This window comes from Paraburkholderia sartisoli, assembly GCF_900107685.1.
Taxonomy (GTDB): Bacteria; Pseudomonadota; Gammaproteobacteria; order Burkholderiales; family Burkholderiaceae; genus Paraburkholderia; species Paraburkholderia sartisoli.
In genome coordinates this window covers 1-55,828 of record NZ_FNRQ01000001.1, presented here as the reverse complement: position 1 = coordinate 55,828, position 55,828 = coordinate 1, and the positions used below count along the sequence as shown (strand labels likewise).

56 protein-coding genes, 1 tRNA gene and 1 pseudogene (1 of these 58 cut by a window edge) are annotated in these 55,828 nt (G+C 64.1%); 40 read left to right on the top strand and 18 right to left on the bottom strand.

The genetic code is table 11. The annotated features are described in order from the left end of the window. Positions 1–1,620 carry the 3' portion of a hybrid sensor histidine kinase/response regulator gene (locus BLV45_RS00295; RefSeq protein ID WP_090527308.1) on the top strand. 213 nt of this gene lie to the left of the window's left edge, so only the last 1,620 of its 1,833 coding nucleotides appear in the window; its start codon lies off the left edge, out of view; the stop codon is at positions 1,618–1,620. Between the two features lie 44 nt (positions 1,621–1,664). Here BLV45_RS00295 and BLV45_RS00290 read toward each other — a convergent pair whose 3' ends face one another. Then, entirely contained in the window at positions 1,665–2,519 is an 855-nt protein-coding gene (locus tag BLV45_RS00290) for a helix-turn-helix domain-containing protein (RefSeq protein ID WP_090527305.1), read from the bottom strand. A 459-nt stretch (positions 2,520–2,978) separates the two neighbouring features. Here BLV45_RS00290 and BLV45_RS00285 point away from each other — a divergent pair, with 459 nt between their 5' ends. From BLV45_RS00285 to BLV45_RS00200, 17 genes are all read left to right on the top strand, one after another. Next, on the top strand, positions 2,979–3,269 hold the full coding sequence (locus BLV45_RS00285) for a Flp family type IVb pilin (protein ID WP_090527302.1): 291 nt from the start codon (positions 2,979–2,981) through the stop codon (positions 3,267–3,269). A gap of 22 nt (positions 3,270–3,291) precedes the next feature. Beyond that, entirely contained in the window at positions 3,292–4,788 is a 1,497-nt protein-coding gene (locus BLV45_RS00280) for a hypothetical protein (protein ID WP_143130367.1), read from the top strand. Beyond that, a complete protein-coding gene (locus BLV45_RS00275) occupies positions 4,785–5,600 on the top strand; it encodes a hypothetical protein (protein ID WP_090527296.1) in 816 nt (271 codons plus the stop codon). Before BLV45_RS00280 ends, BLV45_RS00275 begins: the two co-directional genes overlap by 4 nt. Then, the gene (locus BLV45_RS00270) at positions 5,597–6,373 is read left to right on the top strand and encodes a hypothetical protein (RefSeq protein ID WP_090527293.1); all 777 of its coding nucleotides are present in this window, start codon (positions 5,597–5,599) and stop codon (positions 6,371–6,373) included. The genes BLV45_RS00275 and BLV45_RS00270 overlap by 4 nt, the downstream gene beginning before the upstream one ends. Further along, complete coding sequence (locus tag BLV45_RS00265; protein ID WP_090527289.1) at positions 6,357–6,563, top strand: hypothetical protein; 207 nt, start codon at positions 6,357–6,359, stop codon at positions 6,561–6,563. The genes BLV45_RS00270 and BLV45_RS00265 overlap by 17 nt, the downstream gene beginning before the upstream one ends. 24 nt (positions 6,564–6,587) lie before the next feature. Beyond that, on the top strand, positions 6,588–7,598 hold the full coding sequence (gene cpaB / locus BLV45_RS00260; protein ID WP_176954040.1) for a Flp pilus assembly protein CpaB: 1,011 nt from the start codon (positions 6,588–6,590) through the stop codon (positions 7,596–7,598). Positions 7,599–7,742: 144 nt separating this feature from the next. After that, on the top strand, positions 7,743–9,386 hold the full coding sequence (locus BLV45_RS00250; protein WP_143130366.1) for a type II and III secretion system protein family protein: 1,644 nt from the start codon (positions 7,743–7,745) through the stop codon (positions 9,384–9,386). 71 nt (positions 9,387–9,457) lie between these two features. Beyond that, a complete protein-coding gene (locus tag BLV45_RS00245; RefSeq protein ID WP_407670923.1) occupies positions 9,458–11,452 on the top strand; it encodes an ATPase, T2SS/T4P/T4SS family in 1,995 nt (664 codons plus the stop codon). A 15-nt stretch (positions 11,453–11,467) separates the two neighbouring features. Next, complete coding sequence (locus BLV45_RS00240) at positions 11,468–12,316, top strand: type II secretion system F family protein (protein WP_090527275.1); 849 nt, start codon at positions 11,468–11,470, stop codon at positions 12,314–12,316. A gap of 5 nt (positions 12,317–12,321) precedes the next feature. Beyond that, positions 12,322–13,203: a type II secretion system F family protein gene (locus tag BLV45_RS00235; protein WP_090530877.1), complete on the top strand. Its 882-nt coding sequence runs from the start codon at positions 12,322–12,324 to the stop codon at positions 13,201–13,203. Next, positions 13,200–13,556, top strand: a complete 357-nt coding sequence (locus BLV45_RS00230) for a DUF192 domain-containing protein (RefSeq protein WP_090527272.1) — start codon at positions 13,200–13,202, stop codon at positions 13,554–13,556. Before BLV45_RS00235 ends, BLV45_RS00230 begins: the two co-directional genes overlap by 4 nt. A gap of 68 nt (positions 13,557–13,624) precedes the next feature. Beyond that, complete coding sequence (locus BLV45_RS00225) at positions 13,625–14,287, top strand: TadE/TadG family type IV pilus assembly protein (RefSeq protein WP_245753087.1); 663 nt, start codon at positions 13,625–13,627, stop codon at positions 14,285–14,287. A gap of 3 nt (positions 14,288–14,290) precedes the next feature. Then, positions 14,291–14,941 carry a hypothetical protein gene (locus BLV45_RS00220; protein WP_143130365.1) on the top strand — a complete coding sequence of 217 codons (651 nt, stop codon included), beginning with the start codon at positions 14,291–14,293 and terminating at the stop codon, positions 14,939–14,941. A 10-nt stretch (positions 14,942–14,951) separates the two neighbouring features. Then, entirely contained in the window at positions 14,952–16,376 is a 1,425-nt protein-coding gene (locus BLV45_RS00215) for an OmpA family protein (protein WP_090527263.1), read from the top strand. Next, positions 16,373–17,179 (top strand): lytic transglycosylase domain-containing protein, encoded by an 807-nt coding sequence (locus BLV45_RS28030; protein WP_281246303.1) that lies wholly within the window; start codon positions 16,373–16,375, stop codon positions 17,177–17,179. The genes BLV45_RS00215 and BLV45_RS28030 overlap by 4 nt, the downstream gene beginning before the upstream one ends. A 67-nt stretch (positions 17,180–17,246) precedes the next feature. Then, positions 17,247–18,062: a TapB family protein gene (locus BLV45_RS00205; RefSeq protein WP_090527260.1), complete on the top strand. Its 816-nt coding sequence runs from the start codon at positions 17,247–17,249 to the stop codon at positions 18,060–18,062. 44 nt (positions 18,063–18,106) lie between these two features. Then, positions 18,107–18,490, top strand: a complete 384-nt coding sequence (locus BLV45_RS00200) for a hypothetical protein (protein WP_090527258.1) — start codon at positions 18,107–18,109, stop codon at positions 18,488–18,490. A 309-nt stretch (positions 18,491–18,799) separates the two neighbouring features. Here the strand turns inward: BLV45_RS00200 and BLV45_RS00195 are convergent. The 5 genes from BLV45_RS00195 to BLV45_RS00175 form a co-directional block, all read right to left on the bottom strand. Then, positions 18,800–18,875: transfer RNA gene (locus BLV45_RS00195), tRNA-Ala, on the bottom strand. Positions 18,876–18,942: 67 nt separating this feature from the next. Further along, a complete protein-coding gene (locus BLV45_RS00190; protein WP_245753134.1) occupies positions 18,943–19,236 on the bottom strand; it encodes a c-type cytochrome in 294 nt (97 codons plus the stop codon). Positions 19,237–19,316: 80 nt separating this feature from the next. Next, the gene (locus BLV45_RS00185) at positions 19,317–20,117 is read right to left on the bottom strand and encodes a BON domain-containing protein (RefSeq protein ID WP_090527252.1); all 801 of its coding nucleotides are present in this window, start codon (positions 20,115–20,117) and stop codon (positions 19,317–19,319) included. 18 nt (positions 20,118–20,135) lie between these two features. Continuing rightward, on the bottom strand, positions 20,136–20,723 hold the full coding sequence (locus BLV45_RS00180) for a phosphoheptose isomerase (protein WP_090527249.1): 588 nt from the start codon (positions 20,721–20,723) through the stop codon (positions 20,136–20,138). Between the two features lie 191 nt (positions 20,724–20,914). Beyond that, entirely contained in the window at positions 20,915–21,394 is a 480-nt protein-coding gene (locus tag BLV45_RS00175; protein WP_090527246.1) for a YraN family protein, read from the bottom strand. Between BLV45_RS00175 and rsmI the strand changes: the two genes are divergently transcribed. Then, on the top strand, positions 21,393–22,265 hold the full coding sequence (gene rsmI / locus BLV45_RS00170; RefSeq protein WP_090527243.1) for a 16S rRNA (cytidine(1402)-2'-O)-methyltransferase: 873 nt from the start codon (positions 21,393–21,395) through the stop codon (positions 22,263–22,265). The genes BLV45_RS00175 and rsmI overlap by 2 nt on opposite strands. A gap of 73 nt (positions 22,266–22,338) precedes the next feature. Here the strand turns inward: rsmI and BLV45_RS00165 are convergent, their stop codons facing one another. Next, on the bottom strand, positions 22,339–22,947 hold the full coding sequence (locus BLV45_RS00165; RefSeq protein WP_407670922.1) for a septal ring lytic transglycosylase RlpA family protein: 609 nt from the start codon (positions 22,945–22,947) through the stop codon (positions 22,339–22,341). A gap of 624 nt (positions 22,948–23,571) precedes the next feature. Between BLV45_RS00165 and BLV45_RS00160 the strand changes: the two genes are divergently transcribed. The 3 genes from BLV45_RS00160 (at position 23,572) to BLV45_RS00150 (ending at position 25,396) form a co-directional block, all read left to right on the top strand. Continuing rightward, the gene (locus BLV45_RS00160) at positions 23,572–24,216 is read left to right on the top strand and encodes an MBL fold metallo-hydrolase (RefSeq protein WP_090527237.1); all 645 of its coding nucleotides are present in this window, start codon (positions 23,572–23,574) and stop codon (positions 24,214–24,216) included. After that, entirely contained in the window at positions 24,213–24,839 is a 627-nt protein-coding gene (locus tag BLV45_RS00155; protein WP_090527234.1) for a 3'-5' exonuclease family protein, read from the top strand. The genes BLV45_RS00160 and BLV45_RS00155 overlap by 4 nt, the downstream gene beginning before the upstream one ends. Before the next feature lie 98 nt (positions 24,840–24,937). After that, the gene (locus BLV45_RS00150) at positions 24,938–25,396 is read left to right on the top strand and encodes an Lrp/AsnC family transcriptional regulator (protein ID WP_074263115.1); all 459 of its coding nucleotides are present in this window, start codon (positions 24,938–24,940) and stop codon (positions 25,394–25,396) included. Between the two features lie 94 nt (positions 25,397–25,490). Here the strand turns inward: BLV45_RS00150 and BLV45_RS00145 are convergent, their stop codons facing one another. The 3 genes from BLV45_RS00145 to BLV45_RS00135 all read right to left on the bottom strand — a co-directional run bounded on the left by BLV45_RS00145 (position 25,491) and on the right by BLV45_RS00135 (position 28,394). Continuing rightward, the gene (locus tag BLV45_RS00145) at positions 25,491–26,750 is read right to left on the bottom strand and encodes a cation diffusion facilitator family transporter (protein ID WP_090527231.1); all 1,260 of its coding nucleotides are present in this window, start codon (positions 26,748–26,750) and stop codon (positions 25,491–25,493) included. A gap of 280 nt (positions 26,751–27,030) precedes the next feature. Next, entirely contained in the window at positions 27,031–27,330 is a 300-nt protein-coding gene (locus BLV45_RS00140) for an H-NS histone family protein (protein ID WP_090527228.1), read from the bottom strand. Between the two features lie 401 nt (positions 27,331–27,731). Beyond that, a complete protein-coding gene (locus tag BLV45_RS00135) occupies positions 27,732–28,394 on the bottom strand; it encodes a HugZ family pyridoxamine 5'-phosphate oxidase (RefSeq protein ID WP_090527225.1) in 663 nt (220 codons plus the stop codon). 170 nt (positions 28,395–28,564) lie between these two features. Between BLV45_RS00135 and BLV45_RS00130 the strand changes: the two genes are divergently transcribed. Next, positions 28,565–29,776: an MFS transporter gene (locus BLV45_RS00130; RefSeq protein WP_090527222.1), complete on the top strand. Its 1,212-nt coding sequence runs from the start codon at positions 28,565–28,567 to the stop codon at positions 29,774–29,776. Between the two features lie 100 nt (positions 29,777–29,876). Here BLV45_RS00130 and BLV45_RS00125 read toward each other — a convergent pair whose 3' ends face one another. Next, positions 29,877–31,022 (bottom strand): branched-chain amino acid ABC transporter substrate-binding protein, encoded by a 1,146-nt coding sequence (locus BLV45_RS00125; RefSeq protein WP_090527219.1) that lies wholly within the window; start codon positions 31,020–31,022, stop codon positions 29,877–29,879. Positions 31,023–31,595: 573 nt separating this feature from the next. Between BLV45_RS00125 and BLV45_RS00120 the strand changes: the two genes are divergently transcribed. Beyond that, positions 31,596–32,294 carry a dienelactone hydrolase family protein gene (locus tag BLV45_RS00120; RefSeq protein WP_090530870.1) on the top strand — a complete coding sequence of 233 codons (699 nt, stop codon included), beginning with the start codon at positions 31,596–31,598 and terminating at the stop codon, positions 32,292–32,294. 154 nt (positions 32,295–32,448) lie between these two features. After that, positions 32,449–33,987, top strand: a complete 1,539-nt coding sequence (locus BLV45_RS00115; protein ID WP_176954039.1) for an amidase — start codon at positions 32,449–32,451, stop codon at positions 33,985–33,987. A gap of 62 nt (positions 33,988–34,049) precedes the next feature. Here the strand turns inward: BLV45_RS00115 and BLV45_RS00110 are convergent, their stop codons facing one another. Both BLV45_RS00110 and BLV45_RS00105 read right to left on the bottom strand, forming a co-directional pair. After that, the gene (locus BLV45_RS00110; RefSeq protein WP_090527212.1) at positions 34,050–35,426 is read right to left on the bottom strand and encodes an MFS transporter; all 1,377 of its coding nucleotides are present in this window, start codon (positions 35,424–35,426) and stop codon (positions 34,050–34,052) included. Positions 35,427–35,667: 241 nt separating this feature from the next. Then, entirely contained in the window at positions 35,668–35,979 is a 312-nt protein-coding gene (locus BLV45_RS00105) for a high-potential iron-sulfur protein (protein ID WP_090527206.1), read from the bottom strand. Positions 35,980–36,392: 413 nt separating this feature from the next. Here BLV45_RS00105 and BLV45_RS00100 point away from each other — a divergent pair, with 413 nt between their 5' ends. Beyond that, the gene (locus BLV45_RS00100) at positions 36,393–37,079 is read left to right on the top strand and encodes a hypothetical protein (protein WP_090527203.1); all 687 of its coding nucleotides are present in this window, start codon (positions 36,393–36,395) and stop codon (positions 37,077–37,079) included. Positions 37,080–37,279: 200 nt separating this feature from the next. Here BLV45_RS00100 and BLV45_RS00095 read toward each other — a convergent pair whose 3' ends face one another. Further along, entirely contained in the window at positions 37,280–38,386 is a 1,107-nt protein-coding gene (locus BLV45_RS00095) for an NAD(P)/FAD-dependent oxidoreductase (protein ID WP_090527200.1), read from the bottom strand. 41 nt (positions 38,387–38,427) lie between these two features. Between BLV45_RS00095 and BLV45_RS00090 the strand changes: the two genes are divergently transcribed. After that, positions 38,428–38,817, top strand: a complete 390-nt coding sequence (locus tag BLV45_RS00090) for a hypothetical protein (RefSeq protein ID WP_090527197.1) — start codon at positions 38,428–38,430, stop codon at positions 38,815–38,817. 235 nt (positions 38,818–39,052) lie between these two features. Here BLV45_RS00090 and BLV45_RS00085 read toward each other — a convergent pair whose 3' ends face one another. Then, positions 39,053–40,030: an AAA family ATPase gene (locus BLV45_RS00085; RefSeq protein ID WP_090527194.1), complete on the bottom strand. Its 978-nt coding sequence runs from the start codon at positions 40,028–40,030 to the stop codon at positions 39,053–39,055. 365 nt (positions 40,031–40,395) lie between these two features. On the opposite strand from BLV45_RS00085, the gene BLV45_RS00080 reads away from it, so the two are divergent. Both BLV45_RS00080 and BLV45_RS00075 read left to right on the top strand, forming a co-directional pair. Further along, on the top strand, positions 40,396–40,902 hold the full coding sequence (locus tag BLV45_RS00080; RefSeq protein WP_090527191.1) for a hypothetical protein: 507 nt from the start codon (positions 40,396–40,398) through the stop codon (positions 40,900–40,902). Between the two features lie 37 nt (positions 40,903–40,939). Then, positions 40,940–41,737: an endonuclease/exonuclease/phosphatase family protein gene (locus BLV45_RS00075; RefSeq protein WP_090527187.1), complete on the top strand. Its 798-nt coding sequence runs from the start codon at positions 40,940–40,942 to the stop codon at positions 41,735–41,737. Positions 41,738–41,777: 40 nt separating this feature from the next. Here BLV45_RS00075 and BLV45_RS00070 read toward each other — a convergent pair whose 3' ends face one another. Beyond that, positions 41,778–42,749 carry an aldose 1-epimerase gene (locus BLV45_RS00070; RefSeq protein ID WP_090527184.1) on the bottom strand — a complete coding sequence of 324 codons (972 nt, stop codon included), beginning with the start codon at positions 42,747–42,749 and terminating at the stop codon, positions 41,778–41,780. A gap of 366 nt (positions 42,750–43,115) precedes the next feature. Between BLV45_RS00070 and BLV45_RS00065 the strand changes: the two genes are divergently transcribed. From BLV45_RS00065 to BLV45_RS00040, 6 genes are all read left to right on the top strand, one after another. Further along, positions 43,116–44,168: a LacI family DNA-binding transcriptional regulator gene (locus BLV45_RS00065; RefSeq protein ID WP_090527181.1), complete on the top strand. Its 1,053-nt coding sequence runs from the start codon at positions 43,116–43,118 to the stop codon at positions 44,166–44,168. Positions 44,169–44,283: 115 nt separating this feature from the next. Next, on the top strand, positions 44,284–45,288 hold the full coding sequence (locus BLV45_RS00060) for an ABC transporter substrate-binding protein (RefSeq protein ID WP_090527179.1): 1,005 nt from the start codon (positions 44,284–44,286) through the stop codon (positions 45,286–45,288). Between the two features lie 517 nt (positions 45,289–45,805). Continuing rightward, on the top strand, positions 45,806–47,371 hold the full coding sequence (locus BLV45_RS00055; RefSeq protein WP_090527177.1) for a sugar ABC transporter ATP-binding protein: 1,566 nt from the start codon (positions 45,806–45,808) through the stop codon (positions 47,369–47,371). After that, positions 47,361–48,386, top strand: a complete 1,026-nt coding sequence (locus BLV45_RS00050; protein ID WP_090527174.1) for an ABC transporter permease — start codon at positions 47,361–47,363, stop codon at positions 48,384–48,386. The genes BLV45_RS00055 and BLV45_RS00050 overlap by 11 nt, the downstream gene beginning before the upstream one ends. Positions 48,387–48,409: 23 nt before the next feature. Then, positions 48,410–49,414, top strand: a complete 1,005-nt coding sequence (locus tag BLV45_RS00045) for an ABC transporter permease (RefSeq protein ID WP_090527171.1) — start codon at positions 48,410–48,412, stop codon at positions 49,412–49,414. 119 nt (positions 49,415–49,533) lie between these two features. Next, positions 49,534–50,178: a LysE family translocator gene (locus BLV45_RS00040; RefSeq protein ID WP_090527168.1), complete on the top strand. Its 645-nt coding sequence runs from the start codon at positions 49,534–49,536 to the stop codon at positions 50,176–50,178. Positions 50,179–50,450: 272 nt separating this feature from the next. On the opposite strand, the gene BLV45_RS00035 is transcribed toward BLV45_RS00040, so the two are convergent. Continuing rightward, a complete protein-coding gene (locus BLV45_RS00035; RefSeq protein WP_090527164.1) occupies positions 50,451–50,639 on the bottom strand; it encodes a hypothetical protein in 189 nt (62 codons plus the stop codon). Positions 50,640–50,703: 64 nt separating this feature from the next. Here BLV45_RS00035 and BLV45_RS00030 point away from each other — a divergent pair, with 64 nt between their 5' ends. Beyond that, on the top strand, positions 50,704–51,474 hold the full coding sequence (locus BLV45_RS00030) for a ferredoxin--NADP reductase (protein WP_090527161.1): 771 nt from the start codon (positions 50,704–50,706) through the stop codon (positions 51,472–51,474). On the opposite strand, the gene BLV45_RS00025 is transcribed toward BLV45_RS00030, so the two are convergent. Then, entirely contained in the window at positions 51,471–51,695 is a 225-nt protein-coding gene (locus BLV45_RS00025; protein WP_090527158.1) for a hypothetical protein, read from the bottom strand. The genes BLV45_RS00030 and BLV45_RS00025 overlap by 4 nt on opposite strands. Before the next feature lie 374 nt (positions 51,696–52,069). Here BLV45_RS00025 and BLV45_RS00020 point away from each other — a divergent pair. From BLV45_RS00020 to BLV45_RS00005, 4 genes and pseudogenes are all read left to right on the top strand, one after another. Then, a pseudogene (locus BLV45_RS00020) lies at positions 52,070–53,135 on the top strand (sensor histidine kinase). Further along, a complete protein-coding gene (gene rqpR / locus BLV45_RS00015) occupies positions 53,132–53,791 on the top strand; it encodes a response regulator transcription factor RqpR (RefSeq protein ID WP_090527155.1) in 660 nt (219 codons plus the stop codon). The pseudogene BLV45_RS00020 and the gene rqpR overlap by 4 nt, the downstream one beginning before the upstream one ends. A 294-nt stretch (positions 53,792–54,085) precedes the next feature. After that, positions 54,086–55,471 carry an amino acid permease gene (locus BLV45_RS00010; protein WP_090527152.1) on the top strand — a complete coding sequence of 462 codons (1,386 nt, stop codon included), beginning with the start codon at positions 54,086–54,088 and terminating at the stop codon, positions 55,469–55,471. Between the two features lie 128 nt (positions 55,472–55,599). Beyond that, positions 55,600–55,828: helix-turn-helix domain-containing protein (locus BLV45_RS00005; RefSeq protein WP_143130364.1), on the top strand; the 229-nt coding region annotated here is incomplete at its 3' end.

The window sequence follows — 55,828 nt, the reverse complement described above, 5'->3', positions numbered from 1 at the left end:
CAGTATGCGCAAGGCTTTCGGGGCATGGATGAGGTCACCGTCAAGTTCGACGTCTTCGAGTCGAAAATCACGCTGTTGTCCGCGCCCACCGACGCCATGTTCCTGCCGAAGACAGAGCCGCGTTACAGCGCCAGCGTGGAAAAAATCCAGAGCATCGCAGAACGGCTGTCGCAGCAGATAGCCGCGCTGCCGGAGCGGAAAGAAAATGTCGCGGCCATCATGGCCAGTTTCGACGAGCTGCAACGCCCGCTTGCCGATCTCGAGATGATCATGGGAAACGCCGAGGGCAAACGGCGCGACGATGCGCATGAAGACTACGCACGACGCCGCGAGATGCTGATGCAGTCCAGCGCCGGCTCGACCTTTGCGTTGCTGGTTCTCGCGTGGCTGCTGATCAGCAACGCGCGACGCGTGCGCGAGCTTGCCGCCCAGCAGCGAACCGCGCTTCAACGAGAGACGGAAGCCGCGCTTGCGGCGGCCAATGCGGTCAACGCGAAAAACGCGTTCCTAGGCATGATCGGCCACGAACTGCGCACGCCCTTGCAAAGCATCATGGCGGCCACCGATGTCCTCGTCGAACGACAGTTCGCAGGCACGGACAGGCTGCTGGTCGAACAGCTTGCGCGGGCGGCCGACGTGCTCGATGCCCAGATGAAGGATCTAACCGACTTCTCCCGCATGGGGGCCGGCCGGCTGACGTTGCGCAAACGCGTGTTCAACCCTTACAACGTGCTGATGGCTGCCGTCGAATCGGTCTCGGAGCGCGCTCACCGCAAGGGGCTGCAGCTTGAAGTCATCGCGAGCGACCAGCACGTTTTCAACCTGTCGGATCCGGACCGGATCCAGCAGGTCGTCACGAATCTGCTCAGCAATGCAATCAAATACACCGAGCACGGAAAAGTGACGATTCGGGCCTCAACGCACAGCGGCCAGACGAGTGACGAATTGTCGGTGAGCGTGGAGGACACCGGCGTCGGTATCGAACGCACTCAGGTCGATCAGATCTTCATGCCGTTTACTCAACTGCAATCGTCGGGTTTGCCGCGCTACGACGGGATTGGCCTCGGCCTCGCGATCGTCAGGGGGCTCGTCGAACTACTTGGGGCTGCCATGCACGTGGAAAGCGAGCCAGGCAAGGGCACCACATTCCATGTGGTGTTCCCGCTGGAAAAAGTGAATGCGCCGCCGGCCGCCGTTCCGCCGGAAGACACGGCGCAAGCCCGTCCCGCGCAGCAGCACAGACAGGTCCTGGTGGTCGACGACCACGAACCGGTCAGAAGTTCGCTCAACGCGATCCTGACGTCGTACGGTATCGGCTGCACGGTTGCGTCCGATGCGCGAGAGGCGCTCGAGATACTCGCGACTCAGCAGTTCGACGCCATCCTGATGGACATCAATATGCCCGGGATGAACGGCATCGCGCTCGCACAGGAAATCCGCCAGACGGGCGGAAGGAACCGGGCAGCTCCGCTCATAGCGTGCAGCGCGCTGGCGCCGGAACTGCTCGCCCCCGGGAACCGCGGGCTCTTCGAGCACTATCTGACGAAGCCCGTCCGGGCCGACATCCTCAAAGTTGCGCTCGACGCGGTCTGGGCCAACGGCGACAACCGGGTTTTCTGACCAGCCCGTCGTTGCCCTGAATAGCGGGCGCTTCAGGAGACAGGCTATCGGACCATCAACCGCTTGCTGATCTCGGCGGCCAGCAGCGGGAGCCTGGCGGGCTTTTCGAGCACGTTGACGTCGAATGCCGTGATCACCCGTGCGATTTCCGATTCGTTGACGTTGCCGGCCTCCAGCTGCCCCGTCAGGATGAACACAGGTGCCTTCGGGTTGCCGGTCCGACGGATATCGCCGATGGCGGCCTCGGCTGTCTCGGTCCCGAGCAGCCAGTCGATCACGAACGCGTCGAATACCGTATGCCGGAGTGCCTCGCGAAAGGTCGCTGCATCGTAGTACGGCGTCGCGTTGAAACCCTTCTCGTTCAGATACAGGCAGATCGTGTCGGCAGTCTTCAGGCCACCGCCGTCACGGCCGCCGTCGTCGTCGACGACGGCCACCGCCGGATGGGTGGCCTCGGGCGGCCGCGGGCGGATCTCAATCAGCTCGACGACATGCTTTCTACCGGTTGGCGCACTCTCGGGCGAATAGACGCGCCATACCCCCGACACGTGTACCGCGACATATTCCGGTGAGCGGCCCGCAGGCACCTCGCCGCCAATCCAGACGACACACGGCAGCAGTTTCGAACCGACATCGAGCAACGCGGGCGTACCGGGTTGCCGGCCGGGAGGCGGGGAATCGACGAGTACCGCAACCGGTTCATCGAAGGCCCTGGCAATCTCCTTGAGTTCGACAAAAGTCCAGTTGCTCTGCCCGCGCATTTTGCGGTGTGCCTGCGCAAAGCTCAGTCCAAGCGTTTTCGCGAGTGCGCCGGTGTGCTTTTGCCGCGGGACTTGATGGCGGTCCATGAGCTGGGCGACACAGTTCGCCACCAACAGATTGTCCTGCGAGTCATGCATTCGTTCAGTGTTCCTGTTCTGACGTGGGTTGGGAAGCCTAACACCACGCGATATGGTGCGGCGTTACTGATGCCGCACCATAAACAACCCACCCAAAACATCGGTTGCATTTTGTTACGAAAAAATATTGTTAAATGCAACGATGAGGCTCGTTTACCAAATTGACAGTTGCGCGAAACGATTGGTACTCTCACTAAATGCAATTGAGGTTGCATTTAGTGCAAGAAAAATTTACTTGATAGAGATTTTATACCGGTAATTCGGTAATTATCTCCCTCCAGCATCTACCTCGATGCTTTTGCCATTCGTACGTTTCCGCACGAATGGCAGTTCATTTCGCAACCTCGCGTTGCACTGTCCCGGCCTGTTTTGCCACCCGCTTGCATTCATGCCTTTGCCGGGGGCTTAAGCGTGCCTTTATCGATGTCAATGCTGTCTTCTAAACAATGGGAGTACGCCATGTTTCAAGCCAAGTCCGCAGTCAAAACCCTTTCCAGGCGCCGTCGCCAACTCGGCCAGGGGATGACCGAATACATCATCATCGTCGCGCTGATCGCGGTGGCGGCTATCGGGGTGTATGCGGCGTTCGGCAAGACCATCCGCAACCAGACGGCGGGCCTCGCGCTCGAAATGGCCGGCGATTCGAATTCGGCCAACGCGATCCAGAACGCCGACACGGCGGCCAAGGATGCAAGCTCGAAGGGCAACACGGCCAAGACGCTCAACACCTATAACAACGGCAACCACTAGGACGCCTGAGCGGATCCCGACGATGAAAACCCATCCCGAACGGCGTCGTGGTCACCTTGTCCAGCGGGGACAGGCGATGCCATTCGCCCTGGTTTTTCTCGTCGTCGGGGCGGCCGCGTTGTATCTGGCATTCAACGCGGCCCAACTCGCCCACGCCAAAACCAAGGAACAGGACACCGCCGATTCCGCCGCGTTTAGCGTCGGCGTGCTGCAGGCGCGCGATCTGAACTTTGCCGCGTACACGAATCGGGCGATGATCGCCAACCAGGTCGCGGCCGCGCAGATGGTCAGCATCAAGTCGTACGTCGACGAGCTGGCGGGCACGTATCAGAGCAATCACACGTTCGACACCTTCATCGAATCGACGGCGCTCATCTCCGAGCCGTGGACGCTGCCTAAACAGGCCGGCAGCGCGGTGCTCAACGTGGCGAAGAGCGCGCTGGATACCGCCGTGCGCATTGCCACCGTCGCCATCGACGGGCTCGACAAAATACTCAGTACCGAGCAGGCGGCGTTTCACGATTCGATGCTGCTGCAGATTCCCGTCGTGGCCGAAGAGGTCGCGCAGGCCAACGAGCCGAATTCGCACGCGACCAAAACCTATTTCGCCACGCGCGGCGCGCTCGCACTCAACTCGACGCTCAACTTCGCGAAGCGCAATACGCCGGCCGGCAAGACAGGCGAGGACCGCTTCGCCGATGTCGTGACCGACAAGACCACGCTCGACCAGTTCGTTCAGCAGCGCGGCGCCAACATCCGCGATCCGTTCGTGGCGAGCATCGTCGAAGAGTGTCCGGGTGCGAGCTTCATCGCCGCGGACAACAATCACCGCGGCGGCACACAGCTTCGGCAGGACAAACGCGGCTGGGAAAGCCTCGACGCAACTGACGTGAACGGCTTCTGGTTCTGCTACTTCGAAGTCGGCATCGTCGGCAGTCCGATCATCGGCGCCGCCGGTTCCGGAGGCGCGGCCAACGGTCCGGGCGGCAGTTACTCCGGGACGCAAGGTTACGGCGGCTTCAACAACTTCGGTGGCGCGCTGACCAGCGCGCTCACGGAGATCGCCGCGGGCAAACAGTACAGAACGGGTGCGGGCAGATCGCTATCGTCGAGCGACGGTGGCCTGCAACCGTATCTCGAACTCTCGACGCTGAAAACGCCCGCCGACGGCGCCGACTTCAATCGCGCGCCGGCCATCACAGTCGAAGTGCAGCGCGCATCGTCGTCGATCAGCACCACCGACCAGTTGCACATCGCCAACGGCCGCCTGCAGGTCACGGACGGCACGGCGAACAACCAGATGCGTTCGGTCGCGAGCGCGAGCGCCTATTTCATCCGGCCCGCGGATTCATCGGCAGGCGCAGCGGGCGCGCTGAACAACCTCACGCACTGGAAGCGCGACGACAACAAGTGGGAATACCCGAGCCTCTTCAATCCGTACTGGCAGTCTTCGCTCGTCGCCACCAATATGGCGGCGCTCGAAGCGGCGGATCTCGCGCAATCGGCGGGCGCGCCATGAGCACGCGACGCAGGACGGCGGCGTTGCGCCCGCGCCGCCGGGCGCAACGGGGTCAGGCGCTCGTCGAAGTGCTGGTGATCGCGGGCAGCGCGCTGATCATCGCATTCCTCGGCTTGAACATGATCGGACACCTGAGCGACGCGCGCGACCGCACGCTGTCGGCCTCGCGTTACGCCGCGTGGGAGCGCACGGTCTACTTCGACGACAGGAGCTGGGCGCCCACCTACGGCAGCGCGATCACCAAGAGCGACGCGCAGATCCGCAGCGAAATCGCGCAGCGCGTGCTCGGCCACGACACGAAGGTCACCTCGCAGGACAGCTCGGCCGGCACGCTCGCCGCGCAACCGGAGCCGATGTGGCGCGACGTCGCCGGCAAGGACATGCTCAAGCAGTACAACGACCTGCAGGTGAGCCATTCGAGCTCCAGTACCGGCACGATCGCCGACAAGGCGCTCGGGCTGCTCGGCTCCGTCAGCGGCATCGGCGCGGGCTTTGATCTGCCGGTGAAAAACCAGCAGACGGCGAGCGTTTCGCTGCACATGGGCTACGACAACCCGACCCTCTCGAATCTGTGGCCGTCGTGGCAGGGCGTCACGTTCGCCGATCACAACGTGCTGCTGACCAACACGTGGACACCGGACGGCAGCGACAAGGCCAAAGCGATGATCGCCGACGCCGTGCCGACCGCGAAAGGCGCGGTGATCGAATACGGGCTCGACGTGCTGGCGCCGTTCGGCGTGGACATCGCGCACCTCGATCTCGGCCGCATCGAGCCGGACGTGGTGCCGCAGGACCGTCTGGGGAACAAATGATGCGCACACCGCGTGCTCTCGTTGCGTCGATGGACCCGACGCCGTCCGAAGGTGTGTCCGGCGCCTCGCTGGCGCGCTGGATGCGCGTGCTGGCAGCCTGCTGCTTCGCGTTCGGCGCGGCGACCCGCGCGTTCGCCGGCGACGCCTGCGGCGACATGCCGGTGACCGGCCAGAAGGTGGAGTGGGTCGGCCACGACATGGTCATCAACGGCACGCCGACGCAGGTCGCGCTCATCACCTTCGACAAATCGACCCGTCAGGTCGCCGATGCGTTCATGCAGTACTGGGTCGAGCACCGCGTCGCGACGCACCGGATGCACAACCCGAAGACGCTGATACTCAGCGCGCTGTCGGCGCAATGCAGCTACACGCTGCAACTGCCGCCGAACCAGTCGGCGCCGGTCCGCGGGCTGTTCAGCGTGATGCGTCTGACCGATGCCCAGCCGCTGCCGCGCGCGCTGCGTCCGGAGAACTATCCGCTGCCGATGGGCAAGGTGCAGCTCGACATGACGAGCAACGACGGCGGCACTGTCGCGCGCACCGTGCAGATGTCGCTGTCCGAGCCTTCGCTCGCTCAGGCAAGCGCGGCGTATGCCGATCAACTCAGGAAAGACGGCTGGCACACGGTATCGGCCGGCCCGGCGATCGACCGGCCGCATGGTGCGTCGTTCGGGCAGGCGCTCTCGATGCAGAAGAACGGCTATCGCCTCGACGCCGCATTTACCCAGGCCAGGGGGTCGACCTCGGTGGTGATCAATGTCGCATACGAATGAACCGCGCCGCGTGCGCCGCCTGCACGCGCCCCGATCCCGCCAGAGAGGCCAGGCCTATGCCGAATACATCGTGATCGTTCTGCTTGTCGTCGTCGTGCTGATCGCCGGCGACAACTCGGTGATCGCGCAACTGCTGGCTGCTTTCAAGTCGTTTTACCACGCGTATTCGTACTCGTTGTCCATGCCCTGAACCAACCAACCGTGGCTCCTGATGATGTTCAAGAGAATCAAAACACACACGCTGATCAATAACCCCTGGGTGCTGCTCGGCGTCGCGGCGATCGCCGCCGGGCTCCTTACGTGGTCGATGTTCCGCTATATGTCGGGACGCGAAGCGGCAATGCGCGCGTCGCTGATGGAATCGATGAACGCGCGCAATCAGGTCTCGGTGCTGGTGCCCGTGACGGACCTGAAGGCCGGCGCGCCGCTCACCTCCGACAATTTTGCCGCGCGCGAGGTGTCCGCCGATTTCGTCTACGACGACACGATACGTGCGCAGGACTTCGATTCGCTGTCGAAGCTCACGCTGGTGCGTCCGGTGAAGCGCGGCGCGCCGGTGCGGCGCGCGGATGTCTCGTCGTTCCAGGCGCGCGATTTCAGCGACATGCTCAAGCCCGGCACGCGCGCGCTGACGATCGACATCGACACCACCAATTCGGCGGACAACATGCTGAAGCCGGGCAACCGGATCGACCTGTTCATGATCGCCACGCCGGGCGACGGTTCGGATTCCGGCAGCCGCGGTCAGTCGGCGCAACTGCTGCTGTCGGATCTGGCGGTGATCGCCACCGGCCGCGACGTGCGTCCGCGCGATTACGGCGAGGAACTCTCGCAACAGGACGACGGCTCGCAACGGCAGGGCTACGACAGCGTGACGCTGCAGGTGAGCCCGGAGCAGGCCGCGAAGATCGCGCTGGCGCAGAAGGTCGGCACGTTGCGCGCGGTGCTGCGCAACCGTTCGGACAAGCTGGCCACGCCGCCGGTCACGGTGCAGCAGGCGTCGCTGTTCGGCGACGACGGCAGCGCGGGCATTCAATACATCGTCGGCGGCAAGGGCGAGAGCAGCGTCTCGACGCGCCCGGCGCTCGACGCGAAGCCGGCCAATGCGCACGCCGCTGCCGTCGCCGACGTCGAGCAGCGGATGGCGGCGATCAGCGACGCCCAGCAGCGCGCGGTTCAACAGATGCAGGACGCCGTCAACGGGCGTATCGGACGCACGAGGTGACGGCCGGGTCGGCGAGACCGCCGCGTCTGGCAGCACGGCCCCTCCTTTCCAATCACTACATCCTCATCCATGACAACCAATCGAGAACATAAAACGGGGCGCATCTTCCGGGGAGTCCATCTGGTTTTCGCGGCGAGTCTGGCGATGACCCCGTTTCACGGATACGCCGAATCGCCGGTCGCCGCCAGCGGCCCGGTCGCTGCCCCGGCGCCGCTCGCCCATGACGGTGCGCCGCCCCCGGTCGCCGCCGCGCCGGCTTCTGCACCGGCTTCTGCACCGGCTGCTGCTCCCGCTCCTGCTGCGGTCGTGCCCGCGCGGTCCGCATCGGCGAGAGATGCCGCGTCGCCCCCGCCGACGACGGTAGCGCCCGCGACCATGCAGCGCGTCAAATACCGCCCGCCCGTTGTGCGCGACAACGATGACGCACTCGTCGAATACGGACAGGGCGTGCCGTCAACGCTCTATCTGTACAAGGGCGAAGTCAAGGTCATCCCGGTGCAGGGCAAGGTCAAGCGCGTCGCGGTCGGCAACGGCGACGTGATCAACGCGTCGGTCGTGGACCATCAATTGCTGCTGCTCGCACAGCAGCCCGGCGACACGTCGCTGGTGGTGTGGAACGAATCGGGCATCGTGCTGCGCACCAAGCTCTCCGTGTCCGCGCAGGACCGCGCGACCACGCTGTCGCGTCTGGAGCACTCGCTGGGTTTCGTCGAGAACCTGCGCATCGACGCCGACGGCAACCGCTTCGTGGTGCGCGGCAAGGTACACCCGGAGCAGAAGGATCTCATCATGACCGCGCTGCAAAGCATGCCCGACGTGGTCAACCTGATCGAGGTCGACGACGGCGCGCCGCTGAAGAAGACCGTCCACTTCAAGATGGACATCCTCGAAATCTCGAAGACGGCCGAGCGCAACCTGGGCATCGCGTGGGATCAGCAGATCAACGGTCCGCAGGCATCGGTGGCGGGCAATGCGATCCGTACCGGCCGCTATCGCCCGTTCCCGGATACCGGCACCGCATCGTTCGACAACGCGCCGAGCGCAGCGGCGGGCGCCACGGGCGGCGCGTTCCTCGGCATCGCCACGTCGATCTTCTCGAAAATCAACCTGCTGGTGAACGATGGCGACGCGTACATCCTCGCGTCGCCGGAACTGAATTCGAGGAGCGGCGGCAAGGCCACGTTCCTCTCGGGGGGCGAGGTGCCGATTCCGGTGTCCGCCGGCTTCGGCGCGCAGGACGTGATCTACAAGGAATACGGCATCCGGCTCGAGATCGCGCCGACAGTCGATGCGCGCAACGTGATCTCGACCGACCTGCTCACCGAAATCAGCCAGATCGATCCGACCGTGCAGGTGCAGGGCTATCCGGCGTTCCTCACGCGGCGCACGACCTCGCAGCTGTCGGTGCGCCCGGGCGAGACGCTCGCGCTCGCCGGCCTGATCAGCGCGGATGCGGCCACGGCGGTCGACAAGTTGCCGCTGCTCGGCGACATCCCGGTGCTTGGGCATCTGTTCAAGTCCACCGACTTCCGCAACAACAAGAGCGATCTGGTCGTGCTCGTCACGCCGTACATCGTCGATGCGGACAGCGAGAAGAACGCCGAACTGACGACGCGCGGCTCCGACATTCAGGCCGATTACCACAACGAGTACGGCAATCCGAGCCCGCTGCCGGAAGCCAACGCACAACGCAGCGAAGCGCTGCGCAAGGAAGAGGACAAGGCCGCCCGACGCGACGCCGCACCGGCGTCGCCCGCGGTTCTCGACCACACGATGTACGGCAATTGATGAAGTTCAGGCAGTAGCGATGCGCCGATGTCCGGCGCATCGGCCAACCAGTCGGCAACAGGCGGTGAATGATGGAAAACGTCCAGGAATTGCAGGTGTCGGTCACGGGACGTGACGGCAAGGCACAGCTCCACATGCTGAAGACAGGCGCGACCCTCGGCAAGGATCCGGCCTGCGATATCGTGTTGAAGGGCCTGCTGATCGGCAAGGTGCAGGCGAGCATCGAGCCGCGTCATGGACACTGGTATATCGAAGACAAGGGCGGTCTGGCTTCGACCATGGTCAACGGCAGTCCGATCACGTCGTACGGGCCGTTGACGGAAACCGACCAGATCGAGATTGCGTCGTTTCGCATCGGTGTGACGCCCGTGGTGCACGGCGCGGCGGGCGCAGGCGGGCTGCATCTGGTGGACAGTCATGCGAAGCCGGTGGCTGCGCCCGCGGCCGCAGCCGATACACAGGCGGCGATGCGCGCCCAGCCGGCGGACGAATCCCGAACACAGATGCGCACGCGCCAGGCCGCCCACGCGCCGGGCGTCGTGACGATGCCGCTCGAGGCCGTGGCACAACAGCCGCGCATCGAAACGGCTTCGCCGCTGCGCACCGGCACCGACGGCCTGGCGGTGATCGGCGAACGGTCGAATGGCGTCGTCGCGATGCCGCGCGAACGCAGCACGGCGGGCGGCTCGCATCCCGGTCACGGAGCGGCACCGGCGATGCCGGTACGCGACACTGCCGCCGCGGCGCCCGGTGCCCGGGACGTACAGAACGTACAGGACGAGCCGCAATGGCTGAATACGCCCGAAGGCATCGAGCTGCGCAAGACGGGCCACGCGCGCCTGATCTCGGCCATCGATTTGCGCCGCATCAACGTGGCGCACATGAGCGAAGTGGAGTTGTCGACCACGATCAGCGGCCTGTTGCGCACGGTGCTCTCGTCGGATCCGATCTTCGCGCGCCCGGGCATTCCGACCGACGCGCTCTTCAAGAGTATCTTCGACGAAGTGATCGGGCTCGGGCCGCTCGAATCGTTGCTCGCCGACGAGTCGATCACTGAAATCATGGTGAACCGCTATAACGAGATCTTCATCGAGCGCGCCGGTCAGCTGACCCGCTCGTCGACGATCTTTACCGACGATCAGGCCGTGCTCGGCGCCATCGAGCGGATCGTCGCACCGCTCGGGCGGCGCATCGACGAAAGCTCGCCGATGGTCGACGCGCGCCTGAAAGACGGCTCGCGCGTCAACGCGGTGATTCCGCCGCTCGCGCTGAAAGGCCCGAACATCACGATCCGGAAGTTCTCGAAACACAAGCTGCACGGCGAAGACCTCGTGCGCTTCGGCTCGCTGTCGCCACAGATGCTGGCCTTCCTGCGCGTGTCGGTGGAACTGCGGGCGAACATCGTGATCTCGGGCGGCACGGGATCGGGCAAGACCACCCTGCTCAACGTGTTGTCCAACTTCATCCCCGATAACGAACGGATCGTCACGGTCGAGGACGCGGCCGAATTGCGGCTCTCGCAGAGCAACCTCGTCTCGCTGGAAGCGCGGCCCGCCAACATGGAAGGCAAGGGCGCGGTGCCGATTCGCGACCTGGTGAAGAACACGTTGCGGATGCGTCCCGACCGCATCGTGGTGGGCGAGTGCCGCGGCGGCGAAGCGCTCGACATGCTGCAGGCGATGAACACCGGCCACGACGGCTCGCTCACCACCGCGCACGCCAACTCGCCGCGCGATTGCCTGTCGCGCCTCGAAGTGATGACGCTGATGGCGGGTCTCGACCTGCCGGTCAATGCGATCCGCGAACAGGTGGTGTCGGCGGTCGACATGATCGTGCAGCAGACCCGCTTTTCCTGCGGCACGCGGCGCGTCACCCATATCACCGAAGTGAGCGGCATCGAGTCGGGCACGGTGCAGTTGCAGGACGTGTTCGTGTTCAGGCAAAGCGGTTATGGCGAGGACGGCAAGGTACAGGGAACGTTCCACTCGACGGGTTACGTGCCGGATTTCTACCAGGACCTGATCCGCCGCGGCATCGCCGTCGATACGTCGATCTTTCAGGACTAGCACGAGGCCCAGCCAATGAATACAGCTCTGATGATGGGCGCGGCCTTCGTGCTGCTGACGCTGGTGTCGTGGGGCGTCGTCTCGCAAGGCAAGACGTGGTTCGTGCGCCGCACGGCGCGCGTGGGCGACGAAGTCGGATCGAACCTGGCGGACCTGTTTATTTTCATCAGCACCCAGCAGGTTGCGGCGGCGAGCGCGCTGGCGGTGCTGGCAATCCCGCTGGCCGTGTACGTGGTGAGCCAGAACATCGTCCTGACGGTCATCGCGATGTTGCTGAGTCTGCTCTCGCCGCGTCTGCTCGTGCGTCGCATCCAGACCCGCCGCCTGCAACAGATCGAAAAGCAGTTGCCCGATGCGCTGCTGATGGTGGCGAGCGCGCTGCGCGCCGGTGCGAGCTTTCCGCTCGCGCTCGAAAGCGCGGCCCAGGAAACGCGGCCGCCGATCTCGCAGGAACTGGCGCTGCTGATCCGCGAGATCCGCCTCGGCGTGGATATGGCCGATGCGCTCATGCACATGGAAAAGCGCATCCCGATGCAGGATTTTCTGATGGCGACGGCGGCCATTTCGATTTCGCGCGAAGTGGGCGGCAATCTCGCCGAAACGCTCGAAACGGTGGCGCGCACGTTGCGCGACAAGCAGCAGATGGAAGGCAAGATCCGCTCGCTGACGGCGCAGGGCAAGGCGCAAGGCTGGGTGATGACGCTGCTGCCCATTTTCCTGATGGTCGTCCTGAGCCATATGGACCCGGTCGCGATGGACCCGCTCTTCAACAAGCCCATCGGCTGGGCCACGCTGACGGTCATCGCGGTGATGGAGTTTCTCGGCTACAAGGCGATCGCGAAGATCACCAACATCGACGTGTGAGCGCCATGTATATCGCTATCGCTTTCTGCATCGCTCTCGGCCTGATCATTTTCCTTGGCGTAATCGTGCGATCGCTGTCGGTGCTCGGCAAGCACGTGCCGGGTGAAGACCGCGAGTTTCTCGACCCGCTCTCGACGCCGCTGCGCATACTATGGCCGCTCGTGCGCTTTCTCGACTTTTACTTCGGCCGCCTCTATCCGCCGGCGATCGTCAGGCGCGTCGAGCTGCAATTGCAACTGACCGGCCGAAGCTACCTGCTCTCGGCGCGGCAGTTCATTTCGCTGTCTCTGGTGGCGGCGTCGGTCGCGTTCGTGATGGCACTGCTGGTCGTCCACTGGCTCAACAGCGACAACACGCTACTGCCCCTGCTGGCCGCCGCGACCGGCTTCTTTCTGCCGCGCCTGTGGCTGCGCGACATTCGTACACGCATGGTCAGGCAGGTGGAAAAGCAGTTGCCGGTGTATCTCGACTTTCTCACGCTCAGCATGGAAGCCGGCCTGAACCTTAACGGCGCTCTCGCGCAGGCTGTGGGCAAGGGACCGGTGGGTCCGCTCAAGCGCGAATTCGAACACGTGCTGCGCGACATGAAATCGGGCCTGCCCCGCGCCGACGCATTGCGGCGCATGGACGAACGCCTGCAGGTCCGCGAAGTGACCAACTTCGTGAGTTCGGTGGTGCAGTCGGAACGCATGGGCGGCAGCATTGCGACCACGCTGCGCTTCCAGTCGGAGCAGCGCCGCACCGAACGTTTCCAGCGCGCGGAAAAGCAGGCGATGGAAGCACCGGTCAAGCTGATCTTCCCGCTGGTGGTGTTCATCTTTCCGGTGACCTTCATCGTGCTCGGCTTTCCCATCGTGATGAAGTTCATGCAGGAGGGGTTGCTGTGAAGCCGGCGCGGATTTCGGCCGGTGGCACGCCGCTCACGCTCGACCTGAACGTCACGACGGGGATGATCGACCGGCTCAGGGGCTGGATGGGACGCAAGTCGATCACCGAGCACGATGCATTGCTGATTCAGCCGTGTAATTCGATTCACACGTGGTTCATGTCCGCGCCGATCGACGTGGTGTTCCTGGACCGCCACGACCGCGTCGTCGGCGTGCGCGACAACGTCGGGCCTCGCCGCGTGTGCATGCACTGGCGCGCGGCGTCGGCGCTCGAGTTGCAGGCGGGCCGCGGCGCGGCGCTGGGTCTCGCACCGGGCGTGCAGCTCGACATCGACGACGGAGACATACGATGACGCACACGGCGATTCACGGCGCGCGGCGCCCCATGAGGTCGCGGCACGCGCAGCGCGGACAGTCGGCGGTGGAATTCATCATCGGGCTGCCGGTTCTGCTGCTGCTCTGTCTCGGGCTGATCCAGTTCGGCCTGCTGTATCAGGCAAAAAGCACGGTGAACTACGCGACGCTGATGGCGGCACGCGCCGGCGCGGTGCAGAACGGCCAGAAGAGCGCGATGCTCAACGGCTTCGGTCGCGGCATCGCACCGCTCTTCGCGCATTCGACAGGCATCGCGACGCAGCAGACCGCGGTGCTGACCGCAACCGTCGAAGCACGCAACCCTGGCATCACCCGCCTGACGGTCATCAATCCGACCGGCGCGGCGCTGTCCGATTTCGGCCGCTCGAACTATTACGCGGGCAAGACGGTAAGAGAGATTCCGAACGACACGCTGATGTATCGCAATACGAGGGCCGGCTCGAGCTCGGGACTGTCGATCCAGGATGCGAACCTGCTGAAGATCAGCGTCACGTATTGCTACGATCTCTATGTCCCGTTCATCAACCGTGTGGTCTTCTATCTCGTGAACGGCGTCAGCAACATCTATTCGACCGGCACGACGGGCGGCCTCGGCGTGCCGACGAAAATGAACAACTGCTACGGCTATTCCAGTGTGTCGGGTGGCTTTCGCATTCCGATCGAATCCGAGGCGATCGTGCGGATGCAATCGCCGTTTCGGGGAGGGTGAACGATGGCCGGTCGGGGTACAACGCGGGCGTCGCGCGCGCGACGCGTATCGGCGCTGGCAAGGCTCGCGATGCTCGTCGTTGCGTGCAACGGCGCGGCGCGTGCGCAGGGCGTGCCGCAAGGCGCCGGGCCCCAGGTTCAGCCGGCGCGGTCGTCACAGTCGGCGGTTTCGGTGGTACACGAAGGTGGCGTCGAAATCATCACGTCGCGTACGATTGCGCAGACGCCGGCAGCCGCCGGCGCGTCAGGCGCAAGCGACCCATCGGCGCAGCGCGGTACGCTATCCGCCTTGCCCGAAGGCACGGCGCTGTCGCCATTCGGCCGCTCGCGCCAGCATGCGCCGATGAACGCGACCTTGCCGGCGCGCGATCCGGGCATGGTGGCCGACGACGTGCGCGGCGACCACCGGCTGCGCGCGAATCTGCTCAATTCCGACGGCACCGCGAACGAGCAGGCCGACAATAGCGCGCATCAACTGGTGAACGCGCGGCGCGCGGAATCCCAGGCGGATCTCAAGGACGCGCTCGTCGCGTTCGACGCCGCCAGGCGCAACGGTGCGAGCCGCACGAAATTGAACGAGTTACAGGCGCAGATCCGGACTGATCTCGACGAGATTCATATCCTCACGCGCAGCCAGCAATCAGGAGCCCAGTGAATTGACCTCCATGTCACGCATTCTTTCCGTCACGCGCCGTTCGATCGCCATGACGGCGCTGATGTCCGCCGGCGTCGTCCTGGTGCTCTCGGGCTGTCATCGCAAGCAGGACGAGACGGCATCGGATACTTCGTCCGCCAGGGTGTTGTCTGATGGCGCGGTGAGCATCGGTGCATCGGCGGCGAGCGCCGTCATCGCTGCGCCGGCAGCCGCAAGCGCGGCCGCTCCGGCTCCGGCCGCGGCGACGGCCGGCCCGCAGCAGGTCGACGTGGCGAGCCTCAGTGCAGGCGCGTTTGCAGTCGGCCAGACCAGCGACGACTGGTTTCGGCTGGTCGATGGCGTACCCGATTCGCCGGGCATCCAGGTCAACAGCAATCCTTATGAACTGGTGCTGGCATTACCGGGTGAGGCGCAGATTGCGTCGTTCGCCTTCGTCAGCAGCCCGCAACGCCAGGTGACGCCGCAGCACGTCAAGGTCGACACCGCAGCGAACGCGAGCGGCCCCTGGACCACGGCCTACGATGCCGATATTCCAGGCGCCGACACCATCCAGCCGGGCGTGGTCGTGCGCGCGCCGCTCCAGCAACCCGTCACGGCGAAGTTTCTGCGTCTGACGCTGTCGTCGACACCGGAGCAGGCGCCAAACGGTATCGGCCTGAGCCGCTTCTCCGCGTACGGCACGCCGGGTGCCGCACAGTCGGTGCGCCAGGTGGCGGGCCTCTATCACTTCCCGCTGAATTTTGGCTCGAGCGGCTACGTGCTGCTGCAACAGCAAGGCGCGAGCATCGAAGGCTGCTACTTCGAATCGGCGGGCAGCGATCCAGTCCGCGTGTCGCAGGTGCTCGGCACGATCGTCGGGGGGATCGAGCAGGGTGGCTATCTGCGGCTCACACGCAACGAGCAGCAATCGAAACTCAGCACGCCGGGCATCATCGCGTTCAGCCCCGATGACAAACAGGCCTTCTCCGCGCTCTTCACGGCCGATGCGCACACGTTCTCGAACGTCGCCGAAAGTCCCGGCGAGCGGGTCGGACCGTCGAAGCTCACCTGCAATCCGTCGGGTGGCCCGAGCGACGCCGTGGCTTCGCAGCTCGAACAGACGGGCCATGTGCAACTGTACGGCGTGAATTTCGATCTCGACAAAAGCACCCTGCGCGCCGATGCAAAACCCGTGCTCGACCGCATGGCGACGCTCCTCAAGGCGCACGCGGACTGGAAGATCGAAGTGGCCGGCCATACCGATTCGACAGGCGAGGACGCGCACAACATGAAGCTCTCGCAGGATCGTGCGGATGCGGTCGCGCAGTATTTGAAGAGCGCGGGTGTGACCAGCACGCTGACGTCGAAGGGTTACGGCTCGACGCAGCCGCTCGTGCCCAACACGACCGATGCACTGCGCGCGCAGAACCGGCGCGTCGAACTCGTCAAGCAGTGAGACACGCTTACCACCTCGTCGCGCCGCTCGGCATCGGCATCTGCATTGGCACCGGGCTCACCGTGATGTCGGCGCCGGCGCGGGCGGCCGGCGTGAGCTACGTCATCGGCGGTCATACGCTGCCGGCACATGACAGCCGCGTGCGAGTGCCCGGCGCGACACCGGGGCGCAGCGCGATGCGCGGGGCACAGGCAGTGCAGAACATCGTCGGCGCTGATGCCGATACCGGCACAGGTTCCGACGTGCGAGGCGCGCGCGGCGTCGTGCTCGCTGGCGCTACGCTTGCCCTGTCCAGCCGGACGTCGCTGCCGCGCGCAAGTGCAAGCGCATGCGCCGGCTGCAACTACGCGACGATGGCGCCGCTCATCCGCACCGTATCGCGTGCCGCGGACGTCGATCCTGCGCTGGTCGCCGCGGTCATCGACGTCGAGTCCGGCTTCAACCGTCGGGCGGTATCGCCCGCAGGCGCCCAGGGTCTCATGCAGTTGATGCCGGCGACGGCGTTGCGCTTCGGCGTCTCCAACGTCTACGATCCGGTGCAAAACGTCGCGGCGGGTGCGCTGTATCTGGGCCAGATGCTGCGGCAATTCTCCGGCAATCTGTCTTACGCGCTTGCCGCCTACAACGCCGGGGAAGCAAACGTGCGTACCTACGGGGGCATTCCGCCGTTCGCCGAAACGCAGGCGTACGTCCCGCGCGTGCTGTCGCGCTACGCGGCATTCAGAGCGCATGGCGCGCCCGGGCGCAACGTTGCCGGACCCCAGCCGGATGCGATACAAATGACGCTCACCGAGTATCGCTAGATTGAACTTGCCCTGTGCAGTGGCGGTCACTAAGACCGGGCCCAGGAGATAACAGCTGGAGAGAACGATGAACGACAGCAAGAACCATTCGGTTGAAATCAGCGTGCGCAATACTCGCCAGCCATTGCGGCGCGTGGCCATGATCGCGGTCGCCGCCGCGTGCGCCGCAGGCGTTTCGCAGGCGCATGCGGAGCTCGCGTGCGATGCGCCATGGATGCATCAGGGCGGCGGTTTCACTGCAACGTCCTCGCCGAGTCAACGCGCCACGGTATTCACGGTGACCCAGTTTTCGAAACGTGACGGTAACAACTGTAACGGCCAGATCCGCGCGGTGATGAGCATGTCGATGGGTGGGCAGCCGGTCCAGAGCGAATCGAACGTCAAGTTCGAGATTGCCGGCGGCAAGGTGCATGCGCAGACGGAAGCCGCCGCGGGTTCGATGAACAGCCACGCGGGCGCAGGCACGTTCGGCGCGACGATGTCGTCGCAGACGGTCGGCGTGCTGAGCTACGTCGGCGAAATCACGGGCGAGGGGCAGCGTATTCCAGGCACGCGCAGTGAAGGCGCGGTGTCGGGCAAGCTCGCGAACATGGGGCAGACGGTCGGCACGATGGCGGCACCGAAGTTCGTCATGACGACGAGCGACAAGCAGGTCGGCAAGCAGGAGCAACTGCAGACGCCGGCCGGCAAGTTCGCGTGCTGGCCTGTTACATATGACCGCAGCATGCACGCCGACAATGTGAAGATGATGAGTCACACCGCCGACCTGAACGCGCAGACGCACGTTGTCGATCACTTCTGCCCGGCGGCGGGCCTCGTCATGCGCCAGGACATGACCACCAACGGGAAGCCGGCGTCGCTGATGGTTAGCGCGCTGCACTAAGCCGCATTCCATCGTCTTGCTTCAACACATTCAAGGACCCATCGATGAAGATCCGCCGAAACGCATTGCTCAAACTATCCGCTCTCTCCTTCAGCGCCTGTCTCGCGCTGGGTGCGAGCGGCGCGAACGCCCAGAGTCAGGACGCGACCCAGAAGCTCATGAAGTCGGGTGTCCAGTTCGCCGCGAACAACGCGCGCGTCGCCGCGGAAGTTTGCGGCGTTGACGCGTCGACGGTGTCGAGCTACAAGAACTCGGCGAGCAAGAAGTTTGGCCAGGACACGAACTTCGCGGCGGACTGGGACACGGGCTGGAAAAACGCCGCGAAAACCGTCGCCAGTTTCCAGCAGATGAAAGCCAGCAATCCAAAGGAATACGACCAGCAGAAATCGGCGACCTGCAGCGACCTGCAGGAGCAAATGAAGCTGTAGATCTTTCACCGGTGTACTCGCCATACTCCGGTTTGGGTGCGTCAGTGAACTGTGTGTCATTGACGTCGCCATCAGAGGTCAGCCAGCGGCGTGTGCGACAAGCACGGGCGCGGGTGCGGGAGTTACTCGACGACAACCGCCCTGTTGCCGCGACGTGAGGGATCAAATGCAGACCTCACCTGGCGTGCAGTACAGCACGTCATGCACGTGGACCTGGTTGGCGTTGCGTTGACCCGTTCCTCCGGTTACATGGTTGCCAGAAATGAAAAGGGGTTACAGGCAAATTACCTGTAACCCCTTGATATTCGTTGGTGGAGCGGATGAGGATCGAACTCACGACCTTCGCATTGCGAACGCGACGCTCTCCCAGCTGAGCTACCGCCCCAACGACCCATCGATTCTAGCACAAGGCTTTTTCGTTTTGCTGCACCGCCAGTCCGCCTCGCGCCCGATCATTTCGACGAAGGCGCACCGGCCAGCACCCACTCGACCACCGAGCGGACATCCGCATCGCTCATCGACGGGTGAGACGGCATCGGAATCGCGCCCCAGACGCCGGAGCCCCCGTCTTTCACTTTCTTCACGAGTTTCGTGGTCGCGAGCGGGTCGCCCTTGTACCTGCTTGCAATCTGCTGGAACGACGGCCCGACGAGCTTGCGGTCGACGGCGTGGCACCCCATGCACGCGTTACCCCGCGCGACGACCAACCCGCGCGGCGTATCGGCTGCAAGCGCCGATGCCGGCACAAAAAGCGATCCGGCAAGGCTGACGCCAACGCACGCGGCAATCACGGCCAGTCTGCCGCGCGTCCGGCGATCAGTCGTCTTCACGGCGTGGTTGCCTTCGGATTACCCGGATGCACCGCACTCGAATTCGTGACGGGCGCCGGCGACTGCGTGTCGAGCGGACGCGAAGTGACCGACGAGTCCGGCACCGCGCCGACGGTCGGAGCGGTGGCCGACGTTTGCACCGCGCCCGTCCCGCTCGCGGCGGCCGATGCCGCGGCTGTGGCCGCCGCGGCTTCCTGCGGCTGGATGTACTGGAACACCTTCACCACCTGCGTGACACCCGACACGCGGCTCGCGACGTCCGCGCCATGGTTGCCTTCGTCAACGGTAACGAGGCCCATCAGATAGATATTGCCCCGCTCGCAGACGACCTTGTAGTTGTTCGCCGAGATGTCCTTTTCGGCAATCAGCGCCGTCTTCACACGGCCTTCCAGATACGTGTCGTTCGTGCGCGACGAGAACGAGCTTGCCGGCGCAATCGCCAGTTCGTTGATGATCGCGTTCACGTTGTTGATATTGCGCACGACGGCTTCGGCCTTCTGCTTCGACGCGTCGTCCGGCACTTCGCCGGTGATCAGTACACGACGGTTGTACACGGTCACGTTGATATGCGACGAGTCCGGCACGTTGTCATTGATCTGCGTGAGTGCCTTCACCTGAATCTCGCGATCTTCGGTCTGCGCGCCCAGCGTGCGACGATCCGTGGCCACCAGCGCGCCGCCACCCGCCGCACCCGCCACGGCCAGGAAGCAGCCCTGCAGGGTCGCGGAGAGCCCCGCCGCAAAACCGACCACGAGGACAGTTCTCACCAGTGTTTTCTTGACGCGGAATGCGCTCATCAACCCGTTCCCCTTAAATTAGTCGTCGCCCAGCAACATGGCATCGATGCCGTCGCACAGGCAATGGATGGTCAGCAAATGCACTTCCTGAATGCGCGCCGTTCTGTCGGACGGCACGCAGACGTGAATGTCAGTATCCGCAAGCGCTTCGTTCATGCGCCCCCCGCCTTTCCCGGTGAGCGCGACGACGATCATTTCGCGCTCGTGCGCATCGTCGATGGCGGCGAGCACGTTCGCCGAATTGCCCGACGTGGTGATCGCGAGCAGGACGTCACCGGGCTGACCCAGCGCGCGGACCTGCTTCGAGAAAATCTGATCGAACGAATAGTCGTTGCCGATCGCGGTGATCACCGACGAATCGGTGCTCAGCGCGATCGCCGGCAAACCCGGCCGCTCGCGTTCGAAGCGGCCGATGAGCTCCGCGGCGAAGTGCTGCGCGTCCGCCGCCGAGCCGCCGTTGCCACACGCAAGGATGCGATTGCCGTTGGCAAGCGCGGTGAACATCGTGTCGACCGCCGCGGCAATCGGCATCGACAATGTTTCGAGTGCTTCGAGCTTGACTGCCGCGCTGTCGCGGAAGTGCTGTTGAATGCGTTCGACTGACATCGAGTCTCTATCTTGTACTGCACATTTAGCCGGCATCGAGGCACGCATGAATGCGCGTCACAGGGTTCCGGCAACCGGTTCAGCGCGTGCGATGCGAACAGCCATCCTGGGGACACCAGCGCGCAAAACAATGCCGGCGCCGCACGCGTTCGCAAGTTTAGCGTACTCAGGCGCGCAATCAGAACGTTCGCTCACACTTCGTCGGCGCGAAACGCGTCGCGCAGCCACACGAGCCGCCCGGCCTCGAATGCAATCACGTCGAAGCGGCACGCAGCGGTACCTGACGTGCGCGTTGCCAGATAGTGCTGCGCAGCATGCACGATACGCCGCTTTTTTTGCCACCCGACGCTCGCCGCCGCGCCGCCATGGCGCCGCTGGCTGCGCGCGCGAACCTCGACGAACACCAGCGTGCCATCGCGATCGCGCATCACGAGGTCGATCTCGCCGCCCCGGCACAACACGTTGCGCGCGACGAAACGCAGGCGCTGACGTTGCAGAAAACCAAGCGCGTGGGCTTCGAATGCCGCTCCGACGACGTTGGACCGCCGGTATCCCGAAAAGTTGTCCACGGCGCGGGGCGCACCGGCGAGCTCGCGCGTGCGCCCCGGAACCGGGGGCCGCGCGTGGCACAATGTCGGCCTTGCTTCGTCTGTCTGTGTCTTCTGCTTCATGACTCCTCTCACCGAACTTGCGCAAGGGCAGCACTATCCCGCCGCCGCGCTGTATGTCGTCGCGACACCGATCGGCAACGTGGCCGACATCACGGTGCGCGCACTGCACGTGCTTGGACTCGTGGACCGCATCGCCGCCGAGGACACACGCAACACCGGCCAGCTCCTCGCGCGCTACGGCATCTCGAAGCCGCTCATTGCCGTGCATCAGCACAACGAAAGCGCCGCCGCGCACCGCGTGATCGAGCACCTGCAGGCGGGCGAACGCGTAGCCTGCGTGTCGGATGCGGGCACGCCAGGCATTTCGGACCCGGGCGCAAAACTCGTCGATGCGGTGCGCGAAGCCGGCTATCCCGTCATTCCACTGCCAGGCGCAAGCGCGCTTGCCACGGCACTGAGCGCCGCGGGCGACTGGGTCGCCACGTTTTCGTTTATCGGCTTTCTGCCGCCCAAGGCAAAACAGCGCGCAACCGCGCTCGCCGAACTTGCCGCTTACCCGCACGCGCTGGTGTTCTACGAGGCGCCGCATCGCATCGTCGAAACCGTCGAGGCGCTCGCCGAAGCATTCGGCGGCAGCCGCCGGCTGCTCATTGCACGTGAGCTGACGAAGTTACATGAGTCGCTGCATCGCTGCACCCTGGCCGAAGGGCCAACGTGGCTCGTGGCCGATCCGAACCGTCAACGTGGCGAGTTCGTGGTGGTGGTGGAAGGCGCGCCGCGCGAAGCGTCAGGCGAGACCGATCACGATGCCCTGCTCGGCATCCTGATGGAAGAAATGTCGGTGAGCAGCGCCGCGAAAGTGGCGGCCGCCATCACGGGCGCGTCGCGCAACGCGCTGTACACGCGCGCGCTTGCGCTCAGAAAAGACTAGGGGCCGCACAGCGGCGGCCCTTCGTTGAAGCATTCACCCGCTGACACGGGTTCAGCGAGCGCGCACTTCCGGCTTACTTGTCCGCGCCGGAGGAATTCATAGCCAGCGTTTCCTTGTTCAGCTCGACGCGCGCTTCCTGCGGCGACAACCCTTCGATCGTCACGCGCGCGGTGCCCACGTGCGCCATGTCGAGCGCCGTCGCGGCCGCATACGAAAGATCGATCACACGGCCGCGCACGAACGGACCGCGGTCGTTGATGCGAACCACGACCGAGCGCGACGTCGCCGGATTCGTCACACGAACGTAGGAACCGAGCGGCAGCGTCTTGTGGGCCGCGGTAAGCGCGTGCATGTTATAGCGCTCGCCATTGGCCGTCTTGCGGCCATGGAAGAAGCGGCCATACCACGAGGCCCGTCCAGTCTGATGGAAATCCGAAACGTCGGGGCTCTTGTCGTCGATCGGCGCGGCGTCGGCGAGCGACTTGCCGCTGTCGGCGGACGGATTGTCGAAGGTCGTAGTCTTGCCGAACGATTGTGGCGCGCCGTTGCTGGCCGTGCGCGCATCCTTCGTGGCCAGCGGCGCGCCGCTGGTCTGGGTGGCCGGACCTGGCGGCATCGCGCACCCGGTCATGACCAGAAAAGCCAAAAGACTCCCGATACGTCGGGGTAGTCGAGTATTCATAAGACGTGTATTCACATTGTCGAGCCGCATCTCGCGATCGCTGCGAGTTGCCTGCGACTCCGGCGGCAAGGGCAAAGCAAAACGCTGCGCCTTTTTGCGCAGAGCTTTGAAAGCCCGGATGCGACATACTCTGCCGCTACCGCACGGTTAGTTTTCACGTCTGGCGCAACCTGTCCCCGGCAGCCTGACCAGACCCCACAAGCCGCCATCGAACGTGGCAATCACGTTCTTGCGCGCCATGAAAGGCGGGCAGGAACGGCGGCGTAGGCCCCATCCAGCGGCACGGCAGCTAGGCCGTTGCAGACGCGTTGCGCCTGGCTGGACAAGACGTGCGCATCGACCTCAGTCGATGCTTGATTTGCCGTCAAAACAGCACGGCACAAACTTGACGCGACTAAAACACCCGATCAAAAAAGGTGACATATCGCCAATTGACAGCACGGCTTCCGTGCATGATGGGCGCATTATACCGAAAACATATCTTCCGCGCCCCGGACAGCCCCAATCCGTCATTCATTTTCACTATGGGTGCAAAAACAGGCATTGTCGATATGCCATCTGGCCGGGCGGCGGCGGCTTCCGGCGGCCGGTACAATCGGGGTTTTGCAGCGGCCTCGCGTCCCTATGAAAGTCACCCTGATTCCTGTCACCCCGTTCCAGCAGAACAGTTCACTGCTTGTCTGCGAAGCGACCGGGCGCGCCGTCGTCGTCGATCCGGGCGGCGATCTCGACATCATCCAGCGGGAAGTCGGGCGGCAGAACGTGACGGTCGAAAAGGTGCTGCTCACCCACGGCCATATCGATCACTGCGCCGGCGCGAAAACGCTGGCCGATCATTACGGCGTGAAGATCGAGGGTCCGCATGAAGACGAGCGTTTCTGGATCGACCAGTTGCCGGCACAGAGCGCGCGCTTCGGCTTTCCGGCGGCGCAGGCGTTCGTGCCCGACCGCTGGCTGCAGGACGGCGAAACCGTGAGCTTCGGCAATGAAACGCTCGAGGTTTACCACTGCCCGGGGCATACGCCGGGCCATGTGGTTTTCTTCAGCCGCGGGCACCGGCTTGCGATCGTCGGCGACGTGCTGTTCGCCGGTTCGATCGGCCGCACCGATTTTCCGCGCGGCAACCACGGCGAGCTGATCCGCGCGATCCGCGAAAAACTCTGGCCGCTCGGTGACGACGTGACGTTCGTCCCCGGTCACGGACCCACGTCGACGTTCGGCGCCGAACGTCGCACGAATCCGTACGTCGCGGACGGAGCCAGCGCATGACCGCCGAAATCTATGTGAGCACGGATGTCGAAGCGGACGGCCCGATTCCCGGTCCGCATTCCATGTTGAGTTTCGCCTCGGCGGCCTACACCGCCGACAAAAAGCTGATCGCGACTTTTTCCGCGAACCTGGAACTGCTGGAAGGCGCGGCGCCGCATCCGGTGCAGGCCGCGTGGTGGCAAACCCAGCCGGACGCGTGGGCGGCATGCCGCAAGGACCTGCAGCAACCCGAGGCGGCGCTCAATGCCTACGTCGAATGGGTCGAAGCGTTGCCAGGCAAGCCGGTGTTCGTCGCGATGCCCGCGGGCTTCGATTTCACGTTCATGTTCTGGTACATGATGCGCTTCACGGGGCGCTGCCCATTCTCGTGGTCTGCGCTCGATATCAAGACGCTCGCGTTCGCGATGACGGGGCTGCCGTACCGCAAGTGCATCAAACCGCGCTTTCCGAAGCACTGGTTCGACGACCATCCGCACACCCACGTAGCGCTGGACGACGCGATCGAACAGGGCGCCCTTTTCTGCAACATGCTGGCGGAATTGCGTGCCACGCAACAATCCGCTGCACAAGCCGCTGATAGGGACGCCTCAGGACAAAACGTCGCCGACGAACCGGCAAATTAGGTAATCTCCCTCGTCAACCGCGTTTTACATTGCGTTTCGTTTTTGTGGGCTCTACCATTCAGATTCAGGGACATGGCGAAGCAAAAACGGAGGCGCAGTTGACACTCGATACGTTCTCGCAAAAAATCCTGCGCCTCTTGCAGCTCGACGCACGCCGTTCCGTGCAGGAAATCTCCGATCAGGTCGGGCTTTCGAGCACACCGTGCTGGCGCCGGATCAAGGATATGGAACAGTCCGGCGTGATCCAGCGCTACACCGCGCTGCTCGATCGGGAGAAGCTTGGCCTGCACGTCTGCGCGCTCGCGCACATCCATCTCACGCGCCACACGGAAGGCGGCGTCGAACAGTTCGAGCGTGAGATCGCAACCTGCCCCGAAGTCACCGAGTGCTACAGCACAACCGGCGAATCCGACTACATCCTTAAAATCGTGGCACCCGACATCAAGGCGTACGACGCGTTTCTGCATGAGCGCATCTTCAAGATTCCCGCCGTCGCACAGGTGCGCACGAGCGTCGTGCTGCGTGAAATCAAGTTCGATACGCAATTGCCGCTTTAAACGGCCGTCGGCCACCGCGCCCTTGAACTGAACCTCGCATTGCGACACGCGGCTGGGCTCATGCGCGGCCGGGCGGTTGGGTCGGTTGGCCGGTTCAATCCGCGTCGTGACGCTCGTGTTCGAGACGTTGCGCGTCCGGCGCTATCCGTTCATCCGCGCCACCCGCAGCGCCCGATTGCGCCGCTGACGCATCGACAACGGCCAGCGCCCGCGCGACGCTCAACCTGCGCGCGCCGAGCCTGCGCTTCAGGCCGTCCAGATCGAGCGACCCGGCAAGCTGGACGCCCTCCGACGCATGACCGTCGCCGGTAGCGGGCGGCAGCGTCACCTCGACGTCCAGTCCTGTGCTGAGATAGTGAAGGTTGATCGCCTGCGGCTTCATCTGATGCGCCGCGAACGCGGCTTCGATCGCGGCGACGACCTGCGCGCGCGGCGGCAGATTGACGGGTGGCCTCGCGAGCGCATCGTTTTCAGGATCGACGTGAATCAGCGCATCGAGCACGCGCTGGTCTTTCAGCACACTGATGCGCGCCGATTCCGCGATGTAATGCCCTTCCGAAACCGAAATGCCCGGGTCCACCAGAATGTGCGCGTCGACGAGCGCGAAGTCGCCCATCTTGCGCGTGCGCAGTTCATGCACGTCACGCACACCGGGCGTGGCCATCAGGAGCGCGCGCACGTCGTCGGCGGAGGCTTCGTCGAGTGCGCGGTCGGACAGATCCTGAAGCGCCTCCCAGCCGAATACCCAGCCCATGCGGGCAACCATGAAGCCGACGATCGCCGCCGCGATCGGATCGAGCAGACGCACACCCGCGAGACTGCCGAGAATGCCGAGCGCGACGACAAGCGACGACGCCGCGTCCGAGCGCGCGTGCCACGCGTTGGCGACGAGCATGGCCGAGCGCACGCGTTTCGCTTCGCGCAGCATGTAGCGAAAGAGGCTTTCCTTCGAAACGAGCACCACCACCGCGACAACGAACGCGCTCATATGGACGGCCGGGATATCGTCGAGACTGGCGAGACGCGTTCCGGCGCGCCACAACATGCCGACGCCCACGGCGATCAGCAAGCCGCCGAGAAACAGCGACGCCACGGTTTCATAGCGGCTGTGGCCGTAATTGTGATCGGCGTCGGGTTTCGCACCGCTATGCCGGTTTGCGAACAGCACGACGAAATCGGAAACCAGATCGGCAAGCGAATGCACGCCGTCTGCAACGAGCGCCTGCGAGTGGGCAATCACACCAATCGCAATCTGGAGCGACATCAGCACGGCATTGAGCACGATACTGACGGACGTGCTCCGGCGTGCAACCTGATGTTTTTCGGCGGAAGAATCGACGGCGGTGAGCGGCATACAAAATGAAAGGAAAATACTGAATGGGTTTATTTTACCGGGCATCGCGGGACACGGAAGTTAATTATCAAAAAATTCCCCTTTTAAATCAGCCGGTTATAAAAACACGAAGCATTCGTATTCCGGTCGCCAGAGCAATGCCAGGCGCGTGGCGCGTGAGCGACGCGTCAAAACGCGGGCAATAAAAAACCGCGCTCCTTGCGGTAGCGCGGTTTTCCCGGTTGCGGTAATCGTTTAGCGATTCGAACCCTGCACGGCAACCGGTCGAAACTGGCTGTGCTTATCGTGCGATCAGAAACTTTTCGCGATCCTTGCCTGCAATCCAGCGCGGCGGCTTGCCACGGCCGGACCAGGTGCTGCCGCTATCCGGATCGCGATATTTCGGCGCCACGCCGGCGCGCGGACGGCCAACCTTCGCCGCCTTGCCACGACCGCCACCGAGCTCGGCAAGGGTAATGCCGTAGTCGGCCATTTTCTGCTTGATTTCGTTCAGCACTTCCGCATATTCACGCGACTTCGCTTCTTCGATCTGCTTTTCCAGCTTCTCTCGCTGAGCGAGTAGTTCCTTGTAGGAAGACATAGATTCCCTTGTCGTTCGGTTAATCAGCTACCGGTCTTTTGCCCGCTCGCTGCTTGTGGGTGTTTGTACGCGTTCATGCCTCGGAATTTTGCTGGCGAGATTAACACAAAATAGAAACGGGAGAAAAGCCGTTGAAGAAAATTATTATTGCCTGTTTCAGAATGCTTCACGTACCGCCTTCACGTTCACGAATCTGGCATCTGATGACAATTCATATTTCCCTGAAGAAGAGTACGGGTCATCCCGTGAATATCGGGTTACCTCCCAGGCCATGAAAATAAATCCGAATATTTAACCGGAACATTTCACGCCATGAGAACTTTCTCTAATATCAAGGTAAATAGCGGCGCGGGCGCTAACCTTCAAACTGTTTGTTTAGGTGTTTTCCCGAAACAAGGCATTTAATCGGCGTGTCGCTCGATGCAATCCGCCAGTGCGTCGTGCAGGCTCGTGGAATCCATTTTCGGCGCGTCGAACATAAAGCGCGTGCGATGGCCGCCGATTTTCAGGTCGACGCCATAACGGTCGATGCCCGCAAGCTCGAGTTCGCCGCCGCGCCCCGGATGGTGATCAAAGAATTCCGTCAGCGCGGATTCTTCATCCGGTGAGAGCGGATCGAGCGGATCGAGATCGCTTGCGTCGAGCCAGCCCATCGCGCCAAAGCCGCCGATATAGCGGATCCGCTCCAGCGACATCTGCCAGAACGTGAAATCGCCAAGCGCCAGATACTGTCCGGCGTCCGGGTGATAGCGCAGATAGCGCCGCACGCGTTCCGGCGCGGGATCGACCGCTTCGAAAGCCCCGAGCAGCGTGACGCGCGGGCTGTTCAGCACGTCGCCTTCGGGTGCATGCACGACCAGGAACCCGGCGCGCGGGTCGGCCTGCAGGTTGCGCGTATGTTCCGCGAGCCGGCTGACGAGGATCATCGGCCGGTGATGCGCATCGGGTGCGAACGGCAGGACGGTCGGATAGGGATACCCTTGAGGCTGACGCGCATGCGTGGCCAGGGTGCCGACGGCGACCTGATGAAGCAGATGCAGCGGTGCGTGTGCGGGAATATTCAAGCGGACGACCTCGGAAAGGGGCGTGAAAACGTCGGCGCCGGTTTCAATGCGTGCCGGCGAATCGACGTAGAAGTAGATATTAGTTCAGCGGATTCACACGTGGGTCTGGCTGCTTCGATAGAATCGTCATTTCGCTTTCAGCGCGCTTTCTCTTTCAGAACGGAAATTCCGTGTCCGACCGTCCTTCCGCTTTCGCCACCCCGCCCGCCGCTCACAGCAATCTGCCAGACGCCGCGCGCGAACGCGCACGCCATGCAACGATGGCGCTCTTCTTCGTCGCCGGCATGATGTACGGCTCGTGGGGTGTCCACGTGCCCACCGTGCGCGACCGTTTTCACCTGAATCCCGCGATGCTGTCTTTTGCGCTGCTCGCCGTCGCGGTCGGATCGATCGTCGCGATGACGACCAACGCGAAATGGATCGCGCGCGTCGGCACGCGACGCGCGTGTCTGGCGGGCGGGCTGGTGATGTCGTTTGCCGGCATGCTGATTCTCGTCGTGCCGATGTACTGGATGTTGCTCGCCGTGCTGGCCGTGTTCGGCGCGGCGATGGCGACGCTCGACGTGGCGATGAACGCCGAGGCCAGCGCGGTCGAGGAAGCGCTGGCACGGCCGATCATGTCGTCGCTGCACGGCGTGTTCAGCGTGGGCGGGATGGCCGGCGCGGTGGTGGGCGGCGCGGTGCTGTCGTGGGGCATGGCGCCGGCGGTGCATCTGCTGCTCGCGGGCGGGCTGTGCGCGCTGGTGCTGGTGGTCGCGTGTCCCGCCGTGCTGCCGCACGTGCCGCATCACGAACGGGCCGACGCCGGCACGCCGCGCGTGAACCGCTGGCGCTCGCCCGCGCTGTGGGCGCTGGGCGGCATCGCGCTGATCGCGCTCGTCGCCGAGGGCGCGATGTACGACTGGGCGACCGTCTATATGCGCGACGTCGTGCTGTCGACGCCGGCCGTCGCCAGCGCGGCATACGCCGCGTTTTCGGGCGGCATGGCCGCCGCGCGCTTCGCGGGCGACACCGTGCGCGCCCGCTTTGGCGCGCCGCAGCTGATCATGGCAAGCGCATCGCTTGCGTGCGCCGGCATGATCGGCGCGCTGCTGCTGCCGTATCCGGTGGCCGCGCTAACCGGCTTTACGCTGATGGGTCTCGGGCTCGCGAACATGATGCCGGTGCTGTTCGCGGCAGCCGCGCGCGTCGAAGGCGTCCACGCGGCCGAAGGGCTCGCGCACGTCGCGGGGCTCGCATACTTCGGCTTGCTGCTCGGGCCGGTTGTGATCGGGGGTGTCACGCAGGTGACGAGTCTGCCGGTCGGCCTTTCGGTGGTCGCGCTGTGCGCGGCGCTCGTGGCGATCGCCGGCCCCAGGGTGCTGCGCTGGCTGAAAATCTGATTGCCGCAGCCAAAGAAAAGGCACGCGAAACTTGCGCTTCGCGTGCCTTTCGTGACTTCGCGTGAGACCAGGCGAACCTGGTCCCCATCGAACGCCGGTATTACATCTTCACCACGTCGAGCAGCGTCTTCTTGCCGCCCTTGTAGTCGTACAGCGAGATCACGCCGTGCTTCAGGTCGCCCTTGGAGTCGAACGTGGTTTCACCGATCACACCCTTGTAGTCGGTGCTCGGCATCGCTGCCAGGATCTTTGCCGGATCCGTCGAGTTCGCACGCTTCATCGCGTCGACGATGATGTACACAGCGTCATACGTGAACGGAGCGTAGATCTGGATCGGCTGACCGAAACGCTTCTGATACTTGGCGAGGAACGCAGCGCCGCCCGCCATCTTCTCGAGCGCCATGCCGGCTTCCGAGCAGACGATGTTGTCGGTTGCGTCGCCGGCCAGGTCCGACAGCTTGTCGGTACACACGCCGTCGCCAGCCAGCACCTTCGCGCGCAGGCCAAGCTGCTTGGCTTGCTTCGCGAACGGGCCGCCGGTTGCGTCCATGCCGCCGTACATGATCGCGTCCGGGTTTTCGCCCTTGATCTTCGTCAGAATCGCGCGGAAGTCGACAGCCTTGTCGTTCGTCGCGTCATGCGACATCACGTTCAGGCCGAGCGACTTGGCGGTCTTCTCGAATTCGTTTGCCAGACCCTGACCGTAAGCGGTCGAGTCGTCGACGATCGCGACGCTCTTCATCTTCATGGTCTTGGCTGCGTAGTTCGCCAGCGCCGGACCTTGCTGCGCATCGGTTGCCACGACGCGGTACGTCGTCTTGAAACCCTGTTGCGTGTAAGCCGGGTTCGTTGCCGACGGCGAGATCTGCACGATGCCCGCATCGCTGTAGATCTTCGATGCCGGAATCGACGTGCCCGAGTTCAGGTGGCCCACCACTGCCACGACCTTGTCGTCGACCAGCTTCTGTGCGACCTGCGTAGCCGTACGCGGGTCAGCTGCGTCGTCCTGCGCGTCCAGTTCGAGCGTGATCTTCTGGCCGCCGATCGTCAGCCCCTTTGCATTGATTTCCTCAACTGCCAGACGTGCGCCGTTTTCGTTGTCCTTACCCAGGTGAGCGATACCGCCCGTCAGCGGCGCAACGTGACCGATCTTGACGATCGTGTCGGCCACAGCCGATGTTGCCAACGTTGCGAACAGCATCGCCGCAGCGCTGATCGGCAACAGCTTTTGAATCTTGATGTTCATGTAAGTCTCCAGTTTCGGTCCCAAAAACAACGTAATCGCCCTGTGTTCCCCGCTTCCTGGACGTGTCTTCATCCCGTGGACGACCACGCCGGTTGCATCGTTCATGCACTTGGCCAGCACGTCAGCCGGTCTGTTTTTGGCAGATGGCTACCCGTACTTGCGCGCAAGTGTAGGCCATCAAATTAATTTGCGGGAATTTTTTGAGAAAGTGGGATCACTACTAATAGCGTTTATCCCACACGCCTTAAACCGGCGCTTCGCCGGCCCACGGAAATGCATAGCCGGCGCGGGTTTGCGCGATACGAGGGTTTGCTCTATAAGGATTGCGCTAAAGGTTGGCGCCGCCATTACCGTTAATGTTTCGAATACGCCGGCACTCTTTCGATCACTGCGCAAACGCGGCGAATTCCGCCGTCGGGACGTCGATCATGCGGCGCCGGCGCCAGTTCCGTGCGCGCGACCGGCAGGCGGTCCGTCGCGGCGCGCCGGGGGCGCCTGCAGCAGGCCGCGTTTGGTGGCACACTGACCGCCCGCTTTTGCCGTCATGGCTTCAACCCCTTCAAGGAGATCGACGTGAGCGTGACTTCCCAATGGATCGACATCGCTGCCGGCAATGACAGCTTTCAGGGCTATCTGGCGCTGCCGAAGCGCGGATCGGGTCCGGCCGTCATCATCATTCAGGAAATTTTTGGCGTGAACAGCCACATCCGGGCTGTCGCCGATCAATATGCGCAGGACGGTTACGTCGCGCTCGCACCGGACATCTTCTGGCGCACGCAGCCGCGCGTGGAACTGACCTATACGGGCGCGGACCGCGACAAGGGCATCGGGCTCCTGCAAAAGACGGACGTCGGTCTCGCCGTCGCGGACATCGGCGCAAGCGCCGCGGCGCTGCGCGCACGGCCGGAAGTGAAGGGCAAGATCGCGGCGATCGGCTACTGCTTCGGCGGCCGGCTCGCGTATCTCGCGGCCGCACAGGGCACCATCGACGCCGCCGTGTCCTACTACGGCGGCGGCATCCAGAACCAGCTCGAGGAAGCATCGAAGATCAAGGTGCCGATGCAGTTTCACTACGCCGAACTCGACCACGGTATTCCGCTCGACGCGGTGGGCCAGGTGAAGGAGCGCTTCGTCGGCCACAGCGACGTCGAATTCCATCTGTATCCGAACGCCGATCACGGCTTCAACTGCACGGACCGCGACTCGTACAACCCGCGCGCCGCCGCGCTCGCGCACGGCCGCACGCTGACGTTCCTCGGCGAGCACCTGTAAACCGTTTTCATCGCGTGTCACGCGGGAATCGCCGGCGGCATGCTTCGTCATGCCGCCGGGAGCCGCGGCGCGCGAGCAGGGATTCGTCCGGTATTCAATACAGACGTCATCCCGACACCGTCCATATCACCACTCATCCGCGGGGGCGCCGGTCGTGCAATCCGATTATCTGTCTCATGACGCCATCGGCCTCGCCGAACTCGTGCGCAAGCGCGAAGTCACCGCGCGCGAGTTGCTGGACACCGCGATCGCCCGCGCCGAAGCGGTCAATCCCGCGATCAACGCGCTCGTGCTGAAGGACTATGACGCCGCGCGCCAGCGTGCCTCGGCTTCTGCGTCCGCGTCCGCGCCGGCCGGTGCGGCGAACGCCAGCGGCGCCGCCCGGTACAACGGTGACGGTGACGCGGGCGGCGCGCTTGCCGGCGTGCCTTATCTGATCAAGGATCTCGCGCCTGTCGCCGGCCTGCGGATGTCGCTCGGCAGTCGCCACTACCGCTACTTCGTGCCCGCCGAAGACGCGCCGGTCGTCACGCTGAGCCGGGCCGCCGGACTCAATATCTTCGGCAAGACGAGCACCTCCGAGATCGGCCAGATGCCCTACACGGAGCCCGAACTGTTCGGCCCGTGCCGCAACCCGTGGAGCCTCGATCACACGCCCGGCGGTTCGAGCGGCGGCGCGGCGGCCGCGGTCGCCGCCGGCATCGTGCCGATCGCGCATGCGTCCGACGGCGGCGGCTCGATCCGCATTCCCGCGTCGTGCTGCGGCCTGTTCGGCCTCAAGCCGTCACGCGGCAGGCAACCGCCCGGGTCCGTGCAGAAGCCAGGCGAGCTCGGCGTCGATCACGCCGTGTCGCGCAGCGTGCGCGACAGCGCGCTGCTGCTCGACCTCACCGCCGGCAATGCCGCGCAGCCCCAGGGCGCGCCGGGCACGTTTCTCGGCGCCACCCGCGAGCCGTGCAAGCCGCTCCACATCGCCTACGTCACCGAGCCGATGCTCGCGCCCACGCTGTCGGCCGACGCGCGCGCCGCGCTCGAAGACGCCGCGCAGCTCGCCACGTCGCTCGGCCACCATGTCGAACCGGTTTCGCTGGGAATCGATTTCGACGCGGTCCGGCATGCGTTTTTGACGATCTGGTCGGTGATCGCGAAAGAAGTCGTGCTGGACGCGGAGCGCACGACAGGACGCAAACCGCAGCGCGGCGAATTCGAAATTGCCTCATGGGCGATGGCGCACATCGGCCTCAAGCTCGGCGAGCGGGCATTGCCCGGCGCGCTGGAAGAACAGCAGCGCATCACCGCGAAAATGGCCGACCTGCTGACGCGCTACGACGTGATCCTGTGCGCGACGCTCGCGGCCGCGCCGATCAAGATCGGCGAGATGCTGCCGACGCAGGTCGAACGCATGCAGATGCACGCGCTCACCACGATGCCCATCGAAGCGCTGATGAAGAAAATGCTGGCGGAAGCGTCGAACAAGGCGTTCGCGTGGGCCGGCTGCACGGAGCTCTTCAATCTGACGGGGCAGCCCGCGATGTCGGTGCCGCTTTACTGGAACGCGCGCGGACTGCCCGTCGGCGTGCAGTTCGCCACGCGCGACGGCGGCGAAGCAACGCTCTTTCGTCTTGCCGCGCAGCTCGAGGCGGCACGTCCGTGGTTCGACCGTCGTCCGCCGTTGATGCAGGCGCGCGGCTGATCGATCGCGCGGGTTGTCGCAGTCGCGCGCCTCGCGTCTTGCGTCTTTCGACGTCCGCGATTTCAAGCCGGCTTGCGGCGCGCGTCGAGGTCCGCGTGGCGCATCGCAGGAATGCACGCCACCGAGACGATCGAAATCGCGAGGCCGCCCATCACGTAGTAAGTCGGCGCGAGCGGCGTGCCGGTCGTCTTGATGAGCCATGTCACGAAGAACGGTCCGAAGCCGCCGAACACCATCACCGCGATGTTGTAGGCGAGCGATAACCCGGTGGAGCGCACGTTCGCCGGGAACAGTTCCGCGATCATCGCGCCGAACGGGCCGAAGTAACCCGACAGCGCCACCGAGAGCATCGCCTGCACGAGGACCAGCTTCGAGATACTCGGCGCGGCTTCGAGCCACGAGAAAAGCGGATAGATCATCACGAGCGTGACGATCAGCGACCACAGCGACAGGCCCTTGCGTCCGATGCGATCGGAGAGCGCGCCCGCTACCGGACACAGCACGGTCAACAGCAGGTTGCCCACGATCAGCGCACGAAACGAATCCGCGTACGGCAGCTTCAGTTGCTTCACCGCGAACGTCGGCAGATAGCTGATGAGCACATAGATCGTCACCGTCAGCGCGATCACCGAGCCGAGTCCGCACAGAATTTCGCGGCTGTGGCTTTTGAAGACTTCGCCGAGCGTCGCGCGTCGGGCGGTCTGTTTCGCGTGCAGGAACGCTTCGGAATCGGCAAGATTGCGGCGAATGTAAAACCCGATCGGCCCGATCACGAGGCCGACGATGAACGGCACGCGCCAGCCCCATGACCTGAGCGCCTCGGGTGAAAGGCCGCGCGTCACCGCCGCGCCCACTATCGCGCCGAGCAGCAGCGCGGCGGCCTGGCTCGCCATCTGGAAGCTGCCGTAAAAACCGCGCTTTGAAAACGGCGCGGCTTCGATCAGGAGCGCCGTCGAGCTGCCGAATTCGCCGCCTGCGGAGAAGCCTTGCAGCAGCCGGCCCACGACGATCATGACCGGCGCGCCGATGCCAATCGCCGAATACGGCGGCGCAATCGCTAGCAGGAAAATGCCGAGTGTCATCAGCGCGATGACAAGCGAGAGCGCCGCTTTGCGACCCGCGCGGTCCGCGTACAGACCCAGCACGATGCCGCCGACCGGCCGCATGACGAACGCGACGCCAAAGCTCGCGGTGGTGAGAAGGAGCGACGAATATTCGCTGCCGGAAGGAAAAAACAGTTCGGCGATGACAACCGTGAGGAAGCCGAATACTACGAAGTCGTACCATTCGAGCGCATTGCCGATGACAGCCGCGATCACCGCGCGCGTATTGAGGCTTTTCAGTGCCTGTTTCGATGCGCCTTTTGATGCGCTTGCTGACGTGCGTGTTGATGCGATTTTCAGCGCACCCTTCGACGTTTCTTTTGACGCGTGTGCCATCCGGATCTCCAGCCTTCGTAAGGTCTCCCGTCGTGCGTTGCCGCCGGTTGGCAAGCCACCGGCAAGCGCGTCCATCGCAAATGCCCTGCGAGTGTAAAGATCGTCGTAGGTGTTTTCAACTATAAAAAAGCGCCGGCCGCATTACGCGACCGGCGCCTGCTGGTCCTGCGAAACCGCTTCGCGGGGACGATTCTGCTCTGCTCTTCTGCAAGATCCAGCAGCAGTGGGGCCCGCGAGACGATCAGGCCTTCTTGTTATATGCGCTGCACCAGCCGGTCGAGGCCACCTGCTTGCCGGCGAACATCGGGCAACCGGCATACGGGTCGCTCGCCTTGCCCTGATAGAAGCTGCAGTTGCCGCAATCCTGGCCGGCCGCGTATTTGGCGTACTTCGCCTTGTCGACCTTGCTGGCGTCTGTCTTGTAGCCGAGCGCCTGCGCGGTCGGATCGTTTTCGGTGACTTTCGGGGCGTCGGCGAACGCCTGGCGGGAAAGCGCGAGCGACGATGCAACACCGATGCTCGTGATCAGAAACGTACGACGGGATGACTTCATGGGGGACTCACTCCATGTTATTGAACTGAACGCCGTTCTAACGACAGCGGTCCCCAAGAATAACAATGAAGCGCGCGCAGGTCAGCCCAAATGCCAGAGATAAGCGAATTCGTGTGGGACGCGCAGGCCCTTCTCGATGTTTTCGCGATCGTTCTTTGCGAACGGGCAAAACGAAGCCTGCAGTGCCCACGATATAACCATGGCGTAGGCGCTGGGGGCTTGCAGTGGGAGATGAAGCTGCATGGAGTGGCGGCACTCCGTAGCTGGCGACCCGGCAGAATCTGGCCCAGGAATGAAAACGGCCCACCGAAGTGGGCCGTTTTTTGTCGCTTGTCTCCAGGGGGAGGCTTTCGCCAACAAGACCCGGAGCTAATGAGGCAGAGGATAACCACTATCAACGGTATGGTCAACAGATGTCACTAGTCCTATCTCAGGCGGAACTTGACGCCATCACCCTGGCGCTATCGCCCGCCCGGCTCGGAACCTATATCCAGGCAGCCGCCAGCGCCGGAAATACGGACGCGCTTTATCCGATCAAGCTGTATGGATGGAATGCGCAGGTCTCGGGCGCATTCCTGACGCCCCTGCAAATTTGCGAAGTCACCGTTCGCAATGGCATCTGTGATGCCATTGAACGGCGCTACGGCGCGGACTGGCCATGGGTCGCCGCATTTGAAACCAGCTTGCCCAACCCGTCATATGGCTTCAATCCCCAGCGTGAACTGATCAATACCCAGAAAAAATTTCCTCAGGGTGCAACAGGGAAGATTGTCGCGGAACTGAAAATGGCCTTCTGGTCGCAAATGCTCACGAAACGTCATGACGGCCGGCTCTGGACTCCGTACCTGCGCACTGTTTTCCCCTACCTCCCGGATCCCGCGACGCATTCGGTGGGCCAGTGCCGGACCCTGATGGCGACCGAGCTGGAAAAGCTGCGGAAATTGAGAAACCGGATCGCCCATCACGAACCCATCATTTCGTACAACCTGATGGACTACTACACCTCGATCCAAAACCTTGTCTCGTGGCGCTGCCCAACGACCGTTTCATGGATGAACAGCGTGGAGACACTCACCGCACTCATAAAACAAAAGCCATAGGCATCGCGCAAACAATGAGCAACCGCATGCGCCGCACGTTATCGACGAATTGACATTTCAATCTGGCCTCGACACATGCCCTGATTTTTGCGTGGCGCCCCTTTTCTCAAGCGCTTTCCCAAAGCCACCAGAAACTGAACGCTTCGAGCGGTTCACGGATCGCGACCTGAACTCCCCTCACCCGAAGCGCACCCTGTACGTCACACGCGCCCGGCCAGTTCGCAGACGCGCTGCGCGATCGCCAGCGAGGCCGTCAGCCCGGGCGATTCGATGCCGAACAGGTTGACGAGTCCGCGCACGCCATGCGCGGCCGGCCCCTGGATCAGGAAATCGGCCGCGGGCTCGCCGGGGCCGGAGAGTTTCGGACGAATGCCCGCGTACGCCGGCTGCAGCGCGCCATCCGGCAATTGCGGCCAGTACGCGCGGATCGCGGCGTAAAACGACTCGGCGCGATGCGGATCGACGTCATAGTTGATCGTGTCGACCCATTCGACGTCCGGGCCGAACCGCGCCTGGCCGCCCAGGTCGAGCGTCAGATGAACGCCGAGCCCGGCCTCGTTCGGCATCGGGTAGATCAGCCGGTTGAACGGCGTGCGCCCGGACACGCTGAAGTAGTTGCCGCGCGCCAGATAAAGCGGCGGCACGTGCCGCGCATCGAGACCACGGATGCTGCACGCGAGCCGGTTCGCCTGCAGGCCGGCGCTGTTGATGACGCATGTGGCGCTGATCGTCGTCGGTGCGGCGCCGCCGACCTTGATGACGAAGCGTCCGTTGTTCGCCTCGATGGTGTCGACGGGCGCGTGAAACGCGAACATCGCGCCGCCGCGCTCGGCGTCACCTTGCAGCGCGAGCATCAGTTGATGGCTGTCGACGATGCCCGTCTGCGGCGAGAACACCGCATCCACGCATTCGAGCGCCGGTTCGAGCGCACGCGCCTCGTCACCACTGATGCGCACGAGGTCGAACACGCCGTTTTCCTTGCCGCGCGCAAGAATGCCGTCGAGTTGCTGCACCTGGTTGCGCGCCGTCGCGACAAGCAGCTTGCCGCAGCGTCGATGCGGCACGCCACGCGTCTCGCAATAGTCGTAGAGCATTTCGCGGCCGCGCACGCACAGCGACGCCTTGAGCGAGCCGCGCGGGTAATAGAGGCCTGCGTGAATCACTTCGCTGTTGCGCGAGCTCGTCCCGACGCCGATGGCTTCGGCCGCTTCGAGCACGATCACTTCCCGTCCACGCGCCGCCAGCGCGCGCGCCACGGCGAGGCCGATCACGCCTGCGCCGATCACTACACATTCGATTTGGTCCATGTCCCTTGACGCGACTTTTACCCGCGCTACCTGATCGACCGATGAATTCCGAAAAACAGGATGCGCCGTTTCGCGCGTCGCACCGCGCGTTGTCGAACGGATTTCCTGTACTGATCAAAATTGTACGTCGGCTTCAGAATGCAGAACGCCCGCGATCTTGTGGACAGCGGGCATCGGGTTCAACCGGGTGCGCCCGGGACCGGGCGGAAGGTGGAAAGCGGAAGGGAAATCAGCCGCGCGCGGTCGGCTCGCTGATCGCGGTGGCGCGCCGGGCGTCAGCCGCGCCGGCGGTGCCGGACGTGCTACCCGATCCGGAAGGCGCCGAATGGCTGCCGGCCGGCGCCGTTTCGACAAGGGACGTACGCACGGGCGCGGCGACCGTGGCAGAAAACAGCAATGCGAAAGAACTGGTTCTCATGATGGATTCCTGAAGTCGTTGAAGTGGTTCATCGATGCGCAAATGCAGGCACTTCGGTCGAATGAGTGTAGACCCTGACTATCAAAAATCCATGCCGATTAAATGAATTGACTGTTTCTGTAAAAAGAATAATCCGGAAGCCGAAACGATGAAATGCGCACGAATCCAGTCACCCAGACAGAAAAAACCGCCCGAAGGCGGTTTTTTGCATAAAACAACGTAAAAACCACGGCCAGAACGACAATTTTTCAAAAACCGATCGGCTTGCGACGAGCGCCGGTGTCGAGCCGGATATGCGCGACGCCGATCTCGTCGCACCTGTCGATGCGCGCCGCGCCGAACCCGTTGAGGATCGCGCGACGCATCTCCCGGGGCGAAGCCTGCGCGAGCGCATCGAGCGTGGCGTCGCCGAGTTCGGCGGGAAAGCGCTGGCCCCAGCCGTGCGCCGAGCGGATCTCGTGATAGATCGCCTGCGCGATCCGGCGCGCGCCGTCGCGGTCGGGCGGCGGAATCTCGTAGACGTTCATGCGGTTCAGGATCGGCTCCGGAATGCCACGCGCATCGTTGGCGGTGGCGATCCAGATCACGTGCGCGGCGTTGATCGGCACTTCGGCGAATTCGTCGATGAATGTCTGCGCCGTGTCATGCTCCAGCAGCGCGTAGAGCGCGCCGAGCGGATCGTATTGCGCGTCTCCGGTGGCCTTGTCGATTTCGTCGACGGCGATCACCGGATTCGCGAACGTGCCACGCACGAGCGCCTCGAACACCTTGCCCGGCTTCGCGTTTTTCCACTGCGACGACGCGCCCGACAGAATCCAGCCGGCGGTGAGCGAACCCATCGCGACGTAGTGATACGACGTGCCGAGCAACCGCGACAGCTGCTTCGCGAAATGTGTCTTGCCGATGCCCGGATTGCCGAGCAGCAGAATCGGCATCAGCTCGAGGCGGTCTTCGGTTTCGAGACACAGCGCGACCTGACGGCGCACGTCGTCGAGCGGTTCCGCGAAGTTGGGCAGCGCGCCAATCAGGTCGTCGATCGACGGCATCCGGTTCGGCTTCACGCAAAAGCGCAGATTGCCGACCTTCAGCATCATTTCGTAGGTGGCGCGCAGCGCGTCGTTCGCGCCATCGCTCAGTTCGTTCAACGCCGTCTCGACCCGATCGAGGTCATAGACCTGGCTGAACGACGCCACCGCGATTTCCTGTCTGACCATGGCTGTCGTCATCGCTCACCCCGTTTTTGTGCGTATGTGCCGGGCTTCACCGCCGCGGCGACACCGGCATGACGTCGCCTGATTTTCAGTGTATCGACGCCCTGTCCGCTTGCAAGCGAGCAGCCGGGAAGGTGTGCTGCTAACAGCGCCACCGCGCGCGCAACCGCGCTGAAAACCCGTCCGCGACGGCGGGAACGCCGCGTGCGTCCACGGCGAATCGGGTGTCGGAACAGTTGAAGTGCGGCCCGTGCGTCACCATCTGAAATAGTCTGTTGCCGAACCCGGCTCCGCGTCCCGTGTCAGAAATCGATTGTCCGATCGGGCGTAAGATGGGCGCCTGTCCCTCCCGCCGGAAGCAGCTTTCCCGGAGACTGTTTATGTGGAAAACCCGCGTCGTTGCCGTGATGCTCGGCGCTGCGTCGTTCATGGCCCAGACTCACGCGGAGGCGCAGCAGCGCCCCGCGCAGCAGTCGGTGCAGTGGCAGTTGCAGGTCGTGAGCGACGGCCAGCAGATCGACGCATTCGATGGCACGACGACCGTCGGCCAGGCGCGCACGGATACGCATCACCACGTGGTGACGCACAACGTCGGCTGCAAGGACGCGCCGGGCGGCAGCATCGATCTGTTGCGCACGCTGACGGTTTCGCCGCTGCAGGCGTCGGCGACTGAAGTCACGCTCACGATCGAGGCACAGGAAACCATCGAGGAACCCGGCGCGCGCGAGACCGACACGGGCTGCAAGCTGCCGCCACAGCCGCGCCGGGTTGCGGCGAGCCATCCCGGGCTGACGGTGCCGGACGGCCAGTGGGTCACCTGGACGATCGTCGACAAGAACCCGACGCTGGTCTACCGCGTCAAGGCGAGCCTCGCGACCCAACCCTGACATTGACATTGACGAAAGAAGAAGCGGATAACGCGGCATGCGAAACCCCGAAGAACTGATACGCGAAAACGCGCATCCCACGGATTTCATCGCGGTGAGCTGGAATCTCCACAAAGGTCGCTCGCCGCTTGGCCTGCAGGCCTGGCAGGCGATGCAACGCTGGGTTCAGTCGACCCACGCGGACGCCTATTTTCTGCAGGAAGCGATGGCGCGGCGAATGCCGTCGCCGGTGCTGTCGACGAATTTCGGCGCGCCGCTCGGCGAGCCCGTCGACGATATCTGGCATTGCCAGGCCACCGAAATCGCGAGCGCGCTGCAATTGCAGATCGCGCTCGGCACCAACGTGTTCAAGCCGTCGTGGCGGCACGGCAATGCCATTCTGTCGCCCCATCCGCTCGACCTGGGCGGACGCTGGGACATTTCCGCCCATCGCTTCGAGCGGCGCGGCCTGCTGGTTGCGCGCGCGACGTTCGCCGGCCATTCGGTGACGCTGCTGTGCGCGCACCTCGCGCTCACGCGCGCCGCCCGGTTGCGTCAGATGAACTGGATCGCGCACTGGATCGCGAAGGAAGCGCCGACCGGCCCGCTCGTGCTCGCCGGCGATTTCAACGACTGGCGCAACGATTCCGTGCCGCTTTTCGCCGAACACGGTCTGCACGAAGTCGCGACGCTGCTCGGTGAGCCCGCGCGCACGTTCCCGGCGTTCTCACCGGCGCTCGCGCTCGACAAGATGTTCGTGCGCGACATGAAGCCGATCGAATGGATCCAGCCGGCGCAGGAAACCGCGTGGCTGTCGGACCATCTGCCGTATATGGCGCGGCTGCAGGTGGGTTGAGGCTCTTGCAATCCCCCTGCCGCGGCGCGGCGGGCTCCGTTTAGTACCTGGCGGGCGTCCAGTGCAGCACGCCGGTGATCGACTCGCCGGGTTCCAGCACGCAGCCGCCGACATTTTCCCGCGCGTCAGCCGGCGAGTTGAAGCAGTCGGTCGTGTTCGACACCGGTTCGACGCACAGCAGCGCCTCGCTCGCGGGCGCGAACACCACCATCTGCCCGAAAGTTTCATCGGCGGTGAGCGTCAGCTTGCGATGCTCGTCCGTCCACGCGATCACCGCCTCGCGCTTCCAGCCCGTGAAGTTGTTGTCGAGATCGAACGCGTCCGCGGACATTCCGTCGCGCAGCGCTTCGACGGCGGGGTGCGCGCCCAGATGCGTCGGCAGCACGTCCGGATCGGCGTGCCACATCGCATCGACGGATGCCTTCACCACCGTGTTCGGCGTGCGCGGGTAATAAGGATGATGTCCCATGCCGAACGGCATCGCACGATCGGCCAGGTTGCGCGCGCTCAGCGTCACGCGCAGCACGTCGCCGATCAGTTCGATCGTCTGCCGCGCCTGATAGGCGAACGGCCAGTCGCCCGGAATCGACCCGTCGGGCGTGTGTTCCAGATGCAGCTCGACGGACGTTGTGGTCCGCGCGCCGACGCGCCACGCGCGCCGCCACGCGTTGCCGTGCAACGCATGGGTGAACGTGTTGCCGTCGCCGGAGAGGTCGATCGACTGACCGTCGAAATCGAAACGCGCGTCGCGGATGCGGTTGCAATACGGGAAGAGCGGAAAACTCGCCATCTGAAGCGGGTTGCGCGCGTCGAGCGCGGCGCGGGTCGCGGGGCGCATCCAGTGGAGCGGACCCGCGGCGGTCGTTTCGAAGTACGCCGCGATCGAACCGCCGATTCGCGGCGCCACGCGGAGTTCCGTGTTGCCGCTGCGAAGCGCGATGAGCGACGGGTCGTCGAGCGCCGCGTCGCCCGACGCACTGGCGGAAGAGGGATTCAGGAAAGCATTGCGCATTGTTGATCTCGAAAGACGGCAGACGCCTTCTGTCGGTCGGAGTTAGCGCTTTAGCGCTTACTCCAGCCCCATGCAAGATGGTTGCGGTTACATGCCGCGCGACGGGCGCAGCCGGCGCGCCCCACGGCTCGCGCGACCGAGAATCGCACGGCGCGGCGCCTTTCGTCAATATTATTAGTAATAATTTATGCATCAACGAGCCATCCGGCGACCCCTCACCGAACCGGCGCGCGCGGGTTAGCGCGCGTTGCCGGACGCATATTATTAGTGGTACCGTCAGACCGCCGACGCCTTCGGCGTCACCTGCTTTTGCCGCTGTCGCCCGCGGCCTGCTCAATGAAAAAATCAACTCAAAGACGTCCGACGATGACCGACATCGCCAAGCTCACTGGCGTGTCGCAATCGACTGTTTCCCTCGTTCTCAACAACGCCACCGGCGCCAAATTTTCCGAAGCCACGCGCAACAAGGTGCTGAAGGCGGCGACCGATCTCGGCTACCGTCTGTCGACGCGCGACGCCGTCCAGCCATCGAAGGACGAACGCAGCCTGATCGTCTACATCGCCGACGAAATCTCGACGAGCCCGCATCCGGTCGTCAACATCGACGGCGCGCGCGACGCCGCATACGCGCACGGCAAGATGCTCGCCGTCTACTCGACGCACGGCAACGCCGACATCGAGCAGCAGGTGCTCGACGCGGCGCTCGCCAGCTCGAACGTATTCGGCGTCATCTATGCCACGGTGTACACGCGCAAGGTCAGCCCGCCGGCCGCGCTGTCGCGGGTTCCGACCGTTCTGCTCAACTGCTACACGAGCGAGGGCGGCTTCTCCTCGGTGGTGCCGGCGGAGGTCGCGGGCGGCCACGTCGCGACCGAATACCTGCTGCGCGCGGGGCACCGGCGCATCGGCTACATCAACGGCGAACACTGGCAGGACGCCGCGAAAGATCGCCTCAAGGGTTATCGCACCGCGCTCGCCACGGCCGACCTGCCGTTCGCGCCGGAGATGGTGCGCGACGGCGACTGGAGCTCGGGCACCGGCTTCGAGCAGACGCTTTCGCTGATGCGCGAACCCAATCCGCCCACCGCGATTTTTTGCGCGAACGATCTGATGGCGCTCGGCGCCATCGAGGCGTTAAAGCAGCTCGGGCATCGCGTGCCGGAAGACGTTTCCGTGCTCGGCTACGACGACCAGGAGATCGCGCGCCATACCCATCCGCCGCTTTCGACCGTCGTGCTGCCGAACTATGAACTCGGTCGCTGGGCCGTCGAAACGCTGCTGCAGGACGAGCACAACCGCGCCGCCGGCGCGCCCGTCCGGCATCGCATGGTGAAGCTCGACGGGCCGCTCGTGGAGCGTGCGTCGGTTAGGGTAATTACTGAAGAAATATCGCCAGCAATTAATATTATTAGTGATTGACCAATAATAATTTGCGATGGAATAATCGACACACCCGGACGATGTGACAAACGCGTCGCTGAGGCCGGTGCATCGCAAAGCAAAAAGCAATTAAACCAAGGCACTGGAGGAAGACATGGCGTCGCTCAAGCAAAAGCGTCCGCAGCGGGTACGTCCGCTCGTCGGATCGGTTCTGGCACTGGCAATCGGCTTCGGCATCTCGACGGCGCACGCCGACGACGCCCTGCCCAAACTGCCCCACAAAACCCCGCTGAAGGTCGGCTTCGCGCAGACCGAAAGCAACAACCCGTGGCGTCTCGCGGAAACGAAGAGCTTCAAGGACATCGCCGCGAAATGTGGCTGGCAGCTCGTCCTGACGGATGCAAACAGCTCGAATTCCAAACAGGTTTCGGACATCCAGAACATGATCGCGCAGCACGTCGATCTGCTGGTGTTCCCGCCGCGTGAGGAAAAGCCGCTCGCACCGGTCGTGCTGCAGGCCAAGAAGGCCGGCATTCCGGTGATTCTCGTCGACCGTGACGTCGACCAGTCGGTGGCGAAGGCGGGCCGCGACTACATCACGTTCATCGGCTCGGACTTCATCGATCAGGGCCACCGCGCCGCTGACTGGCTCGTCAAGGCGACGGGCGGCAAGGCGAAGATCATCGAACTCGAAGGCACGACGGGCGCCTCGGCGGCGAACGACCGCAAGAAGGGCTTCGACGAGATCATCGCGAAAAACCCGGGCATGACGATCATCGCCTCGCAAAGCGGCGACTTCGCGCGTGACAAGGGTCGCCAGGTCATGGAAACGCTGTTGCAGGCGCATCCGGACGTGACTGCCGTCTACGCGCACAACGACGAAATGGCGCTCGGCGCGATCGCCGCGATCAAGGCCGCCGGCAAGCAGCCGGGCAAGGACATCCAGATCGTGACGATCGACGGCACGAAGGGCGGCATGGACGCCATCGCAGCCGGCGAACTCGGTGCGAGCGTGCAGTCGAGCCCGTTCTTCGGCCCGCTCGCCTGCGACGTCGCGCAACGCTACGCGAAGGGCGAAAAGATCCCGACGTGGGTGAAGGTGTCCGACCGCTTCTACGACAAGAGCAACATCAAGGAAAGCATGCAGTACGGCTACTAGGCGCATTCGTCTGTTCGTCTGGCAAGCCGGATCAGGAAACGAAGGGCAGGTGAGCCGGAAGCTGTCCGTTCCGGGCTGGACCTGCAACCGGATGCCGTGGCGTCCGGCCAGCGGGAGGGTTCGAGGCGACGTGTCCGCGCCATCGCGGAACGTCGCTTCGCTTTGTCGGCGCGGCTTGCAGACGCCGGCTGGCGCACGGAACCGGCCTGTGCGGCGCACGCCGCAACGCTCTTTTTGCGCCGGCCCGCGACTCGCGCAATACTGGCACTGCACGCCAGTCCGGTCGCCGCCCGTCGCATCCCGATCGATGTCGATCGACGAAAAAAGGATCGCCGCGCGCCGCCCTGCCGGCACGCGCGCACCGGACGATCCTCCACGCATTCATGCACCTGCGCGCACCGGTTCCCCGGCACACGCCGCGCGGAACGGGAACACGCATCAGGAGACACACGTGACGCATACCGGTACCGGATTTCAGGCCACCGGGCGAGAGCCTGGGCAGCCGCCCTTGCTGGAGATGCAGGACATCCAGATCAGCTTCGGCGGCGTGCCCGCGTTGCGCAGCGCGCAACTGAGCGTGGCCGCCGGCGAGGTGCATGCGCTGATCGGCCAGAACGGCGCCGGCAAGTCGACGATGATCAAGATCCTCACGGGCGCGTATCGCCGCGCGGGCGGGACCGTGCGCTTCGAGGGACGCGAGATCGATTTCCGCACGCCGAAGGAAGCGCGTGAAGCGGGCATCAGCACGATCTATCAGGAGATCAACCTCGTGCCGTTCCGCTCGGTCGCGGAGAACATCTTCCTTGGCCGCGAGCCGCGCCGTTTTGGTCTGATCGACTGGCGTGCGGTGCAGCAACGCGCCGCCGCGCTGCTCGAATCGTTCGGCTTGCAGATCGACGTGAAAAAGCCCGCCGGCAGCTATTCGACAGCGATCCAGCAGATGGTCTCGCTCGCGCGCGCCGTGTCGTCCGACGCGAAGATGGTCATCATGGACGAATCGACGTCGTCGCTCGACGAACGCGAGGTGGAACTGCTCTTTAACGTCGTGCGCAAGCTGCGCGACGACGGCCGCGCGGTGATCTTCGTCTCACACCGGCTGGACGAGCTGTACGCGCTGTGCGATCGCGTCACCGTGATGCGCGACGGCCAGACGGTCGCGCAAAGCGCGATGGCCGACATGGACAAGCTGCAACTCGTCACGACGATGCTCGGCCGCACGCTCGCCGCCGTCGTGCAGGACGACACCGCCGCGCGCGAGGCAAACCTCGCGCGGCGCGGCGCACAAACCCTTTCCGCGAAAAATCTCGCCGCGCATCCGAAGGTGAATGACGTCTCGCTCGACGTACACGCGGGCGAAGCGGTCGGCCTCGCCGGCCTGCTCGGCTCGGGCCGCACGGAAACGATGCGCCTGCTGTTCGGCGCCGATCCGGCGGCGCACGGCGCGCTCGAGATCGACGGCAAGCCGGTCGCGCTCAAGTCGCCGCAGGACGCTATCGCGCGCGGCCTCGCGTATCTCACCGAAGATCGCAAGCTCGAAGGCATCGTCCCCGAACTGTCGGTGCGCGACAACCTCACGCTCGTCTGCCTGCGCACGCTGTCGAAACACGGCATCGTCGACGTGAAAAAGCAGCAGGAGATCGTGGACCGCTTCATCGCGTCGCTCGGCATCAAGCTGCGCTCGCCGGACCAGCCGATCCGCGAACTCTCCGGCGGCAACCAGCAGAAAGTGCTGCTCGCGCGCTGGCTCGCGACGCAACCCCGCGTGCTGCTGCTCGACGAACCGACACGCGGCATCGACGTCGGCGCGAAAGCCGACGTCGCGAAGATCGTGCGCGAGCTGCGCGACTTCGGGCTCGCGGTACTGATGTCGGCATCGGAGCTGGAAGAACTGACCGCCGTGGCGGACCGCGCCGTCGTGATCCGCGACGGCCGCACGGTCGCCGAACTGAACGGCGGCGAAATGAATGAGGCATCGATCATGGACGCGATTGCGTACGGCAGCGACGGCCCGTCGCAACTGGCGGAAGCGGTGAGCGCGGCGCACGTGGACGACGCAGCGGAGGGCCCCGGTCATGGCGCATGAGTCGTTGCGTAACGAGCCCGCGGCGCCCCTGCCCGCCACGCCGGTGACTTCGGCGCCGGTGCCGGTGCTGGACACGAAAACGAAGGCGCGCCGCCGCATCCCGATCCAGCGCGAAATCGTCGTGCTGCTCGCGATGCTGGTCTTCAATCTGATCTTCACGCCGCACTTCTGGTCGCTGCAGACGTTCAACGTCAACCTGACCCAGGTCGTCACAATCGTGATCGTCGGCATCGGCATGACGCTGGTGGTCGCGACGGGCGGCATCGATCTTTCGGTGGGCGCCTCGATGGCGATTTCCGGGGCGCTCGCGCCGATGCTCTTCATGAACATCGAAGGCCCGCTCGGCATCGCACTCGCGTTCACGTTACCGATCATTGCCGCTGCCGTATGCGGCGTCTTCAACGGCCTGCTGGTCACGCGATTGTCGGTGCAGCCGATTGTCGCGACGCTGGTGCTGTTCATCGCCGGACGCGGCATCGCGCAGGTCATCACCGACGGCAGCCTGCAGGCGTTCAACACCCCCGCGTTCCAGTGGATCGCGCTCGGCAAGGTGGGCGGCGTGCCGTTCCAGGTGCTGCTGATGTTCGCGCTCGTGTGCCTTTTCGTGTGGATCGTGCGCAAGACGCTGTTCGGCCAGTATCTGCTCGTCACCGGCGGCAACGAGAAAGCGGCGTACCTCTGCGGCGTGCCGACGGCCCGCGTGAAGCTGATCGCGTACACCGTCTGCGCGGCGCTCTCCGGTCTCGCCGGACTGATCTCGATTTCGGTGAATTCGTCGTCGGATGCGAACGTGGTCGGGCTCGGCATCGAACTCGATGCGATTGCGGCGGTCGCGGTGGGCGGCACCGCGCTGACGGGCGGCAAGGCGTATATCGGCGGCACGCTGATCGGCGCGCTGATCATCCAGCTGCTGCGCTACACGCTGCTCGCGCACGGCATCCCGGATGCCGCCGCGCTCGTGGTGAAGGCCGGCATCATCATTGCCGCGGTGTATGTGCAGCGCCGCGCGCGCTGAACGCCACACAGGATTCCATTGCGATGAAAAAGAATCTCCCCGTTTTGCTGGCGCTGGCGCTGCTGCTCGTGTTCGGCGTCGTGCGTTACGAACATTTCGCGTCGGCGTACAACATCACGTCGTTCTGGCGATACAACTCGATGTTCACGCTGATATCCGTCGGCATGGCATTCGTGATCATCACGGGCGGCATTGATCTGTCGGTGGGCACGGTCGCGGCGCTTTCGAGCGTCGTCGCGGCGCTGGCGAGCCCGTACGGCGGCTGGGTCGCGGTGCTGGCGGGCGCGTTCGCCGGGCTCGCGGTCGGCGTGCTGAACGGCGTCATCATCACGCGCCTCAAGATCCTGCCGTTCATCACGACGCTCGCGACGAGCCTCGGCGCGCACGGCGCCGCGCTGCTGCTCGGACGCAACGATGCGGTGTCGATCTCGTCTGATTCGAATTTCGCGAACTTCGGTCAGGGCGACCTGTTCGGACTGCCGATTCCAGGGCTCGTGGCGCTCGTGGCCGCCGTGACCGGCTGGCTCGCGCTGCGCAGCACGCGCTTCGGGCGGCACTCACTGGCAATCGGCGGCAGCGAGGAAGCGGCGCGGCTGATGGGGCTGAACGTCGATCGCACGCTGATCGCCGCGTACGCGGTGAGCGGGCTGCTGGCGGGTCTTGCCGGCGTGATCCTCGCCGCGCAGTTCGGCGCGGGACAGCCGAACGAGGGCGTCGGCTGGGAGCTGTTCGCGATCTCGGCGGTCGTGCTGGGCGGCACGCTGCTCACGGGCGGCGAAGGCTCGATTGCGATGACGATCGCCGGCGTGCTGCTGCTCGGACTCGTGTTCAACCTGCTGAACTTCGAAAACGGCATGGGGTTCATCAGCCTGTCGGCGTACTGGCAGTCGGTGATTCGCGGCGTGTTCCTGCTGCTCGTGATCGTGCTGCAGGCGCGTGTGCTGAAACAGCGTGGCGCAAAAGACAACGTCGACAACGCCGACAACGCGGACGGCGCGGGTAGCGCGGGCAGCGCGGCGGCAAGCTGACCGTGCGGCTCGCGCGGGGGTTTGGGAGCGGATCGCAGTAAAATCGCGCTTTGCCACGCGCGCGATGCTGCTTTCGCGCGCCAGAACGCCCGGCATCCGGGCTTTTCCTGCGAACCGACATGCACGTCCACTACATTCCGATCCTGCTGCAGATCGCCGTCGTCTACCTGATCGCGGCGATCACTCCCGGCCCGAACTTCTTCATGATCACGCAGCTTTCGCTGGCGGGCCGTCGCAGGCTCGGCGCGGCTTCGGCGCTCGGCGTCGGCACGGCCTCGACGATCTGGGCTTCGCTCGCGATGCTTGGCCTTGCCACCATCCTGCAAAAAATCGACTGGCTGTACAACGGCATCCGGATCGCGGGCGCGCTGTATCTGATTTATTTCGGCTTCAAACTGCTGCGCGCGGCCACAAGGCGCGACGAAGCGCCCGTGGTCGTCGATGTGGCGCCACCCGCCGCCGATGCCGCCGCGCACTTTCGCGCGTGGCGCACGGGGCTCGTCACCTGCCTCACGAATCCGAAATCGTGCGCGTTCTGGACCAGCGTCTTCGCGACGATGTTCCCGCAGCACGCGCCGCTGTGGTTCTACGGCGTGGTGCTGGCGATGATCGCGACGCTTTCGGCGGGGTGGTACGGCAGCGTCGCGCTGATGTTCGCGACGGAGCGCACGCAGCGCGGCTACCGCCGGCTGCGCCGGCCGATCGACGGCTTCTGCGGCGCGGCGCTGGTTGGCCTCGGCGCGAAGCTGGCGGCGGAAAGCTGATTCCAGGGTAGCTCCGGTTCCGACGTTCGTGCGACGCGTCCGGCGTCCGGCGCAACATCCGTTCGCGGCGGCAAGAACCGGCAAAACGGGGCTAAACCGACGAAAAAGAGCACTTTTCGGGCCGCGTTGACCTTTCGCCAGCAGGGTTTATGCTGCGACGCATCGCCGGATTCGGTATCATCAGCGGCGTCGTTGTCCGCATGCGTGCGCATCCGCGTAGGCTCCGGACGCCGGATGGCGGCCACCTGCGCGTGGTTTGCCCATCTCCCGCACTACCCTGGCTTCATCTTCGTCGCATTGCCGTCCTGTTTTGCCGCCGCCGTCGTATTGTCGTTTCGGGTGCCGGCCATGCGTTCGATATCCGCCGGATCCCGCGCAACTGCCGCGCCGCCACCTTCAAGGTGCAGGCGCGGTAAAATAGCGGACTGCGCATCGTTCCCCAAAACGGGTTCGCGCTGCATCGCCCTTGCCGTGCCGGCCGGCGTGTTCGTCTGGCAGTCCTGTTTTCGCACTATTCCAGAAGCCATGAGCAACCTGAATCCACAAACCGTCCTGAGCGTCCACCACTGGACCGATACGCTTTTCAGCTTCACCTGCACGCGCGATGCGTCGTTCCGCTTCGAAAACGGCCAGTTCACGATGGTGGGCCTCGAAGTCGACGGCAAGCCGCTGATCCGTGCCTACAGCATGGCGAGCGCGAACTACGAAGAGAACCTCGAATTCCTGAGCATCAAGGTGCAGGACGGCCCGCTGACGTCGCGTCTGCAGCATCTGAAGGTGGGCGACCAGGTCCTGATCGGCAAGAAGCCGACGGGCACGCTGATGGCCGACAACCTGCTGCCGGGCAAGACGCTGTGGCTGCTGTCCACGGGCACGGGTCTCGCGCCGTTCATGTCGATCATCAAGGACCCGGACGTGTACGACCGTTACGAGAAGGTCGTGCTGACGCACACCTGCCGTTTCGTCGACGAACTCGCGTACAAGGAATACATCACCGACCACCTGCCGGAGCACGAGCATCTGGGTGAGCTGATCCAGGAGAAGCTGGTGTATTACCCGACCGTCACGCGCGAGGCGTTCCACAACCGTGGCCGCATCACTGAACTGATCGAAACGAAGAAGCTGTTCGAAGACGTCGACCTGCCGCACTTCTCGCTCGAAAACGACCGCGTGATGCTCTGCGGCAGCCCGCATATGCTCCGCGACACGCGCGAACTGCTCGACAGCATGGGCTTCCAGGAAGGCAGCAACAACAAGCCGGGCCACTACGTGATCGAAAAGGCGTTCGTGGGCTAAAACCCTTCGAACCGCACCGTCGCGGCCGTCCGGCCGCCTCGCGTTGCCTCGCTGCAAACAGAAACCGGAGCCTTGCGCTCCGGTTTTTGCTTTTCCACGCCTCTGACAGCCGGCCCGCCGCGCATCTGACGGCCATTGAATGTCATTCGAAAACGGCCCGACGGCAGATAACGACGCGGCTGCTTGCCGCGTTTAAGCGCGGTTTTCATCATCCGGTGCATGCGCGTTTTCCCTCGTTTTCCGTTACATATTCACACACAATACTTACCTCACACGTCAGCATTATTCCTACAAATTCAACCACCTTCAGGAATGGATCATTGCATCACGAGCAATGATTTCGCCTTACTGGGCCTGCATTACCCCCTATTTTGAGATATTATTGCAGCCCAGCACCGCTCATCAGCGACCCCAGTAAAAAGGACCGGAGCCGATGTTACTAAATGTAAATTTCGTTACATCAAGACGTGGTATTTTTCCGTCGTTGGGATTGTGCCGGAATGTGCATTTACCGGACATCCGGCTGCCGTTTGTCCGTGCTGGCCGCCTGGCGCACGCAAGTCCCGTTGAAGCTGCTTCCTGAATGGGGAGGGTCATGGATACGTCGACAGTGATTCCGATGAGCGCGGATACACCGGGCTCCGCTGCGCGGGAAACCCGCGGCGCGGCCATTTTCGACCTGTCTTCCTCTGCCGATGCGCTTGCGGTCGCGGCGCTTGCCGCCGCCGCTTCGCTCCATCTTCCGCCAGACGCCGTCCCGACATCCGCCACCCGTCAGCTCGCGCAGCTCCATTCGCGCGTGCGGGAACTGGCGGCCGAATTGATCGGAGTGCAGGAACGGGCGCGCGACCAGCTCGCGCGCGAACTGCATGATGGCGTCGGCGCCGAGCTCACCGCCACGCGCTTCGCGCTCGCGAACGTCGACACGTGGCTGCCCGCCGATGCGCCGCCGCAATGCGCCGCCGCAATGCGTCGCCGCGCTCGCAGCCGTCAGGCGCTCGCTCGATGCCGTGTGCGAAGCCACGCGCCGCACCGTCGCCGACCTGCACGGTCCGCAGATGGAGGCGGGCATCGTCGGCACGCTGTCGCAGTGGGTGGGCGGGTTCGCCGCCCGCACCGGACTGCGCACCAGCTTCGTCTGCGCGGCCGACGTGCGGCTCACCCAACTCCCGGCCGCCGCTTCGCTCGCCGTGTTTCGCGCGGCGCAGGAAGCGCTCAACAACGTCGCGAAACACGCCCGGGCATCCGGCGCGGACGTCCGGCTCGAAAGCTCGCGGCGTCATCTGACGCTCACCGTCACCGATGACGGCATCGGCGTGTCCCGCCGTGCCGCCATGCCGCGCGACGACGACGAGGGCGGTTTCGGCCTCGCCGGCATGCGCGCACGGTGCGCGGCGTTCGACGGCACGCTGCGGATCGCCGCGGGCACTGGGCCGCGCGCGGCGCGCCACAACGCGGGCGAGCGCGGCGACGCGAGGCACGCACGCGGCATGAACAGCACGTGCAGCACGGACACGACGCAGGCGACAGACGGCACGCGAAGCAAAGGCAACATGCGCGGCACGACCGTCCGCGCCCGTTTCGCGTGGGAAGCGTTGCTCGCCGGATCGCATTCGCACGCCGACAGCGCGCCACGTGGCGTGCTGCTGCACCGCCGATGAAAAGCCTGCGCATCCTGCTCGTCGAAGACCATGCCGTGGTTCGCCAGGGCGTGCGCCAGCTGCTGCTCGACCGTGAGGTCGCAAGCGACGTCGCCGAAGCGGAAACGGGCGGCGAAGCGCTCGCCGCCGTCTCGAAGCACGCGTTCGACATCGTTCTGCTCGACATCTCGCTGTCCGACATGAACGGCGTCGAGGTGTTGAAGCGCGTCAAGCGCAAGGTGCCGCGCGTGCCCGTGATGATGTTTTCGATGTATCGCGAGGATCAATACGCCGTGCGGGCGCTGAAGGCGGGCGCTTCGGGCTATCTGTCGAAGACCGTCGACGCCGCGCAGATGATCGCCGCGATCCAGCAGGTGGCCGCCGGCCGCAAATACGTGAGCCCCGCGATGGCCGAGGCGCTCGCGGATTACGTCTCGTTCGACGGCGAGCAGATGCCGCACGAAAAGCTCTCCGACCGCGAATACCAGACGCTGTGCATGCTCGCGTCCGGCAAGCGGCTGACCGACATTGCCAACGCGCTGTCGCTTTCGGTGAAGACAGTCAGCGTGTACCGCACGCGTCTGCTCGAAAAGATGAAGCTGAACAACAACGCCGAGCTCACGTTCTACGTGATGAGCAACCGGCTCGTCGACCTCAACCCGGCGATGACGGGTTAAATCCAGGCGCCCGAAGCGCTACCGCGCTCCCTGCCGCGGCCGCGGCCATGGCCGGATTGCCGCATTGAAGTTGCTTCCTGCCGATCCGCTTGAGATCGCGAGCGGAAAATCGTGCCGCGACCGCCTGTCGCGAAAATGCGTGCCCAATTCCACGCGAAATCACGCGTTTCCCTTCCCACACAGCGTTATGCAGATTGCCGTCGCCGTGAGGGCTCCGGGCGCGCGTCCGCTAGAATCGCGGGTTTTCCCCGACATTCGGCGCGCCGGGGCGTGCTTTTCAGGAGAACTTCGCCAATGTCCCTTTTTCGCAAGAAAAACATCGAACACATGCTGGCCGGCGCGCAGAGCGCCGGATTGAAGAAGGCGCTCGGCGCGCTGGACCTGACTTTCCTTGGCGTGGGCGCCATTATCGGCACGGGGATATTCGTGCTGACCGGCACGGGTGCCGTCCAGGCGGGCCCGGCGCTGATGATTTCCTTTCTCGCCGCCGCCGTTGCGTGCGGCTTCGCGGCGCTTGCGTACGCCGAGTTCGCTTCGACGATTCCGGTTGCCGGTTCCATTTACACGTATTCGTACGCGACGCTTGGCGAACTGGCCGCGTGGGTCATCGGCTGGGACCTGATGCTGGAATACGGCCTTGCGACGTCGGCCGTTTCGGTGGGCTGGTCGGGTTATCTGCAATCGCTGCTGGCCGGCTTCGGCATCTCGCTGCCGGTTGCACTGACGGCGGCGCCGGGCGCCGTGCCGGGTGTCGCGACGTTGTTCAACCTGCCGGCGTTTCTCGTGATGATGGCCATCACGACGCTGCTGTCGATTGGCGTCCGCGAATCGACGCGCATCAACAACGTGATGGTCGCGATCAAGGTGACTGTCGTGCTGCTGGTGATCGCGGTGGGTGTGTTTCACGTCACGCCGGCGAACTGGCATCCGTTCATGCCGAACGGCTGGAACGGTGTATTTGGCGCGGCCGCGGTGATGTTCTTTGCGTTTATCGGGTTTGATTCCGTGTCGTCGGCGGCCGAGGAAGTGCGCGATCCGAAGCGGGATTTGCCGATCGGGATCATTGCATCGCTGGGGGTGTGCGCGGTGTTGTACGTGGCCGTGGCGGCGGTGGTGACGGGGATTGTGCCGTCGGCGCAGTTTGCTTCGATTTCGCATCCGGTTTCGTACGCGTTGCAGGTTGCTGGTGAGAAATGGGTGGCGGGGTTTATCGACCTTGGCGCGGTGCTTGGGATGCTGACTGTGATTCTGGTGATGGGATACGGACAGACGCGGGTGATTTTCGCGATGTCGCGGGACGGGTTGTTGCCGGCGGCGCTGTCGAAGGTGCATCCGAGGTTTGCGACGCCGTTTCTGACGACGTGGATTGTCGGGATTTTCTTTGGTTTGATTGGCGCGCTGGTGCCGTTGAACGTGCTGGCTGAACTGATCAATATTGGCACGCTGGCGGCGTTTTCGATGGTTTCGGTGGCCGTGCTGGTTTTGCGCCGGACGCATCCGGCGTTGCCGAGGGCGTTCCGGTGTCCCGGCGTGCCGGTTGTGCCGGTGCTGGCGGTGGCTTCCTGTCTGTTTCTGATGATTAATCTTCAGGCTGTTACCTGGGTTGCGTTTGTTGTCTGGCTCGGTCTTGGGCTGGTTGTTTATTTTGGGTATTCGCGGAAGCGGTCGAAACTGACATAAGGGGTTTTTTCGTTGTTCTGGCTTGTAGAGGCTACCTGGTAATGTCCGCTTTTAGCTAGATAGAAATGTCCGCTTTTGATGCCGTCGTATGCTAGCCAGCCGCTGTTTTCGCGGGACTGGAGGCTTCGATGGTTGCAATGGAACGGATCACGATGACGATGCGCGAGCTGGACAGATTCAAGGTCATTCAGGACGTGGTGGACGGCAAACTCAAGCCGTGGCGTGCTGCCGAGAGACTCGGACTGACGACGCGGCAGATTCGCCGGCTCGTGGGCAAGCTGCGAGACCATGGTCCAACGGGTCTGGTATCCGGGCGTCGATCGCAACCTGGCAATCGCCGCCTGGATGCCGGTGTGG

What these genes read in the sequence shown, in the direction of transcription:
- BLV45_RS00290 (WP_090527305.1), bottom strand. Translation starts at nt 2,519, where the DNA reads ATGCATGACTCGCAGGACAATCTGTTGGTGGCGAACTGTGTCGCCCAG.
- BLV45_RS00285 (WP_090527302.1), top strand. Translation starts at nt 2,979, where the DNA reads ATGTTTCAAGCCAAGTCCGCAGTCAAAACCCTTTCCAGGCGCCGTCGC.
- BLV45_RS00280 (WP_143130367.1), top strand. Translation starts at nt 3,292, where the DNA reads ATGAAAACCCATCCCGAACGGCGTCGTGGTCACCTTGTCCAGCGGGGA.
- BLV45_RS00275 (WP_090527296.1), top strand. Translation starts at nt 4,785, where the DNA reads ATGAGCACGCGACGCAGGACGGCGGCGTTGCGCCCGCGCCGCCGGGCG.
- BLV45_RS00270 (WP_090527293.1), top strand. Translation starts at nt 5,597, where the DNA reads ATGATGCGCACACCGCGTGCTCTCGTTGCGTCGATGGACCCGACGCCG.
- BLV45_RS00265 (WP_090527289.1), top strand. Translation starts at nt 6,357, where the DNA reads ATGTCGCATACGAATGAACCGCGCCGCGTGCGCCGCCTGCACGCGCCC.
- cpaB (WP_176954040.1), top strand. Translation starts at nt 6,588, where the DNA reads ATGTTCAAGAGAATCAAAACACACACGCTGATCAATAACCCCTGGGTG.
- BLV45_RS00250 (WP_143130366.1), top strand. Translation starts at nt 7,743, where the DNA reads ATGACCCCGTTTCACGGATACGCCGAATCGCCGGTCGCCGCCAGCGGC.
- BLV45_RS00245 (WP_407670923.1), top strand. Translation starts at nt 9,458, where the DNA reads ATGGAAAACGTCCAGGAATTGCAGGTGTCGGTCACGGGACGTGACGGC.
- BLV45_RS00240 (WP_090527275.1), top strand. Translation starts at nt 11,468, where the DNA reads ATGAATACAGCTCTGATGATGGGCGCGGCCTTCGTGCTGCTGACGCTG.
- BLV45_RS00235 (WP_090530877.1), top strand. Translation starts at nt 12,322, where the DNA reads ATGTATATCGCTATCGCTTTCTGCATCGCTCTCGGCCTGATCATTTTC.
- BLV45_RS00220 (WP_143130365.1), top strand. Translation starts at nt 14,291, where the DNA reads ATGGCCGGTCGGGGTACAACGCGGGCGTCGCGCGCGCGACGCGTATCG.
- BLV45_RS00215 (WP_090527263.1), top strand. Translation starts at nt 14,952, where the DNA reads ATGTCACGCATTCTTTCCGTCACGCGCCGTTCGATCGCCATGACGGCG.
- BLV45_RS00205 (WP_090527260.1), top strand. Translation starts at nt 17,247, where the DNA reads ATGAACGACAGCAAGAACCATTCGGTTGAAATCAGCGTGCGCAATACT.
- BLV45_RS00200 (WP_090527258.1), top strand. Translation starts at nt 18,107, where the DNA reads ATGAAGATCCGCCGAAACGCATTGCTCAAACTATCCGCTCTCTCCTTC.
- BLV45_RS00185 (WP_090527252.1), bottom strand. Translation starts at nt 20,117, where the DNA reads ATGAGCGCATTCCGCGTCAAGAAAACACTGGTGAGAACTGTCCTCGTG.
- BLV45_RS00180 (WP_090527249.1), bottom strand. Translation starts at nt 20,723, where the DNA reads ATGTCAGTCGAACGCATTCAACAGCACTTCCGCGACAGCGCGGCAGTC.
- rsmI (WP_090527243.1), top strand. Translation starts at nt 21,393, where the DNA reads ATGACTCCTCTCACCGAACTTGCGCAAGGGCAGCACTATCCCGCCGCC.
- BLV45_RS00175 (WP_090527246.1), bottom strand. Translation starts at nt 21,394, where the DNA reads ATGAAGCAGAAGACACAGACAGACGAAGCAAGGCCGACATTGTGCCAC.
- BLV45_RS00165 (WP_407670922.1), bottom strand. Translation starts at nt 22,947, where the DNA reads ATGAATACTCGACTACCCCGACGTATCGGGAGTCTTTTGGCTTTTCTG.
- BLV45_RS00160 (WP_090527237.1), top strand. Translation starts at nt 23,572, where the DNA reads ATGAAAGTCACCCTGATTCCTGTCACCCCGTTCCAGCAGAACAGTTCA.
- BLV45_RS00155 (WP_090527234.1), top strand. Translation starts at nt 24,213, where the DNA reads ATGACCGCCGAAATCTATGTGAGCACGGATGTCGAAGCGGACGGCCCG.
- BLV45_RS00145 (WP_090527231.1), bottom strand. Translation starts at nt 26,750, where the DNA reads ATGCCGCTCACCGCCGTCGATTCTTCCGCCGAAAAACATCAGGTTGCA.
- BLV45_RS00140 (WP_090527228.1), bottom strand. Translation starts at nt 27,330, where the DNA reads ATGTCTTCCTACAAGGAACTACTCGCTCAGCGAGAGAAGCTGGAAAAG.
- BLV45_RS00125 (WP_090527219.1), bottom strand. Translation starts at nt 31,022, where the DNA reads ATGAACATCAAGATTCAAAAGCTGTTGCCGATCAGCGCTGCGGCGATG.
- BLV45_RS00110 (WP_090527212.1), bottom strand. Translation starts at nt 35,426, where the DNA reads ATGGCACACGCGTCAAAAGAAACGTCGAAGGGTGCGCTGAAAATCGCA.
- BLV45_RS00105 (WP_090527206.1), bottom strand. Translation starts at nt 35,979, where the DNA reads ATGAAGTCATCCCGTCGTACGTTTCTGATCACGAGCATCGGTGTTGCA.
- BLV45_RS00100 (WP_090527203.1), top strand. Translation starts at nt 36,393, where the DNA reads ATGTCACTAGTCCTATCTCAGGCGGAACTTGACGCCATCACCCTGGCG.
- BLV45_RS00095 (WP_090527200.1), bottom strand. Translation starts at nt 38,386, where the DNA reads ATGGACCAAATCGAATGTGTAGTGATCGGCGCAGGCGTGATCGGCCTC.
- BLV45_RS00090 (WP_090527197.1), top strand. Translation starts at nt 38,428, where the DNA reads ATGAATTCCGAAAAACAGGATGCGCCGTTTCGCGCGTCGCACCGCGCG.
- BLV45_RS00085 (WP_090527194.1), bottom strand. Translation starts at nt 40,030, where the DNA reads ATGACGACAGCCATGGTCAGACAGGAAATCGCGGTGGCGTCGTTCAGC.
- BLV45_RS00080 (WP_090527191.1), top strand. Translation starts at nt 40,396, where the DNA reads ATGTGGAAAACCCGCGTCGTTGCCGTGATGCTCGGCGCTGCGTCGTTC.
- BLV45_RS00075 (WP_090527187.1), top strand. Translation starts at nt 40,940, where the DNA reads ATGCGAAACCCCGAAGAACTGATACGCGAAAACGCGCATCCCACGGAT.
- BLV45_RS00070 (WP_090527184.1), bottom strand. Translation starts at nt 42,749, where the DNA reads ATGCGCAATGCTTTCCTGAATCCCTCTTCCGCCAGTGCGTCGGGCGAC.
- BLV45_RS00065 (WP_090527181.1), top strand. Translation starts at nt 43,116, where the DNA reads ATGACCGACATCGCCAAGCTCACTGGCGTGTCGCAATCGACTGTTTCC.
- BLV45_RS00060 (WP_090527179.1), top strand. Translation starts at nt 44,284, where the DNA reads ATGGCGTCGCTCAAGCAAAAGCGTCCGCAGCGGGTACGTCCGCTCGTC.
- BLV45_RS00055 (WP_090527177.1), top strand. Translation starts at nt 45,806, where the DNA reads ATGCAGGACATCCAGATCAGCTTCGGCGGCGTGCCCGCGTTGCGCAGC.
- BLV45_RS00050 (WP_090527174.1), top strand. Translation starts at nt 47,361, where the DNA reads ATGGCGCATGAGTCGTTGCGTAACGAGCCCGCGGCGCCCCTGCCCGCC.
- BLV45_RS00045 (WP_090527171.1), top strand. Translation starts at nt 48,410, where the DNA reads ATGAAAAAGAATCTCCCCGTTTTGCTGGCGCTGGCGCTGCTGCTCGTG.
- BLV45_RS00040 (WP_090527168.1), top strand. Translation starts at nt 49,534, where the DNA reads ATGCACGTCCACTACATTCCGATCCTGCTGCAGATCGCCGTCGTCTAC.
- BLV45_RS00035 (WP_090527164.1), bottom strand. Translation starts at nt 50,639, where the DNA reads ATGCAGCGCGAACCCGTTTTGGGGAACGATGCGCAGTCCGCTATTTTA.
- BLV45_RS00030 (WP_090527161.1), top strand. Translation starts at nt 50,704, where the DNA reads ATGAGCAACCTGAATCCACAAACCGTCCTGAGCGTCCACCACTGGACC.
- BLV45_RS00025 (WP_090527158.1), bottom strand. Translation starts at nt 51,695, where the DNA reads ATGCACCGGATGATGAAAACCGCGCTTAAACGCGGCAAGCAGCCGCGT.
- rqpR (WP_090527155.1), top strand. Translation starts at nt 53,132, where the DNA reads ATGAAAAGCCTGCGCATCCTGCTCGTCGAAGACCATGCCGTGGTTCGC.
- BLV45_RS00010 (WP_090527152.1), top strand. Translation starts at nt 54,086, where the DNA reads ATGTCCCTTTTTCGCAAGAAAAACATCGAACACATGCTGGCCGGCGCG.